Origin of the sequence: Actinoplanes philippinensis (genome assembly GCF_900113015.1) — a bacterium.
GTDB classification, from domain to species: Bacteria; Actinomycetota; Actinomycetes; order Mycobacteriales; family Micromonosporaceae; genus Actinoplanes; species Actinoplanes philippinensis.
Genome location: NZ_FONV01000004.1, coordinates 619,310 through 676,980 on the forward strand (window position 1 = coordinate 619,310; position 57,671 = coordinate 676,980).

The 57,671-nt window shown below is 72.4% G+C and carries 47 protein-coding genes (2 of these 47 running past the window's edge); 24 read left to right on the forward strand and 23 right to left on the reverse strand.

Annotation, left to right across the window (positions count from 1 at the left end; genetic code table 11):
• Both BM290_RS13075 and BM290_RS13080 read right to left on the reverse strand, forming a co-directional pair.
• On the reverse strand, positions 1–3,556 hold the 5' portion of the coding sequence (locus BM290_RS13075; RefSeq protein WP_203779825.1) for a HAMP domain-containing protein. It extends 932 nt beyond the left edge of the window; the window shows 3,556 of its 4,488 coding nt (coding positions 1–3,556); its start codon is at positions 3,554–3,556; its stop codon lies off the left edge, out of view.
• Positions 3,557–3,684: 128 nt separating this feature from the next.
• Complete coding sequence (locus BM290_RS13080) at positions 3,685–4,113, reverse strand: response regulator (protein ID WP_093613755.1); 429 nt, start codon at positions 4,111–4,113, stop codon at positions 3,685–3,687.
• A gap of 236 nt (positions 4,114–4,349) precedes the next feature.
• Between BM290_RS13080 and BM290_RS13085 the strand changes: the two genes are divergently transcribed.
• The 5 genes from BM290_RS13085 to BM290_RS13105 all read left to right on the forward strand — a co-directional run bounded on the left by BM290_RS13085 (position 4,350) and on the right by BM290_RS13105 (position 8,457).
• Entirely contained in the window at positions 4,350–5,351 is a 1,002-nt protein-coding gene (locus BM290_RS13085; protein WP_093613488.1) for an endo alpha-1,4 polygalactosaminidase, read from the forward strand.
• Complete coding sequence (locus BM290_RS13090; protein WP_093613490.1) at positions 5,338–5,877, forward strand: SigE family RNA polymerase sigma factor; 540 nt, start codon at positions 5,338–5,340, stop codon at positions 5,875–5,877. Before BM290_RS13085 ends, BM290_RS13090 begins: the two co-directional genes overlap by 14 nt.
• The gene (locus tag BM290_RS13095; protein WP_093613492.1) at positions 5,870–6,934 is read left to right on the forward strand and encodes a hypothetical protein; all 1,065 of its coding nucleotides are present in this window, start codon (positions 5,870–5,872) and stop codon (positions 6,932–6,934) included. The genes BM290_RS13090 and BM290_RS13095 overlap by 8 nt, the downstream gene beginning before the upstream one ends.
• Before the next feature lie 83 nt (positions 6,935–7,017).
• Complete coding sequence (locus tag BM290_RS13100) at positions 7,018–7,701, forward strand: PilZ domain-containing protein (protein WP_177319691.1); 684 nt, start codon at positions 7,018–7,020, stop codon at positions 7,699–7,701.
• A gap of 102 nt (positions 7,702–7,803) precedes the next feature.
• On the forward strand, positions 7,804–8,457 hold the full coding sequence (locus tag BM290_RS13105; RefSeq protein ID WP_093613757.1) for an ABC transporter ATP-binding protein: 654 nt from the start codon (positions 7,804–7,806) through the stop codon (positions 8,455–8,457).
• A gap of 15 nt (positions 8,458–8,472) precedes the next feature.
• On the opposite strand, the gene BM290_RS13110 is transcribed toward BM290_RS13105, so the two are convergent.
• Positions 8,473–10,236, reverse strand: coding sequence for a sensor histidine kinase (locus tag BM290_RS13110; protein ID WP_093613496.1), 1,764 nt, complete (start codon positions 10,234–10,236; stop codon positions 8,473–8,475).
• Positions 10,229–10,912 (reverse strand): response regulator transcription factor, encoded by a 684-nt coding sequence (locus tag BM290_RS13115; protein ID WP_093613498.1) that lies wholly within the window; start codon positions 10,910–10,912, stop codon positions 10,229–10,231. The genes BM290_RS13110 and BM290_RS13115 overlap by 8 nt, the downstream gene beginning before the upstream one ends.
• Positions 10,913–10,992: 80 nt before the next feature.
• On the opposite strand from BM290_RS13115, the gene BM290_RS13120 reads away from it, so the two are divergent.
• Genes BM290_RS13120 through BM290_RS13140 form a run of 5 tightly spaced genes read left to right on the forward strand, consistent with a single transcriptional unit; the run spans position 10,993 to position 15,914 of the window.
• Positions 10,993–12,162 (forward strand): efflux RND transporter periplasmic adaptor subunit, encoded by a 1,170-nt coding sequence (locus BM290_RS13120; protein WP_093613500.1) that lies wholly within the window; start codon positions 10,993–10,995, stop codon positions 12,160–12,162.
• Positions 12,159–13,337: an ABC transporter permease gene (locus tag BM290_RS13125; protein ID WP_093613502.1), complete on the forward strand. Its 1,179-nt coding sequence runs from the start codon at positions 12,159–12,161 to the stop codon at positions 13,335–13,337. Before BM290_RS13120 ends, BM290_RS13125 begins: the two co-directional genes overlap by 4 nt.
• A 10-nt stretch (positions 13,338–13,347) precedes the next feature.
• Entirely contained in the window at positions 13,348–13,905 is a 558-nt protein-coding gene (locus tag BM290_RS13130) for a hypothetical protein (RefSeq protein ID WP_093613504.1), read from the forward strand.
• A 46-nt stretch (positions 13,906–13,951) separates the two neighbouring features.
• Positions 13,952–15,286: an MFS transporter gene (locus tag BM290_RS13135; RefSeq protein ID WP_093613506.1), complete on the forward strand. Its 1,335-nt coding sequence runs from the start codon at positions 13,952–13,954 to the stop codon at positions 15,284–15,286.
• Positions 15,287–15,314: 28 nt separating this feature from the next.
• Positions 15,315–15,914 (forward strand): TetR/AcrR family transcriptional regulator, encoded by a 600-nt coding sequence (locus BM290_RS13140; RefSeq protein WP_203779823.1) that lies wholly within the window; start codon positions 15,315–15,317, stop codon positions 15,912–15,914.
• Here BM290_RS13140 and BM290_RS13145 read toward each other — a convergent pair.
• From BM290_RS13145 to BM290_RS13160, 4 genes are all read right to left on the reverse strand, one after another.
• Positions 15,899–16,699 carry a nitroreductase family protein gene (locus BM290_RS13145; protein ID WP_093613510.1) on the reverse strand — a complete coding sequence of 267 codons (801 nt, stop codon included), beginning with the start codon at positions 16,697–16,699 and terminating at the stop codon, positions 15,899–15,901. The genes BM290_RS13140 and BM290_RS13145 overlap by 16 nt on opposite strands.
• The gene (locus BM290_RS13150) at positions 16,699–17,049 is read right to left on the reverse strand and encodes a hypothetical protein (protein WP_093613512.1); all 351 of its coding nucleotides are present in this window, start codon (positions 17,047–17,049) and stop codon (positions 16,699–16,701) included. The genes BM290_RS13145 and BM290_RS13150 overlap by 1 nt, the downstream gene beginning before the upstream one ends.
• Positions 17,042–17,764 carry a class I SAM-dependent methyltransferase gene (locus BM290_RS13155; RefSeq protein ID WP_093613514.1) on the reverse strand — a complete coding sequence of 241 codons (723 nt, stop codon included), beginning with the start codon at positions 17,762–17,764 and terminating at the stop codon, positions 17,042–17,044. The genes BM290_RS13150 and BM290_RS13155 overlap by 8 nt, the downstream gene beginning before the upstream one ends.
• 113 nt (positions 17,765–17,877) lie before the next feature.
• On the reverse strand, positions 17,878–20,622 hold the full coding sequence (locus BM290_RS13160) for a TIM-barrel domain-containing protein (RefSeq protein ID WP_239144056.1): 2,745 nt from the start codon (positions 20,620–20,622) through the stop codon (positions 17,878–17,880).
• 213 nt (positions 20,623–20,835) lie between these two features.
• Between BM290_RS13160 and BM290_RS48275 the strand changes: the two genes are divergently transcribed.
• The 4 genes from BM290_RS48275 (at position 20,836) to BM290_RS13180 (ending at position 27,587) form a co-directional block, all read left to right on the forward strand.
• The gene (locus tag BM290_RS48275; protein WP_177319692.1) at positions 20,836–22,506 is read left to right on the forward strand and encodes a dynamin family protein; all 1,671 of its coding nucleotides are present in this window, start codon (positions 20,836–20,838) and stop codon (positions 22,504–22,506) included.
• Positions 22,499–24,490, forward strand: a complete 1,992-nt coding sequence (locus BM290_RS13170) for a dynamin family protein (protein WP_093613518.1) — start codon at positions 22,499–22,501, stop codon at positions 24,488–24,490. The genes BM290_RS48275 and BM290_RS13170 overlap by 8 nt, the downstream gene beginning before the upstream one ends.
• Positions 24,491–24,640: 150 nt before the next feature.
• Positions 24,641–26,092, forward strand: a complete 1,452-nt coding sequence (locus BM290_RS13175; protein ID WP_093613520.1) for a cellulase family glycosylhydrolase — start codon at positions 24,641–24,643, stop codon at positions 26,090–26,092.
• A 136-nt stretch (positions 26,093–26,228) separates the two neighbouring features.
• The gene (locus BM290_RS13180) at positions 26,229–27,587 is read left to right on the forward strand and encodes a glycoside hydrolase family 6 protein (protein WP_093613522.1); all 1,359 of its coding nucleotides are present in this window, start codon (positions 26,229–26,231) and stop codon (positions 27,585–27,587) included.
• A gap of 36 nt (positions 27,588–27,623) precedes the next feature.
• Here the strand turns inward: BM290_RS13180 and BM290_RS13185 are convergent, their stop codons facing one another.
• On the reverse strand, positions 27,624–29,642 hold the full coding sequence (locus BM290_RS13185) for a 2Fe-2S iron-sulfur cluster-binding protein (protein ID WP_093613524.1): 2,019 nt from the start codon (positions 29,640–29,642) through the stop codon (positions 27,624–27,626).
• Positions 29,643–29,710: 68 nt separating this feature from the next.
• Here BM290_RS13185 and BM290_RS13190 point away from each other — a divergent pair, with 68 nt between their 5' ends.
• Positions 29,711–30,328, forward strand: coding sequence for a TetR/AcrR family transcriptional regulator (locus BM290_RS13190; protein WP_093613761.1), 618 nt, complete (start codon positions 29,711–29,713; stop codon positions 30,326–30,328).
• 19 nt (positions 30,329–30,347) lie between these two features.
• Here the strand turns inward: BM290_RS13190 and BM290_RS13195 are convergent, their stop codons facing one another.
• The 7 genes from BM290_RS13195 to BM290_RS13225 form a co-directional block, all read right to left on the reverse strand.
• Positions 30,348–31,034: a response regulator gene (locus tag BM290_RS13195; protein ID WP_093613526.1), complete on the reverse strand. Its 687-nt coding sequence runs from the start codon at positions 31,032–31,034 to the stop codon at positions 30,348–30,350.
• A 71-nt stretch (positions 31,035–31,105) separates the two neighbouring features.
• A complete protein-coding gene (locus BM290_RS13200) occupies positions 31,106–32,341 on the reverse strand; it encodes a sensor histidine kinase (RefSeq protein ID WP_093613528.1) in 1,236 nt (411 codons plus the stop codon).
• A complete protein-coding gene (locus tag BM290_RS13205; protein WP_093613530.1) occupies positions 32,338–32,841 on the reverse strand; it encodes a hypothetical protein in 504 nt (167 codons plus the stop codon). Before BM290_RS13205 ends, BM290_RS13200 begins: the two co-directional genes overlap by 4 nt.
• A gap of 54 nt (positions 32,842–32,895) precedes the next feature.
• Positions 32,896–34,659: an ATP-binding cassette domain-containing protein gene (locus tag BM290_RS13210; protein WP_093613532.1), complete on the reverse strand. Its 1,764-nt coding sequence runs from the start codon at positions 34,657–34,659 to the stop codon at positions 32,896–32,898.
• Complete coding sequence (locus tag BM290_RS13215) at positions 34,656–36,359, reverse strand: ABC transporter ATP-binding protein (protein ID WP_093613534.1); 1,704 nt, start codon at positions 36,357–36,359, stop codon at positions 34,656–34,658. Before BM290_RS13215 ends, BM290_RS13210 begins: the two co-directional genes overlap by 4 nt.
• A 174-nt stretch (positions 36,360–36,533) precedes the next feature.
• A complete protein-coding gene (gene lanKC, locus BM290_RS13220; RefSeq protein ID WP_093613536.1) occupies positions 36,534–39,113 on the reverse strand; it encodes a class III lanthionine synthetase LanKC in 2,580 nt (859 codons plus the stop codon).
• A gap of 39 nt (positions 39,114–39,152) precedes the next feature.
• Positions 39,153–40,163 carry a radical SAM protein gene (locus BM290_RS13225; RefSeq protein ID WP_093613763.1) on the reverse strand — a complete coding sequence of 337 codons (1,011 nt, stop codon included), beginning with the start codon at positions 40,161–40,163 and terminating at the stop codon, positions 39,153–39,155.
• Positions 40,164–40,349: 186 nt separating this feature from the next.
• Here BM290_RS13225 and BM290_RS13230 point away from each other — a divergent pair, with 186 nt between their 5' ends.
• The gene (locus BM290_RS13230) at positions 40,350–41,081 is read left to right on the forward strand and encodes a DUF309 domain-containing protein (RefSeq protein WP_093613538.1); all 732 of its coding nucleotides are present in this window, start codon (positions 40,350–40,352) and stop codon (positions 41,079–41,081) included.
• Here the strand turns inward: BM290_RS13230 and BM290_RS13235 are convergent.
• Positions 41,032–42,879, reverse strand: coding sequence for a polysaccharide deacetylase family protein (locus BM290_RS13235; RefSeq protein ID WP_093613540.1), 1,848 nt, complete (start codon positions 42,877–42,879; stop codon positions 41,032–41,034). The two genes, BM290_RS13230 and BM290_RS13235, sit on opposite strands and share 50 nt — an antisense overlap.
• Before the next feature lie 298 nt (positions 42,880–43,177).
• Here BM290_RS13235 and mraY point away from each other — a divergent pair, with 298 nt between their 5' ends.
• A complete protein-coding gene (gene mraY / locus BM290_RS13240) occupies positions 43,178–44,281 on the forward strand; it encodes a phospho-N-acetylmuramoyl-pentapeptide-transferase (protein ID WP_093613542.1) in 1,104 nt (367 codons plus the stop codon).
• 109 nt (positions 44,282–44,390) lie between these two features.
• Here mraY and BM290_RS13245 read toward each other — a convergent pair whose 3' ends face one another.
• Complete coding sequence (locus BM290_RS13245) at positions 44,391–44,717, reverse strand: hypothetical protein (protein WP_143133732.1); 327 nt, start codon at positions 44,715–44,717, stop codon at positions 44,391–44,393.
• Between the two features lie 94 nt (positions 44,718–44,811).
• Here BM290_RS13245 and BM290_RS13250 point away from each other — a divergent pair, with 94 nt between their 5' ends.
• The 4 genes from BM290_RS13250 to BM290_RS13265 are packed head-to-tail and all read left to right on the forward strand — an operon-like array spanning position 44,812 to position 49,301.
• Entirely contained in the window at positions 44,812–45,555 is a 744-nt protein-coding gene (locus BM290_RS13250) for a maleylpyruvate isomerase family mycothiol-dependent enzyme (protein ID WP_093613546.1), read from the forward strand.
• A gap of 34 nt (positions 45,556–45,589) precedes the next feature.
• Positions 45,590–46,177 (forward strand): PadR family transcriptional regulator, encoded by a 588-nt coding sequence (locus BM290_RS13255; protein WP_093613548.1) that lies wholly within the window; start codon positions 45,590–45,592, stop codon positions 46,175–46,177.
• Positions 46,174–46,899 (forward strand): ABC transporter ATP-binding protein, encoded by a 726-nt coding sequence (locus BM290_RS13260; protein WP_093613550.1) that lies wholly within the window; start codon positions 46,174–46,176, stop codon positions 46,897–46,899. The genes BM290_RS13255 and BM290_RS13260 overlap by 4 nt, the downstream gene beginning before the upstream one ends.
• Positions 46,896–49,301 (forward strand): FtsX-like permease family protein, encoded by a 2,406-nt coding sequence (locus tag BM290_RS13265; protein ID WP_093613552.1) that lies wholly within the window; start codon positions 46,896–46,898, stop codon positions 49,299–49,301. The genes BM290_RS13260 and BM290_RS13265 overlap by 4 nt, the downstream gene beginning before the upstream one ends.
• Before the next feature lie 13 nt (positions 49,302–49,314).
• Here the strand turns inward: BM290_RS13265 and BM290_RS13270 are convergent, their stop codons facing one another.
• Both BM290_RS13270 and BM290_RS13275 read right to left on the reverse strand, forming a co-directional pair.
• A complete protein-coding gene (locus BM290_RS13270; protein ID WP_093613554.1) occupies positions 49,315–50,013 on the reverse strand; it encodes a hypothetical protein in 699 nt (232 codons plus the stop codon).
• Positions 50,014–50,054: 41 nt separating this feature from the next.
• A complete protein-coding gene (locus tag BM290_RS13275; protein WP_093613556.1) occupies positions 50,055–51,509 on the reverse strand; it encodes an aldehyde dehydrogenase family protein in 1,455 nt (484 codons plus the stop codon).
• A 70-nt stretch (positions 51,510–51,579) separates the two neighbouring features.
• Here BM290_RS13275 and BM290_RS13280 point away from each other — a divergent pair, with 70 nt between their 5' ends.
• Positions 51,580–52,383, forward strand: coding sequence for an IclR family transcriptional regulator (locus BM290_RS13280; RefSeq protein WP_093613558.1), 804 nt, complete (start codon positions 51,580–51,582; stop codon positions 52,381–52,383).
• 98 nt (positions 52,384–52,481) lie between these two features.
• Positions 52,482–53,945, forward strand: coding sequence for a benzaldehyde dehydrogenase (locus BM290_RS13285; protein ID WP_239144055.1), 1,464 nt, complete (start codon positions 52,482–52,484; stop codon positions 53,943–53,945).
• Between the two features lie 121 nt (positions 53,946–54,066).
• Here the strand turns inward: BM290_RS13285 and BM290_RS13290 are convergent, their stop codons facing one another.
• A complete protein-coding gene (locus BM290_RS13290) occupies positions 54,067–54,510 on the reverse strand; it encodes a MarR family winged helix-turn-helix transcriptional regulator (RefSeq protein WP_093613562.1) in 444 nt (147 codons plus the stop codon).
• A 64-nt stretch (positions 54,511–54,574) separates the two neighbouring features.
• Between BM290_RS13290 and BM290_RS13295 the strand changes: the two genes are divergently transcribed.
• Positions 54,575–55,219, forward strand: a complete 645-nt coding sequence (locus BM290_RS13295; protein ID WP_093613765.1) for an MBL fold metallo-hydrolase — start codon at positions 54,575–54,577, stop codon at positions 55,217–55,219.
• A gap of 391 nt (positions 55,220–55,610) precedes the next feature.
• On the opposite strand, the gene BM290_RS13300 is transcribed toward BM290_RS13295, so the two are convergent.
• Positions 55,611–55,862 (reverse strand): hypothetical protein, encoded by a 252-nt coding sequence (locus BM290_RS13300; protein ID WP_143133733.1) that lies wholly within the window; start codon positions 55,860–55,862, stop codon positions 55,611–55,613.
• 523 nt (positions 55,863–56,385) lie between these two features.
• A protein-coding gene (locus tag BM290_RS13305) for a cellulose binding domain-containing protein (protein ID WP_093613566.1) crosses the window boundary here: on the reverse strand, positions 56,386–57,671 show its 3' portion. The gene runs 427 nt beyond the window's last position; the window shows 1,286 of its 1,713 coding nt (coding positions 428–1,713); the start codon falls outside the window, past its right edge — the gene reads right to left on this strand; the stop codon is at positions 56,386–56,388.

The following is a 57,671-nucleotide window of genomic DNA, read 5'->3' on the forward strand; positions in this document are numbered from 1 at the left end:
TGTACAGGGTGAAGGTGCTGCCCTGGCCGAGGACGCTGTGGGCGCGGATCTCACCGCCGAGCAGCCAGGCGATCTCCCGGCTGATCGACAGGCCGAGCCCGGTTCCGCCGTACCGCCGGCTGGTGGTGCCGTCGGCCTGCTGAAACGCGTCGAAGATGGCGGTCAGCTGCTGTTCGGCGATGCCGATGCCGGTGTCGGTCACCCGGAACGCGATGACGGTGGCGTGCTCGGCCAGCGACGGCGACAGCTCGGCCGGCGTGGCCCGCTCGATACGTAGCCGTACCCCACCCTGCTCGGTGAATTTGACGGCGTTGGAGAGAAGGTTGCGCAGCACCTGGCGCAGCCGCTGCTCGTCGGTGAACAGGCCGCGCGGCACGTCGGCGGCGGTCGACACCTCGAAGTCGAGCCCGCGCGACGTGGTCAGCGGCCGGAACGTCGCCTCCACGTAGTCGAGCAGGTTGCGCAGCTCGAACGCCTCCGGCGCGATGTCCATCTTGCCGGCCTCGACCTTGGACAGATCGAGGATGTCGTTGATCAGCTGCAGCAGGTCGGTGCCGGCCGAGTGGATGACGGTGGCGTATTCCACCTGCTTGGCGGTCAGGTTCCGGGACGGGTTCTGGGCCAGCAGCTGGGCGAGGATCAACAACGAGTTCAACGGGGTACGCAACTCGTGGCTCATGTTGGCCAGGAACTCCGACTTGTACTTCGACGCCAGTGCCAGCTGCTGGGCACGCGCCTCCAGCTCCTGGCGGGCCTGCTCGATCTCGGAGTTCTTCGTCTCGATGTCCCGGTTCTGCCGGGCCAGCAGCGACGCCTTGTCCTCCAGCTCCGCGTTGGAGCGCTGCAGCTCCTCCGACCGGGCCTGCAGTTCCTCGGACCGGGCCTGCAGCTCGGCGGCGAGCCGCTGCGACTCGGTGAGCAGCACATCGGTCCGGGCGTTGGCGACCATCGTGTTGACGTTGACGCCGATGGTCTCCATCAGCTGGTCCAGGAAGTCCTGGTGCACCTGCGTGAACGGGGACATCGCGGCCAGCTCGATCACGCCGAGCGCCTGATCCTCGACCAGGATCGGAAGGACCACGACCTGCAGCGGTACGGCCGACCCGAGGCTGGACGACACGGTGAAGAAGTCGGCCGGCACCTCGTCGACGACGATGCGCCGTTTCGCGACGGCGGCCTGCCCGACCAGCGACTCGCCGAGGGCGTACCGGCGGCCGACGCCGTTGTGCCCGTAGCTGCCGACCACCCGCAGGTCCGCGCCCGCGCCGGTGTCGTCGACCAGCAGGAAGGTGCCCAGCTGCGCGCCGACCAGCGGCACCAGCTCGTTCATCACCAGGGAGGCGACCGCTTCGAGATCGCGGTGGCCCTGCATCAGCGACGAGATCCGGGCCAGGTTGGTCTTGAGCCAGTCCTGCTCCTGGTTGGCGCGGGTGGTCTCGCGCAGCGACTCCACCATGAAGTTGATGTTGTCCTTGAGCTCGGCGACCTCCCCGGAGGCGTCCACGGTGATCGACCGGGTCAGGTCACCGGTGGCGACCGCGCTGGTCACCTCGGCGATCGCCCGCACCTGCCGGGTGAGGTTGCCGGCCAGCTCGTTGACGTTCTCGGTGAGCCGCTTCCACGTGCCGGAGACGCCCTCGACCTCGGCCTGGCCACCGAGCCGGCCCTCACTGCCCACCTCACGGGCCACCCGGGTGACCTCGGCGGCGAAGCTGGAGAGCTGGTCGACCATGGTGTTGATGGTGGTCTTGAGCTCCAGGATCTCGCCGCGCGCGTCGACGTCGATCTTCTTGGTCAGGTCGCCCTGCGCCACGGCGGTGGTGACCTGGGCGATGTTGCGGACCTGGCCGGTCAGGTTGTTCGCCATCGAGTTGACGTTGTCGGTCAGGTCCTTCCAGGTGCCGGCCACGTTGGGCACCCGGGCCTGGCCGCCGAGCCGGCCCTCGGTGCCCACCTCACGGGCCACCCGGGTCACCTCGTCGGCGAACGCGCTCAGCGTGTCCACCATGGTGTTGATGGTCTGTGCCAGGACGGCGACCTCGCCCTTGGTCTCCACGGTGATCTTCTTGCTCAGGTCGCCCTGCGCCACACCGGTGGCCACCAGGGCGATCGAGCGCACCTGGCTGGTCAGGTTGGAGGCCATCACGTTCACGTTGTCGGTCAGGTCCTTCCAGGTGCCGCCCACGTTGAGCACCCGGGCCTGGCCACCCAGCCGGCCCTCGGTGCCGACCTCACGGGCCACCCGGGTCACCTCGTCGGCGAACGCGCTCAGCTGGTCGACCATCGTGTTGATGGTCTCCTTGAGCTCCAGGATCTCGCCGCGCGCGTCGACCCGGATCTTCTGCGTCAGGTCGCCGCGGGCCACCGCCGTGGTGACCTCGGCGATGCTGCGCACCTGGGCGGTCAGGTTGTCGCCCATCACGTTCACCGACTCGGTGAGGTCCTTCCACGTGCCGGAGACGCCCTTGACGTCGGCCTGCCCGCCGAGCCGGCCCTCGGTGCCGACCTCACGCGCCACCCGGGTCACCTCGTCGGCGAACGACGACAGCTGATCCACCATCGTGTTGATCGTGTTCTTCAGCTCCAGGATCTCGCCGCGCGCCGTGACGGTGATCTTCTGCGACAGGTCGCCGCGGGCCACCGCCGTGGCCACCTGGGCGATGCTGCGGACCTGGTCGGTCAGGTTGCCGGCCATCGAGTTCACCGAGTCGGTCAGGTCACGCCACGTGCCGGCGACCCCGCTCACCTGGGCCTGCCCGCCGAGACGCCCGTCGGTGCCGACCTCACGGGCCACCCGGGTCACCTCGTCGGCGAACGACGACAGCTGATCCACCATCGTGTTGATCGTGGACTTGAGCTCCAGGATCTCGCCGCGCGCGTCGACGGTGATCTTCTGCGACAGGTCGCCGCGGGCCACCGCCGTGGTGACCTGCGCGATGTTACGGACCTGGTTGGTGAGGTTGCCGGCCATGAAGTTCACCGAGTCGGTCAGGTCACGCCACGTGCCGGCCACGCCGGGCACCTCGGCCTGCCCGCCGAGCCGGCCCTCGCTGCCGACCTCACGGGCCACCCGGGTCACCTCGTCGGCGAACGACGACAGCTCGTCGACCATCGTGTTGATGGTGTTCTTCAACTCGAGGATCTCGCCGCGGACGTCCACGGTGATCTTCTGGGACAGGTCACCGCGGGCCACCGCCGTGGCCACCTGGGCGATGTCACGCACCTGGTCGGTCAGGTTGCCGGCCATCGCGTTCACCGAGTCGGTGAGGTCCTTCCACGTGCCGGAGACACCCGGCACCTCGGCCTGGCCGCCGAGCTGGCCCTCGGTGCCGACCTCGCGTGCCACCCGGGTCACCTCGGAGGTGAACAGCGACAGCTGATCGACCATGCCGTTGAACACGGTGGCGATCTCGCCGAGCAGGCCCTCCCCGTCGTCGGGCAGCCGGGTGCCGAAGTCACCGTCACGGACCGCGGTGAGGCCCGCCAGCAGCTGCCGCAGATCACGATCGGCCACCGCGGCGCCCGCCGCTCCGGCCGGCGCGTCCCGTGCAATCATCCCGTCGCCCATCGGATTCCCCGCCGCTCCTCGTGCCCACATCACGCCGCTGCGCGCGTGATCATCGGCGGAAAGTATGCATGTCAGCAGTGCTCGTCGCCCGTCGGGAACGGACCGCTCGGATCAGGTCACACCGAGGGCAGCGTCGCGACGTCACCGTAGAAGCGGCTGATCTTCTGCACGGCCGCCTCGAACGCCTCCAGCTCCATCGGCTTGGTGACGAACGCGTTGGCGTGACCGGCGTAGCTGGCCACGATGTCCGGCACGGCGTCCGAGGTGGTCAGCACCACCACCGGGATGGCCGTCAGCTCGTCGTCGCCCCTGATCTCGGCGAGCAGCTCCCGGCCACCCATGCGGGGCATGTTGAGATCGAGGAGGATCAGATCGGGGCGTACGGCGTCGGCGAACTCGCCTTCACGACGCAGATACTCCAGGGCCTGGGTGCCGTCGATCGCCCGATGGACCACCGGCGGAACCGTCGACTCCTGCAACGCTTCCTCGATCATCATCGCGTCGGCGTCGTCATCGTCGACGATCAGGACGTCAAGGGCTCGCACACCGGTCACAACCGCTCACCTTCGGTCAGATCCACAAGAACGTGAACGCTTGCACTAGTGCAAACAATAGCGGGCCGCCGGCCGGCTGGACATGCCGAGGTTCCCACCCGACACATACGTCACTCACGGTGACCGCCGGGCAGCACAAAGAAGTCTCCGAGGGGCGGCAGCAACCGGGCCGGCCCATCGCGTTCCTAGGTGAGGAACCCTCCCCCAGCACGCAAGGAGTCACATCAATGGCAGCCAGCCGCACGAGGCTCACGGTGGGACTCACGATGACGGCCGTCGCGCTCGTCGCTCTGGGTGTCGGCATCGGCACCGCGGACGCCGGCACCCGCGCCCCCTGGCACAGCGCCAAACCGAGCCGCACGAAGCCGGCCACGACCGCACCCACCACCAAGGCCTCCCCCTCGGTGGCGCCGGGTGCCACCTCGGCCCGGCCGTCCGCCACCGCGACGAAGACGCCGGCCTCCCCCGTCGCGTCGGCCACGGCGACCGCCACCGTGAAGCCGGGCTCGTGGACGCCGCCGCCGGCGAACGCCGTGTTCGACTACCAGATCGGCGGCGTCTACACCCCGCCGGCGGGCGTCACCGTGGTCAGCCGGGACAGCGAGGCGGCTCCGGCCGCCGGGCTCTACAACATCTGTTACGTCAACGCCTTCCAGGCCCAGCCGGGCGCCGAGTCGTGGTGGACGGCCAACCACCCCGAGCTGCTGCTGCGCGACGCCGCCGGCAAGCTCGTCATCGACCAGGACTGGGACGAGGTGATGCTGGACTTCTCCACCGAGGCCAAGCGCGCCGCGCTGACCGGCGTCGTCGGCGGATGGATGGACCGGTGCGCCACCAAGGGCTTCCAGGCCGTCGAACTGGACAACCTCGATTCGTACACCCGCTCCAAGGGTCTTCTCAATCAGAGCCAGGCGATCGCGTACGCCACGTCGCTGGCCACCCGCGCACATGCCCGGAGCCTGGCCGTCGGGCAGAAGAACTCCGCCGAGCTGAGCAAGGCGAACGCCCGCAAGATCGGGTTCGACTTCGCGGTGGCCGAGGAGTGCGCCGACTACGACGAGTGCGACGCCTACACCGCCTCCTACGGCGACAATGTGATCGTGATCGAGTATTCGCGCGCCGGCTTCACCAAGGCCTGCTCCGCCTTCGGCAGCCGCCTGTCGATCGTGCTGCGCGATGTCGACGTCACCACCCCGGGAAACAGGTCGTACGTGCATGAGGCGTGCTGAGCCGCTGTCCCGGGAGCCGGGGCTCCCCGGCGTCGACGACTTCGACGAGTTCGTCACCGGCCGCGGGCGCGCGCTGCTCAAGTTCGCGTACGTGCTGTCCGGTGACGCGCACCTGGCCGAGGATCTCGTGCAGGAGGTGCTGGCCCGGCTGCACCGCCGCTGGGACCGGATCGCCGCGATGGACCACGTCGAGGCGTACGTCCGGACGGCGATCGTCCGGCAGTTCCTGTCCTGGCGGCGGCGCCGTGCGTACCGGGAGGCGGTCCTCGCCGAGGTGCCCGAGCCGGCCCCCTCCGACGCGCCCGAGCACCGGGTCGTGGCCCGCGACCAGATGTGGACCCTGCTGCGCGGCCTGCCCCGCGCCCAGCGGGCCGTGCTGGTCCTGCGGTTCTACTGCGATCTGCCGGATGAGGAGATCGCCGCCCTGCTGGGCTGCGGCAAGTCGACGGTGCGGTCGCAGGCCACCCGCGCGCTCGCCCAGATGCGGACCACCCTGAGCCAGAGAGGAGCCGGTGGCGATGGATGACCTGAACCGCATGCTCGCGCAGACGCTGCGGGACGCCGCCGACGACGCCCCCGCCGGCGTCGGCCTGCTGGGCAGCGTGCACGAGCGGTCCCGCCGGTATCGCCGCCGTCGCCTGGTCACCGTCACGGCGGCGGCCGCCGTCGCCGCCGTGGTGGCCGCCGGCATCCCGGTCGTGACGATGCTCGCCGCCCGGCCCCGGTCGGTCACCCCACCGGCCGCGTCCGGCCCGGCGGTGACCGGCCCGGCCGTGACCGGCGTCCCGTCCGGCCCCGCCCCGTCGTCCGCGCCCCCGTCGGCCGGCCGTCCGCAGAACCGCTCGCCCTCCTCCACCGGCGGCGGCACCACCGTGACGTTCGGCGAGGGGTGGACCGCGCCGGTGTTCCCCTACACGCTTCCGGCCACCGACGGGATGAGCGCCCCGGTCGCGTCGATGGACGGCGGCAGCCTGCGCGCGTTCTTCGAGGCGACCGAGGACCGCGAGCACGCCGACGTGACGATCACCCTGTCGGACCGGGAACCGTCCTTCACCGGCGACGCGGCCGAGACCCCGCGACAGGTGCGCGGGCACGCCGGCACGCTGCGGACCGTCGACGTGACACCGGCGAAGCAGCTCACCCTGTACTGGAAGGAGTCGCCGGGGCGGTGGCTGCGGCTCGACACCGACGACACGTACACGCCGGATCAGGTGGTGCAGCTCGCCGGCTCGATCCGGGCCGCGGCGATCGCCGTACCACCGCCCTTTGATCTTGATCTGAGCCCGAAGGGCCTGGCCACCGAGACGGTGACCGCGTCCCGGATGGTCTTCCGCGCGCCGGGCGGCGGCGTGGTCAGCACGGTGCTGCGCAAACGCCGGCAGCTCACCGGCGTCAACGAGAAGGTCGGCGGGCACGACGCCGTGCTGACCCGCCAGGCCGGGCAGGTCAGCCTGTCCATCGACGTCGCCGACTGGGACGCCACCCTGCAGATCACCGTCGGCGGCGGGCTCACCGTCAGCGACGCCGACCTTCTGCGGTACGCCGCCGGCATCCGCATCCTCGACCGGTCGGACCCGGAGTGACCAGTTGCCACATGTCCGGCGTCGTCCTGCCGACAGTCAACCTGGCCGCCGATCACGGCGGGACGCAGGGGAGGACTTCGCGGATGATTCAGCCTTGGGCACTGCTCGGTGCGGAGATCGATCTTCACCACGAGCAGCCCCTGCCGTGGAACGCGCCCGAGGTGCACGTGTCGTTCCATGACGGCCAGGCGTTCGCCTGCCGGGTGTCGCGGTGCCCCGGTGACCTGCTGCGGGTGGAGGCCGAGGGCCGGCGTGTCGCGGCCGGGACCCGGGTCGAGATCCAGTGGACCCAGCAGAGCCGCGGTGGTTTCGCCGCCGGCACGGTCATCGACGCGCCGGACTCCGAGGAGCCGGGTGTGTACATCCGGATCGACGAGTCGGTGGCCGGCATCGAACGGCGTCTCGGGCTCCGCCTGCCGGTCCGGGTGGGCGCCGTCGTCACGGCGCCGTCCGGCCTGGAACTGACCGGCCACACCCTGGACCTGTCCCTGACCGGCGCCCGCATCGTCGCGTTCCCGTTCGCGTGCCGGGCCTTCCTGCAAGACCTGCGGCACGCGCCGGAGGAGGTCTGGGGCGCGCACACCTCGGTCCGGCTGGACCTGCCGACCGGCGTCGCCGACCTCACGTGCCTGGTGGTCAGCGTCAACGAGGACGCCGGTCACGTACGGATCCGGTTCCTGAACAACGACGGGCTCGCGACCGAGCAGATCGGCGCGTTCCTGCGGGTCGAACAGCGCCGGATCGCCCTGCGCGGCCGCACGTCGTAGGCCGTCCCGGCCACCCGGGCGCGGGCTAATCGGTTCCTGACATCGATCGGGCAAGGTGCCCGGGTGCTCAACACACCCGTACTCGCCGTGGACGACGTCAGCATGGTCTATCCCGGTGGGGTCACCGCCCTCGACCGGGTCAGCCTCTCCATCGGGCAGGGGGAACTCGTCGGCATCGTCGGGCCGTCCGGGTCCGGGAAGTCGACGCTGCTGGCGATCATGGGCACCCTCGACCGGCCGACGTCCGGGGCGGTGCACGTCGACGGGCGGGATGTCGCCGGGCTCACCGACCGGCAGCTGTCCCGGCTGCGCGGCCATCGGCTGGGCTTCGTCTTCCAGCAGTTCCACCTGACGCGGGGGCTCAGCGCGGCCGACAACGTCGCGGCGGGACTCCTCTACGCGGGTGTCCCGCGCCGGCGGCGCCGGCCGCTCGCCCTCGAGGCGCTGGCCCGGGTCGGCCTCGAACACCGGGTGGACCACCAGCCCCATCAGCTGTCCGGTGGCGAGCGCCAGCGGGTGGCGATCGCGCGGGCGCTGGTCAACGGGCCGGGGCTGATCCTGGCGGACGAGCCGACCGGCGCGCTGGACACCCGTACCGGGCGGGCGGTTCTTGATCTGCTGGTCCGGTTGCATGCCGAGGGCTCCACGATCGCCGTGATCACCCACGACCGGGACATCGCGGCGTCGCTGCCGCGGTGCGTCGAGATCCGCGACGGCCGGGTGGTCGCCGACAGTGACGACACCGCCGGCCGGTGACCGACCGGCCGGTGACTATCCGGCCGGCAGGGTGACGGTGAAGGTCGTGCCGGCGCCGAGTTCGCTGCGCACGGTGATGTCGCCGCCGTGCGCGGCGGCGATCTGCCGGGCGATCGACAGGCCGAGCCCGCTGCCGCCGGTGCTGCGGGAGCGGGACTGATCGGCCCGCCAGAACCGGTCGAAGACCTTGGGCAGGTCGCCCGGGGCGATGCCGGCGCCGGTGTCGGCGACGACGACGGTGAGCTGCCCGGCGGCGCTCGCGGTGCGGACGGTCACCGTACCCCCGGCCGGGGTGTGCCTGATGGCGTTGGACAGCAGGTTGCCGATCAGCTGGCGCAGGCGGACCGGGTCGACCACCGGTTCGGGGTCGCCGTCGTGGTCGGTGAGCAGCGTGACCCCGGCGGTGACGGCGTTGGGCAGGTGCGCGTCGACGACCTGGGCCACGAGGTCGTTGACGAACGTGGCTTCGGGGTGCATGCGCAGGGTGCCGGCGTCGGCGGCGGCCAGGTCGCGCAGGTCGTCGACGATGTGCTGCAGCTGGGCGGTCTGGTCCTGCAGGAGGGTGAGCACCGGCCCGTCGACGGTGGCGAGACCGTCGTGCACCGCTTCCAGCCAGGTACGGATGTTGGCGAGCGGGTTGCGCAGCTCGTGGGCCACGTCGTTGACCATCGCCTGACGCAGGCGTTCGGACTGCTCCCGGCGTTCGGCCAGCTCGTCGAGCGCGGCGGCGAGGTAGCCGATCTCGTCCCGGCTGGTGATGGTGACCCGTGGGTGGTCGCCGGGGTTGCGGGCGGCGTCGGTGAGCGCGCGCAGGGGCCGGGTGAGGCGGCGGCCGACGAGCACCGTCACGAGCACGGCGAGGGCCAGGACGACGGCGGTGGCGGTGCCGGTGCGGACCAGGTTCTGCCGGGACAGGGCGAACACCGGGCCGGCGGTGGGATCGGCGGGGTCGGTCACGAACAGCAGCGCGGGTGGCGCCACATAGGGCTCCAGCTGGGTACGCCGTGACGCGTCCAGACATCCAGCGGCTTTCGCGATCCGGTCGTCGTCGAACATGCTGGTGTCCGGGTCGACGATGGCGATGTTCAGATCCGGCCAGATCGACACCTCGTCGGGCTTCTTCTCGCCGGCGCAGGCAGCGACGAGCCCCCGTAGCTGGGCGAGCGGCCGCTCCTCGCTCTTGGCCACCGGGGGGACCAGCTCGCACAGGTCGCTCAGCTTGCCCAGCCGGGTGATGACCACTTTGGGCCGGTCGTGCGCGCCGGTCACGATCTGTCCCTCGGCGCCACCGTTGTGCAGGCAGTCCAGGTACCCGGTCAGCTGGTTGCGCATGGTGCGCTGCTCGGCCGCGGTCAGCCGGTACGGCCCGACGATCCGCGGGTCGATGTGATCGGTACGCCCGGTGAGCCCCGCGTCGACCGAGAACGCGTCGACGGTCGCCGACGGGCGCACCCCGTCCAGCGCCGGTCCCGCCCCGGAGTCGGCGATGATCCGGCGATCCTCGGTGGTCAGCGTGATCCGCCGGTCCAGTTCCGCGGCGCGGGCGGTGATCAGCGACGAGACTCCGGACCAGTCGCTGTGGGTGGCGGCGTATCCGAGCAGCTCGTCGTAGACCTTCTTGTCGTCGGTCAGCGACTGCCCGATCTGCTGCCGGATGGTGCGCGAGGCGGCCTGGGTGGCGAGCCAGGCGGTGGCGACGACCGCGGCCGCGGCGATGGTGAGCGACGCCGCGAGCAGCCGGAAGATCAGGCTGCGGTGCAGCGGCACCCGCTCAGACATCCGCTGTCATCTTGTATCCGATTCCGTACACGGTGAGGAGCCGGGACGGGCGGCGCGGATCGGGCTCGATCTTGCGGCGCAGGTTGAGGACGTGCACGTCGATGCTGCGCTCGATCGAGTCGCGGTCCTCGCCGTTGGTGTGGGTGAGCAGCTGGGCGCGGGTGAAGACCCGGTCGGGCTGCGCGGCCATGGCGGCGAGGATCGCGAACTCGCCGCGGGTGCACTCCACCGGGCGCCCGCCGTCGAGCACGGTGTGGCGTTCGACGTCGATGGTGAGCGCGCCGATCGTCAGCACCGTGTCGGTGGCGTGGCTGCGGCTGCGGCGCAGCAGGGCGCGGATCCGGGCGAGCAGCTCCTTCGGCGAGTACGGTTTCGTCAGGTAGTCGTCGGCGCCGTCGTTCAATCCGGTGAGCAGGTCGTTCTCCGCGGACCGTGCGGTGAGCACCAGGATGGGGACGTCCGACTCCCTCCGCAGGATGCGGCACAGGGTCATGCCGTCGAGGCCGGGCATCATCAGATCCAGCACCAGCAGATCGGGCCGCCGGCGGCGGAACTCGTCGAGCGCGACCCGGCCGTCGTGCACCACCAGCACCTCGTGACCGTCGGCGGCCAGATAGCGCCGCATGCCCTCGGCCTGGGCGGGGTCATCCTCGGCTACCAGCAGATATGCACGCACGGCGACGACTATAGGTGTCCCGTGGCGGGAGGAGGGCGAAGCTAACAGGTTCCTTATCGAGGTCGGCGACACTGCGCCGCATGCTGAAATCCCGGCCCGTTCTGTGGGCCCTTCCCGCCGTCACGGTGGTGCTCGCGGCGGGCGCGTGGGCCGTACGCGGCGTCACCTCTCCGCAGAAGGAGGCGACCCCGGAAACCCCGGCGGTCACCGCGGTGGCGCTGGTCCGGCAGGACCTGACCGAGAGCATCTCGCTCACCGGCAAGCTCGGCTACGGCACCGCCCGCCCGGTCAAGGGAGGCCGCGCCGGCGTGGTCACCTGGCTGCCGGCCGCGGGGGCGGTGATCTCGCGCGGCAAGGCGCTCTACCGGATCGACGACAAGCCGGTGCCGCTGTTCTACGGCAGCCTTCCGCTCTTCCGGACGCTGGCGCAGCCCAACACCGTCGGCCGTGACGTGCGGGTGGTCCGCGACAACCTGAAGGCACTCGGCTACCCCGTCGGCCGCCAGTATGCGGCCGGTGAGCGGGTGCGGCAGGTCACGCCGTCGCCGGCGCCGCAGTCCGGGGCGTCACCCGGCCCCTCGCCCGGGCCGTCCGCGCCCGCCGAGGTGTGGACGAAGGTGCGCACCGGTGAGGACGTCTACACCTCGGCGTTGATGAACGCGGTCAAACGCTGGCAGGACGACGCCGGCCTGCCGGTCACCGGCGCCGTCGGGGCCGGGGACGTGGCGGTGCTCACCGGCCCCGTCCGCGTCGACGCGGTCAGCGCGCTCGCCGGCGATCCGGCCGAGTCCCCGCTGATGTCGGTGACCCCGACCGCCAAGGCCGTCACCGTGCAGGCCGAGGTGTCCGAGGCCGGCTCGATCCACCGCGGCGACAAGGCGGACGTGCGGCTGCCGGACGAGCGCACGGTGCCGGGCAAGGTCGCCGCCGTGGCCACCACCGTGCAGGCCGACGGCGCGGACCCGGCCGCCGGGCCGCCCACCGTGACCGTGACGATCACGCTGGACGAGCCGGCTCTGGCCGACCGGCTCGACGCCGCTCCGGTCCAGGTCGACCTGCCCCGCAAGACCCGCGAGGACGTGCTGGTGGCGCCGGTCGGCGCGCTGCTCGCGCTGGCCGAGGGCGGGTACGCCGTACAGATCGAGGGCGGACCGATGGTGCCGGTGCGGACCGGCATGTTCGCCGGCGGGATGGTCGAGGTCAGCGGCGACGGGCTCACCGACGGCGTCCGGGTGGTCACCACCTCATGAGCCCGCTGGATCTGCTCGGCCTCGGGCTCGTCGGCATCCGGACCCGCCGGGCACGCGCCGCCCTCTCCGTCCTCGGCATCGCGATCGGCATCGCCACGATGGTCGTCGTCACCGGCATCCCGGCGTCCAGCCAGGCCGCGCTGGACCGGGAACTGGCCGCCCTCGGCGCCGACATGCTCCAGATCGTCCCCACGCAGAGCCAGGACGACACGACGGTGCTGCCGGCCGAGTCGGTCGCGATGGTCCGGCGGATCGCGCCGGTGACCGCGGTCAGCGCCACCGCGGGCACCGCGGCGCTGGTCCGGCGGTCGGACCGCACCGACCCCCGCGACGGCTCCGGCCTGACCGTCCGCGCCACCCGCCCCGACCTGCTCGGCGTTCTCGACGCCCGGGTCCGGGCCGGGCACTGGCTCACCCCGGTCGAGCAGGGGTTCCCGGCCGTGGTGCTCGGCGCTGTCGCCGCGTCCCGGCTGGGCTTCGACGAGCTGCCCCGGACCGGCCCGCCGCCGCAGGTGATCATCGGGAGGCGCTGGTTCGCCGTGACCGGCATCCTCGATCCGATCCCGCTGGCGCCCGACGTCGACCGGTCGGTGCTGGTCGGCTGGGCCACCGCGACCGAGCACCTCGGCTTCAAGGGCAACCCCACCACCATCTACGTACGGGCGGAGGAGTCCGCCGTCGAAGCGGTCCGCGGTGTCCTGCCGGCCACTGTGGACCCCGCGCACCCGGAGAACGTGTCGGTGACCCGGCCGTCCGAGGCCCTGGCGGCCAAGCGTGCCACCGAGGCCACGTTCTCCGTGCTGCTGCTCGGCCTGGCCGCGGTGGCGCTGCTGGTCGGTGGGGTCGGTGTCGCCAACACGATGGTCGTGTCGGTGCTGGAACGCCGCTCCGAGATCGGCCTGCGCCGTGCGCTGGGCAGCAGCCGTGGCCAGATCCGGGCGCAGTTCCTCACCGAGGCGGCGGTGCTGGCCGCGCTCGGCGGGCTCACCGGCACCGTCCTGGGGGTGCTGCTGACGGCCGGTTATGCCGCCGCGCACGGCTGGCCGTTCGTCGTACCCCTGCCGGCCCTTCTGACCGGCCTGGCCGGCTCCACTCTCGTCGGCATCGTCGCCGGCGTGTACCCGGCCGTGAGCGCTTCACGGCTGACCCCTACCGAAGCCCTGGCTTCGAGCTGAAAGGATCGACATGCGCCTGACACCGACACTCGTCACCCTGGCCGCAGTCCTCGTCGCGGCGGCCGGCTGTTCCTCGGACCCGGAGCCGGCGCCCGGGGTGGCCACCCTGCAGTCGGCTGCCCCGACCGCCGGCGCGCCGTCGGCGGCCGGCACCGCCGGGCAGCGGCCGGTGTTCCCGGTCGACGCCACCGACGCCCAGCTGGCGGCCATGATCCGGCCCTGGGAGGACTGCATGGTGGCCAAGGGCGGCACGAAGTTCCGTGGGCAGGGCGCCTTAATGATCACCAAGGGGCTCACCGCGGCGGACGCGGAGGACGAGGACGTCGCCGCCTTCCGGGCCTGTGAGGCCAAGCAGCCCGAGTCCTTCGACGACAACCAGAAGCGCACGAACCCGAGCGAGTACAAGGACAACCAGCGCGAGTGGTATCAGTGCGCCAAGGCCGCGGGCTACCAGCTGACCGAGCCCGATCCGGAGACCGGCGAGTTCGGTCTCACCGCCGTCGGCCCGAACGGCGACGCCGGCTCGGACAAGTTCCTGGCGTGCAAGCGCCAGGCGTTCGCCGGCTGACCAGGGCGTGTAGACACTGTCTACGCTTGGTTGGTAGCGTCCGGGCATGAGCCGCTTCCTAGCCCTGGTGGCCGGCGTCGCCGGCGCCATGATGGTGTCCTTCGACGGCACGGCGCTGCTGGTGGCCCAGCCCGGTCTGCGGCGCACGCTGCACGCGTCGGTCGCCGAGGTGCAGTGGACCAGCACGGCCTACCTGATCGCGGTGGCGTCGCTGCTGGTCCTCGGTGGACGGCTGGGTGACCGGTTCGGCCACGCCCGCCTCCTGCTGATCGGCGCGGCGGGCTTCGGGGCCGTCTCGGTGGCCATCGTGCTGGCTCCGGGCATCGACGGGGTGATCGCCGGACGGGCCGTGCAGGGCCTGTTCGGCGCGCTCCTGCAGCCGGCCACCCTCGCGTTGCTCCGGCTCGCCTACCCGCCGGACCGGCTGAGCATGCCGGTCGCTGTCCGGACCAGCGGCATCGCTGTCGCCGGGGCACTGGGGCCGGTGCTCGGCGGTGCGCTGGTCGACCGGTACGGGTGGAGTTCGGTGTTCCTCGTCAACGTCCCGGTCGCGCTGCTCATCGTGGCCGCCGCCCTCTCGGTGCGCGGTGTGGAGCAACGGGATCAGCCTGTCCGGGCGCGCCTGCATCTGCTCGACGCGGCTCTGCTGGCTACCTCGCTCGGGCTCCTGGTCCACACGCTGACGGAAGGCTGGAACCCGCCGGTGACCCTGGTGGAACCGGCCGTCGCCGCCGTGCTCGGCGCCCTGCTGGTGCGACGCCTGCGGAATTCCGAGGACGGTCTGGTGCCGGCCGCGGTCGCCCGGTCCCGGCCGGTGATGGCGTCGATGTCGCTCCTGCTCGTCATCGCGGCCGGGCTGTTCGGCGCGCTCTTCGTGGCCGGCCTGATGCTGCAGGAGCAGCTCGGCCTGAGCGCGCTGGCCGGCGGCGTGCAGGTGCTCCCGCTGACCGTCGCCATGGTGGTCGGCGCGCCACTGACCGGTCTGGCGCTGCGCCGCTGGGATCCTCGCCGCACCGCCGTGGCCGGGGTGGTCCTGGTGGCGCTCGGCATCGCCGGGCTGGCCGTGTTCGGCCCGGTCGGCGCGGCGGCCGCGGTGCTCGGCGCCGGGTACGCGATCGTCATGGTGACCGCGACGGGCACCGTCGTCGGCGACGCCCCACCGGCCTACGCGGGCGTGGTCGGCGGCCTCAAGCAGAGCGCGATGAACCTCGGTTCGGCGCTGGGCATCGCAGTCGCCGCCGCGATCCTGACCGCCGCGACGGCCGCGACCGCGGTGTGGGCGCTCGCCGGGTTCGCGGTGCTCGCCCTGGCGCCGGCCGCTCTGCTGCCGGGCGCCCGGCCACGTGCCGGGCGCGAGATCGTGACGGCCGATCGCCGCTGACCGCTGATGCCTCTGGTAGACATTGCCTGTGGAAGCGGCGGATGTGGGCCTCAAGGCCCGGTTGGTGCAGGTGGGGGTCGATCTGCTGGCCCGGGAGGGGATCCAGGCGCTGACCCTGCGGGAGATCGCCCGGCAGGCCGGGGTCTCGCACGGCGCGCCGCGGCGGCACTTCCCGACCCACCTGGAGTTGCTGTCCGCCATCGCCCGCGAGGGCTTCCTGACGTTGACCACCACCGCGACGGAGACGATCGCGCGGTCCGATCTGAGCGCCCGGGCGAAACTCGGCGTCCTGGGGCGCGCCTATCTGGACTTCGCCCGCGACAACCCGGGCATGTTCGAGCTGATGTCGCGTCACGACCTGCTGGAGAGCAACCGGCTGGGCCTGCGGGAGACCAGCCTGCCCCTGTTCGCGCTGCTCGTCGACCTGATCACCGAGGCGGGGCCGCCGGGCGGCAACCCGCCACGGATGGTCGCCGGGGCGCTCTGGGCCAACCTGCACGGCATCGCCCAGCTGTGGCGCTGGGGCAGCCTGCAGCTGGCGACCGGGACGGACCGGGCCGACGCGTTGCTGCAGGCCGCGCTGGACGCCCATCTCGGCCCGGCCGAGCCGCCTCACCCGGCCGGTTGATCCCAGCCCTGCTGCGGCGTGGCACAGGTGCCCCGGAACACGTACTGCGAGGGCAGTTTGCGCTGCTCGCTGGTCCAGTCGATGGGCGGGCGCCGCTGCTCGGCCGGCAGGTAGCCGAGGCGGTAGACGGCCATCAGCTCCAGATCGTCCGGCACCTCGAGCAGGCGGACGATCTCGTCCCAGCGCCCCGGAACCTCCATCGGGAAGGAGATGAACTGGATGCCCATGCCCAGCTCCACGGTGGTGAGCCACAGGTTCTCCATCGCCGCGCCCATGCTGAACACCGAGTAGAAGGACGACAGCTCCCCCGGCCGGTACTCCGCGCGGTCGAGCATCACGCCCAGCAGCAGTGGGGAGCCGGCCACGAGCTTTCGGTTCTCCGCCCCGAGGGTCTGCGGAACACGCATGGCGTTCATGAGCTTCTGGCCGCGCGAGGTGAAGACCTGACCGGTGAACGGACGCAGCGGCGCGGGCAGGCGGTCGAACAGCATGCCGTCGCGGCGGCGTTCCATCTCCTCCTTGCTGAACCGGAAATACGGTTTGTACCGCTCGAAGAAGGTGCCGTTGGACATCGCCTCGGTCATGCTCTCCCCGCTGATCCGCGCGATCCTCTCGATCGTCTCGCGTTCCTCCACGATCACGAACCGCCACGGTTGGCTGTTGAGCTGTGACGGAGCCCGTCCGGCCACCTCCATCAGCAGCCTCTGGTGCTCCTCGGAGACCGGGTCGGGCAGGAACGCGCCGTTGGTGGTGCGGCGGCGGCGTACCACATCGAGAAATTCCATCAGCGGTCCTTCCAGGCCAGGACGAGGGCGATGAGGTACGCCGGAGCGGCCGACCCCGCAACGGCGGCATGCCGATGCAGCCGGCCGCCGGCGTAGGGCAGCACGACCAGCGGACCGGCCGCCGGCAGCAGCGCGAGTCCGCCGGGCCGCCGTTCGATGGCGGCGGCGGCGAGCGCGGCGGTGGTCAGCGAGGAGGTCACCACGTACAGGGCATGGTGGACCCAGCGGATGCGCCGGTTGTCGATCGCGCCCATCGCGACGGCGACGCCGAAGGCGGTGTTGGTGAGGTAGCCGAGCGCCGCGGCGGTGATCAGGGATCGGGCCGGCGACGTCCGGCGGGCGTCACTCATCGCCGGGCTCCCAGGTGAGCAGCAGCCGCTGCGGGAACATCGGCGTGACCCGCCACCCCGGCGCGACGACCGCCTGCAGTTCGCCACGCCGGTAGCTGCGGCGGATGGAGAGCAGCCCGTCCTGGTGGATGAACGACCGGCGGGCGAACGGCAGGGTCGCGACGGCATAGAGGCCGTAGCCCGCACGCCCGCGGGACAGGTCGTTGTGGATGACCAGGCGGCGGGACAGTGCCCGGCTGTCGGCCAGCACGCCCGCGAGCGCCTCCGGGTCCAGGTGGTGCAGGAGATGGTTGGAGATCACCAGGTCGTACCGGTCGCCCCGGGCCACCAGGTCCGCACTGGACGCCTGCTCGAAGCGGACCCCGGCCGTCGGCCGCCCGCGCGCATGACGCAGGGCGCGCACGTCCGGGTCGATGGCCGTCGTGTGCAGAACGAGCCGGTCGTGGGCCGCCCATCGCATGAGGGCCCGGGAGATGTCGCCCGCGCCGAAGCCGATGTCCAGCAGAGTGGTGGGCCGGTGGGTGTCCAGGACCGGCCGGATCCGGTGCCGGTAGAGGCGTCGCCAGCCGGAGACGAGCCGGTTGACGGTGCGGAACTGCCGGTAGGTACGGTCCAGCCGATCGGGGTCACAGCCGGGGGCGTCCATGAACTCCTGCGACAGAATGTCGCGCCGGGCGAGGGAGGTGCCGCCGCGCACGGTGCCGGTGCCGCTCATGACGTGGATCCTCCCGGTCGCGGTGGATTCACTGGTGGCAATACCCCGATGATCGGGACCTTAACGGGAACGGGTGGCGGCGTTCTCGATCGAGAACGCCGCCACCCGTCGTGTCACGGCTTCTTCGCTCCGGAGCGGACGAACACCGGCATGGTGTCCAGCGTCGTGGTGATCTCGGCGGTGGTGCCGCCGGCGTACCGCTTGCCGGTGAAGTAGTCCGTCCACGTGCTGCCCGGCGGGAACCACACCGGCGTGGTCGCCGTCGTGCCCGGCGTGGTCACCGGGGCGACCAGCAGGTCCGGGCCGTACAGGTACTGGCTGCCGGCCGTGGCGTACGCCTCCGGCTCACCCGGGTAGGCCAGGTACATCGCCCGGACGATCGGGGTGCCGGTCCGGGTCGCCTCGGCCGCCGCCGCATAGGTGTACGGCTGCAGCTTCTTGCGCAGGTTGAGGAACTTCTTCGCCGACGCGTTCGCGGCCGGCCCGTACTGCCAGGGCAGCCGGTCGCTGTGGTTGGAGTGCAGCCGGTCGATCGGCTGGAAGGTGCCCATCTGCACCCACCGCGCGTACAGGTCGTCAGGGAGCTTGGTGGTCCCCGGCTCGCTGCCCGGCTCCTGCAGGCCGCCGGTGTGCCCGCCGATGTCGTGGCTGACCGAGGCCAGCCCGGTCGCCGCCGACTCGCCCGGCGTGTAGCCGACCGTGAACCGCAGCGTCTCCCAGTTGGAGATGGTGTCGCCGGTGAAGTGCAGCGTGGTCCGCTTGTCGGCCCACGGCCCGGACGGCACCGGCCCCGGGTTCGCGTAACCGCCGGTCTGCAACGCCCCGTAGGCGCGGGAGAAGGCGAAACCGATCCGGTCGGCGTACTCCTTGTTGATCGCGGCGTCGGAGCCCCGGGACGCGTCGCAGCACCAGTCCAGCCACCAGAAGTCGACGCCGGTCGCGCCCATCTGGTCGTGCAGCCAGAAGTAGGCCTTCAGCTGGTCCGGGTCGTCGAAGTCGAAGACGTAGCAGTCCGCGCCGCCGTTGCAGCCGGTGCGCTTCAGCTTGCCCCCGGCGATCTCCTGCGCCTTCGCGAACCGCGGGTCGGAGCCGAGGATGCTCGGGTGGATGTTCAGCCCGGTGTGCACGCCCTGCTTGCGCAGCCAGGTCGCGAAGGCGGTCCAGTCCGGGAACCGGGACGGGTCGATCGACCAGCCGTTCCACCGGTCCGGCGACTTGAAGTCGGTGTCGATGACCAGCGCGTCCAGCGGCACACCCTCGGCACGGAAACGTGTCACGACGTCCTGGAACTCGCCCGCCGTCCGGTCGATGTACTCCGAATACCACACGCCGTAGGCCCACTTCGGCAGCAGTTTCGTCGGCCCGGTCAGCGTGGACAGCTCACGCAGCGCGCCACGGTAGTCCTGGCCGTAGGCGAAGACGTACCCGTCCTGGTGGTCACCGGCGGCCGAGTCGTCGAGCAGGCTCCAGCCGTCCTGGAAGAGCAGGCCGGCGTAGGTGCGGGCGCCGCCGTTGACGTTGTCGAGCCCGCGCCGGTAGCCACCGAGCGGCGCATGCGGCGCGAGCAGCGGCGCGGTCCGCGCGGCGACCGCCACGGTGTCCACGTTGACGTGGCAGCTCTTCTCGTCGGGACACCCCAGCGTCACCGTGTTCGTCCCGGCTTTCAGATCAAGAGCGACCGATTGGGTACGCCAGAAGTCCCACCCGCTCGTCGGGGGCAGGGTGGCCGTCACCGCCGGGGAGCCGTTCGCCGTCACCGTGATCGTCCGGCTCTGCACCGCCTGGCTGCCGGCCTGCCCGTTCGCGTACCGCACCTGCGCCTGGTAGCGGCCCGCGGCCGGCACCCCGGTCACGGTCAGTGCCACGCCCGCGCCGGTTCGCTCCAGCCCGGCCAGGAAGCCGTCCCCGGAGTACCCGTTGTGGTCGTCGGCGAGCTTGCCACCGCCGGTCGTCGCGCCGGTCTCCGCCTCGCACACCGTCCCGAACGCGCACGGCGTCGCGGCCGGCGGTGTCGGCGCCGGATATCCCGCGCCCGGGTCGAGCACGGCCAGACTGTCCACGTTGACGTTGCCGGTGTCGCCGGCCGTGCGGACCAGGGTGATCGTGTGCCGTCCGGCGCTCAGCTGCAGCGGTGCCGACGCCGTCGCCCAGGTGTCCCAGCTGCCGGTCGGCGGCAGGCTGACCGTGCCGGCGGCGACACCGTCCACGGTCACGGTCAGCGTACGGGCCACGTTCTGCCCGTCACCGCCGGTGCTGTTCGCGTACCGGACGCTGAGCTGCTGCGCCTTCGCGGCGGCCGTGGTGACGGCGAAGGTGACCGCCGCGCCGGTGCCCTCGAACCCGGCCGCGAACCCCTGACCGGTGAAGTCGCGGTGGTCGGTGGCCGTGCCGAGGCCGCTCAGCCGCAGATCCTCGGCCTCGCACAGGACGCCGGGCAGGCAGTCCGGCGCGCCCAGCCCGGCCCACGGCTGCGCGGTGACGGTCTGCTTGCCGGCCTTCAGCCGTGCCGTCAGATTGTCCTTGGTGAACTCACCGGAACCGACCCGGTAACGCAGCGTCGCCGCACCGGTGTCGATGGTCAGCCAGCCCTGCGACACCCTCTTGCTGAAGCGGGCCGGCTTGAACCCGCCGCGGCCGACCACGTTGCCGGTGTCACCGTCGGTGAACCGGCCGTTGGCCGCGTACTCGGTCCTGATCAGCGTCGGCGACAGGATCTGGAATCGGGCGTTGCCGGAGGTCACGGTGCCCGGCCACCGGTGGTGGGCCTGGGCCGCGGAGGACGAGACCAGCGACAGACCGCCGGCCAGGAGAACCAGAGAGGCCGCGGCGGCGACCCTCCGTCGAGCGAGATCGCGCACCAGCGTTCCCATCAGGTAGCGAAAAGATCATCTGGATGACAACGTTGTCACCGTACGGTTAAGAAAGTCAATAGATCATCGCCGCGCCCGGATGACGGACGAATTGTCCTCGGCCCGGGCCGTATCGGTGGTTACCTGGTCCGGTTCTCGAGACGCGACCGCCCCAACGAACCTCCGGTCGCGACCGTCAGCATCGACGCACCTGGAGCCGGTTTGCCCGACGCTGCCTCCCCCGGTCGCTCACACCGATGGAACGCTGAGCTCGCCGACCTCATCGACGTCGCCCGGCGCTGCGGCCTGACCCGTGTGGTGGCCATGCTGCACGCGGCCCGCGACCGAGCCGTCCGGCCGACCTGCCGGGTGGTCCTCGTCGGCGAGTTCTCAGCAGGCAAGTCGTCCCTGGCCAACACGCTGCTGGGGCGACGCCTTCTGCCTGTCGGCCCGGTACCGACCACGACGGAGGTGACGGTCGTCCAGCCGGACGGCGCGCCGCCCCCGGCATTCCCCGCCCGGTCGGTTCCGTCCGGCAGCCCGTGGCTGTCCCGCGAACACATCGAACTGGTCGACACCCCCGGCCTCGGCGACCCGCAGGCCGCTACCGCCGACCGTGAAGCCACGGTCTCCGCAGCAGCTCGCGCCGGAGATCTGATCCTGCTGGTCACTCCGGGCGTCGGCGGATTCACCCTGACCGACCAGCGCCTGCTCGGACGGCTCTCGGCATCGGGCCGGAACCGTCCTCCCCTGGTGGTGATCACGATGCTCGACGGGGCCGATGACGAGATGGTGCTCCGCCGGGCGGAACTACTGGCCCGCCGGGCGAACCCGGCGATCGAGGTGCTCCCCGCGCCCGGTCTGCACCCGCACGGCGACGTCGACATCCGCCGCCGGCGCCGGCTCAAGGACCGCATCACCGAGATCGCGCGTGACCACCACACGGACGGCTACCGCAGCCGGGCTCTCGGCGAGAGCCTCGCCGTAGTCTGTCGCGAACTGCGCGCGATCGCCGAGGACGGTCTCCTCGCCGCCGCCCTGGACGCCGAGCGGCGCGCCGACGTGCGCACCCGCCTGGCAGCGGAACGCGCGGCGAGCCAGGCGCTGTGGATCGGGCTCCGGATGGACCTGGACGCCCGAGCCGGCAAGCTCAGCTCGCTGATCGCCGAGCGGACCCGGGAATGCTGCAGCGATCTGGTCCGATCCCAGCTGCACAGGCTCCGGGACAGTGCGGCGCCGGGAGATCTCTGGACGGAGGAGATGTCCGCAACGGTGGCGTCGGCACTCGACCAGCATGAGCGGACGATGGAACGGCTTACCGCCGACGAGTTGCTGGCCGCCGCCCGAGACGCCGACGAGCGGCTCGCCGCCCAGAACTCCCGGCGGGACCCGCTCGACGAACTGGCCGAGGACGCGGCCGTAGGACCGGCGCTCGACATCCCGAGACCCCCCGCTCCGGACCGGATGCGCTCAGCTACCACTGTGGAGATCACCGCGGAGCTGATCGCCGAGACCGGCGAGGCTCTCGCGACGCTCGGCCTGGAGGCTCTGCTGCCGAAGTCGCCGGCTGCCGAGTTCACCGGCCTGATCGGGGGGCTGATCTCGGTGCCGCTCCGCAGACGGCTGATGGACCGTCAGCGCGCTGCCCTGACAGCAGCGGTCCGCGACGGCCTGGAGGCGTGGCGCGACGCCTACACCGAGGCCGCGGGCAGCCGGGTCAACCATCTGTTCGCGCGGCTGGCCGCGGCCGGGCGCAACCGCCAGGACGAATGGTGGCAGGCCCGCGAGCGCGTCTGGGCCGAGACCGCCGCCCGGCCGCTGTGGGAAGGCCTGCTGTTCGAGGCCGAACGCATCGAGAAGTCTGTGACCGAGAGGCTCCGGAACAATGTCTAACCGCTCCTTCGTGACCCACGACTGGGCTGTCCACCGCGCCCAGATCCTCGACCTGTTCACCCGGGTACGCACCATCGCGCAGCTCGTCGAGCCGGATCAGGCCTCCCCGGCGGATCCGTCGAGCACTCTGACCGCGACCCAGCGCCTTGACGCCGCCCGGACCAGCATGCTCGACAGCGCCTTCCGGATCATGGTGTTCGGAGACTTCAGCAGCGGCAAGAGCACGCTCATCAACGCTCTGGTGGGCCAGGACATCCTGCCGACACGAGCCAATCCGACGACAGCGTTCACCACCGAGGTCCGGTGGGCGGACGCGTGGTCGGCCGAGCTGACCGAGTTCGATCCGCAGACCGGTCACCAGTGGACTCGGGCGGTCACCGTCGAGGACTTCCAGGGTGAGGTCACGCTCCGATTCGAGGACGAGGACTCGCCGGGGGTCAGCCCGTACGTCTCCGGCGTGGTCCAGGGACCGGTCGAGATCCTGCGCGACTACGTCCAGTTCATCGACAGCGCGGGAATGAACGAGGACCCGGTCCGTGAGTCGGTGACACTCAGCTACCTGCCCAAGGCCGACGCGGTGATCTACGTGACGATGGCGAAGGCGGCGTTCAAACAGCACGATCGCGAGCATTACCTGAAGATGCTCCGGGCGTACGGGCACCGGGACATCTTCTATGTGGTCAACCAGTTCGACGAGATTCGCCGGGCGGGAGATCGCGCCGCGGTGGAGATCCGGTGCCGCGGAATCGCACGTGCCGACGCCGAGGGCCGAGAGCCCAGGATCTTCTTCACCAGTGCCCTGGACGCGCTCGAAGCCCGTACCGAGGAACCGGACGAGGAGCGGCTCCACCGATCCGGAGTACCACAGCTGGAGACGGCGATCCGCGAGTTCCTGCACCGGGGCCGGGCGATGATCAAGCTGCAGCGTCCGGCCGAGGTGATCCGCCAGGAGATCCTGCGGCTGCGCAACCTGATCCGGCTGCGCCGGGAACTGCTGAGCCGGAACTCGGCGGAGCTGCTGTCGACCTTCGACAACCAGACACAGCGGCGCCGCGAGATCGAGACCATGGTGCAACAGATCGAACTCAGCCTGGCGACCTGGCTCGAGCGGACCGAGATGCTCTTTCTGCAGCGCACCGAACTCTTCCTGCGTGCCAGGGTGCCGGAGATCCCACTCTGGGCGAAACAGGCGCCGCGCGTGTCCGCGATCAAGAACCGGGACGCGGTGGCCGAGCATCTCAGCGCCCACCTGGAGTCCCGGCTGAGCCAGGCGATGCAGGAGTTCTCCGTCGCGACCGACGGCATCCGCGGCCTGCTGGAGGAGCGTGAGGCGGTGCTCCAGAAGGACCTGCTGCCGCTCATCAAGGAGTACGCCGGTCACATGGAACAGCTGGAGCAGGCGTTGACCGGCACCACCCACACCGTCGACGAGGCCATCCTGCGAAGCTGGCTGACCGAGCTGACCACGTACGCGGCGTTGCATCCCGACGAGGCATCCACGACGATGTCGGCCACCGGCGTGGTGAGCGGCCTGGTGCTCACCGGCGGCGCGGCGGCGTCCGGGATCGCGGCGATGGTCGGCACGACATCAGTCGGCGCCGTGGCGGTGGCCGCCGCGCCTCTGGTCCTGGCGGCCATCGCCGTCCCCCTGGCCATCCGGCAGATCGGCCGGGGACGCGCCAGGAAAGCCACCGCCCAGACCTTCGCGTCGGAGCTCCAGGACGACGCGCACGACATCGCCGGCCGGTACTCACGGGAGCTCACCTCCCGGCTGAACAGCCGGACGTCCCTGCTGAGCAGCGAGCTCAAGGGCAAGTTCAACGAAATGATCAAGGAGGCTGAGGGCGCGGTAGCCCTGTTCCGAACGAATCAGGACGACCTGTTGGAGACGCAGCGCCGCCTGGACGAGTGGGAGAGGCAACTGAACGACATCGACCACGAGGTCAGCGACATCGTCCGGCGCGTCCTCGAGGTGACTCCCTGACACGTCGGCCTGGTCGAGTGCGGATCCGCCGAGCACACTGAGTCACCTTCTGGCACACGGATCGCGTTGCTGACCCTCCCTACGCGACATACCGTCGTCGATAGAGGCTCCGGTTCGCCCCCCATCCCGGCCTGAAAGCGTGGTCCGCCCATGCGACGTCTCTGCACCCTCATGCTGGTCTGCCTGCTGCTGAGCCCCGCGCAGCCGGCCTCCCCCGCCCACGCCGCCACCCTCACGCCGACCCGGGCGAGCCGGATGGCCGCGGTGCTGGCCGCCAGGACGATCAACTACTATCCGTCGAACGCCGGCTGGACCTACCTGTGGACCAACTTCGATCCGGTGCGCATCGACACCGACCTGGCACGGGCCGCGACGCTCGGCGCGACCGACGTCCGCGCGGTCATCTTCCCGCAGACCTTCGGATACCCGACCCCCACCTCGGCGTACGCCCAGAAGCTCAGCCAGTTCGTGGGCATCGCCGACGCGCACGGGCTGAGCGTGAAGCTGACCCTGTTCGACTGGTGGTCCAGCTACTCCGATGTGGCCGGGAGCATCACCTGGGCGCAGGCGATCGTCGGGCCGTACGCGAACGACCCGCGGGTGATCGCCGTCGAGGTGAAGAACGAGATCCAGCCCGGTGACGCCGCCGCGATCGCCTGGGCCGGCCAGGTCATCCCGGCGATCCGCGGAACCGCCCCGGCCATGCCGCTCACCCTCTCCGTCGACGGCGGCAGCGGCGCCACCGGCATGGCGAGCCTCAAGTCGCAGCTGGCCGGCACCCCGCTCGACTACTACGACTTCCACTTCTACGGCGCCTCGGAACGATCGCTGGCCGAGATCCGCCGCGCCCAGAACGCGGTCACCCCCAGCCCGATCGTGATCGGCGAGACCGGCGTCAGCACCTATTCGGGCACCGAGGGCGAACAGGCCGCCTACCTGGCCCGCGTGTTCCGTGCGGCCGGCGTGGCCGGGGTCGGCTCGGTCGCCCCGTGGACCCTCAACGACTTCGCCTCCGGCGCCATCCCGCCCAACTCGGTGGTGTCCACGATGCCCGCCCAGTACAAGTTCGGCCTGTACCGGACCGACACCAGCGCGAAGATCAGCGCCGGCGTCGTCACCGGCGCCTGGACGACCGGCGCCACCCCGAACACCATCCTGAACCTGGGCTTCGAGGCCGCCGCCATCGACTCGCCGTGGCGCAACTACCTGCCCGCCGCCGGCACCGCCGTGATCACCACCGAGCAGCCGCGCACCGGCGCCAGGTCGGCGCGCTTCTCCGGCACCACCCGCAGCGGCAGCAACCTGCCGTCGCTGCTCACCTCCCCGATCACCCCGGTGCAGGGCGGCCAGGCGTGGCACGCCGAGGCGTACGCCCGGGGCGTCAACGCGACCGGCATCACCGAGATCGCCCTGAGCTGGTTCGACATCAACGGCACGTGGCTGAGCCAGAACACCTCCAACCGCCTCCCAGTGGGCACCACCACCTGGACGAAGCTGTCGGTCGACGCCACCGCCCCGGCCACCGCCACCAGCGTCCAGCTGCACCTGAAGTCCGGCGACAACACCGGAACCGTCTACTACGACGACGTAGCGATCAACTGACGCGGCCGGTCCGTCCCCGCCGCCGGTTGCGATGCGGCGAGGGACGGTCCCGGAATTTGCAGGAATGTTGCAGTGGGACATCGATACCGTTAATTTGTGGGAGCGCTCCCAACACCCATCCCCCAGGAGAGCTCCCATGGCCCGTTCCCGTGTTGTCGCTGCCGCTGCCGCCTGTGCCACCGTGGCGGCCGGCAGTGTCCTGATCGTCTCCGGCACCGCGTCCGCCGGGACGATCTCCGGCACCCTCTACCGTGATCCGAGCACCGCTGTCGCCCGCTGGGTCGAATCCAACTCCGGCGACTCGCGGGCCGCCGTGATCCGCGACAAGATCGCCAGTCAGCCGGCCACCCGCTGGCTGTCGAACTTCAACATCTCGGCCGTCGGCAGCGAGGTCGCCGGCTACGTCGGCGCGGCCAACGCGGCCGGGCAGATCCCGGCCCTGACCGTCTACGGCATCACCAACCGTGACTGCGGGGGCGCCAGCTCCGGCGGCGCGCCCGACCTCGGCCAGTATCAGACGTGGATCGGCAACATCGCCCGCAACCTGGGCAACCGGACCGTCGTGATCAACCTGGAGCCCGACTCGATCGCGCTGCTCACCTGTCTGAACAGCAGCGAGATCGCGGCCCGCAGCCAGGCGCTGCGCACCGCCACGCAGATACTCAAGGCCGCCAACCCGAACGCGAAGGTCTACCTGGACGGCGGGCACTCCGCCTGGAACAGCGCCGGTGAGCAGGCGTCCCGGCTCGTCGCGGCGGGGGTCGCCGACGCGGACGGGTTCTACACCAACGCCTCCAACTTCCAGCCGACGAGCGCGGAGGCGGCGTACGGACGCTCGATCATCTCCTCGCTCAACGGGCAGGGTGTGAGCGGGAAGCGGCAGGTGATCGACACCAGCCGGAACGGCGGCGCCAGCGGTGACTGGTGCGGCGACGACAACACCGACCGGCGGATCGGGCAGTACCCGACCGTGAACACCGGCGACGCCAACATCGACGGCTACCTGTGGATCAAGCCGCCGGGCGAGGCGGACGGCTGCCGGTACGCCGCGGGATCGTTCCAGCCGGATCTCGCGTACAGCCTGGCGAGCACCGCTCCGAACCCGCCGTCGTCCTCGCCGGCCTCGTCCCCGTCGTCCCCGTCGTCGTCACCGTCCACCTCGCCCTCGTCGTCCCCGTCACCGTCCGCGCCGTTCCCCACCGGCGCCTGCGGGGCGACGCTGCGCGCGGTGAGCACATGGAACGGCGGCTACCAGGGTGAGGTCAAGGTGCAGGCCGGCAACGGCACCCCCAGCGGATGGACGGTCTCCTGGACGCTGCCGGCCGGCTCGTCGATCAGCCAGGTCTGGAACGGCACGCTGACCACCTCGGGTTCGACGGTCAGCGTCCGTAACGTCTCGTGGAACGGCAACCTGCCCGCCGACGGCTCCACCACCTTCGGGTTCATCGCCACGGGCACGGCCGGGACGCCGGCCCTCACCTGCACCTCGCCCTGACGCACCCGGTGACCGCGGCCCGCACCAGGGCCGCGGTCACCGGCCGATGTCGAGGGTCACGGCCGACAGCGGACAGCTCACGCAGGTCAGCACTGTCCCGTCCGGCTCGGTGGTGGTGACGTCGCCGCCGGTCAGCCGGACGGCGCAGGAGCCGCAGCCGCCGGCGGTGCACGAGTACGGCAGCGGCAGCCCGGCGGCGAGACCGGCGTCCAGCAGCGTCTGGCCGGGCGCCACCACGGCCGTACCGATGAGGCGGCCGTTGCCGGTCACGGTCAGCTGCTGCGGCTCGGTGGTGGCGGTGTCCGGGACGCCGTGGAAACGCTCGCTGTGCACCTGCCCGCCGGGCACGCCGAGCCCGGTCAGGACGGTGTGGACGGTGTCCGCCAATCCTTCGGGACCGCACACGTAGTAGTGGGCGTCCGGCCCGGGCGCCACCCCGGCGACCCACTCGCGGAGGCGTGCCGCACCGATCCGGCCGTCCCTGGCGGTCAGCACGTGGGTGACCGACAGCCGATCGGGGTGCTCGGCGGCGAGACGGTCCAGCTCGGCGCCGAAGATCACCTCGGTCTCGTCCCGGCTGCTGTGGAGCAGCGCGATCCGGCCGCTCTCCGGTCCGGCGAGCCGGGCACGGATCATGCTCATCATCGGGGTGATGCCGCTGCCCGCCGCGACCAGCACGATCTCGGCCGCGGGCTGCGGATGGAAGGTCCCGGACGGGCCGCGTACGGCAAGCCGGTCCCCCACCCGCAGCCCCCGGTGCGCGTGCGTGGAGAACACGCCGCCGTCGATGCGTTTGACGGTCACCTCCAGCCGGGTCGCGCCGGGCGCCGAGGAGGCCGAGTAGGCACGCCGGACCGGACGGCCGCCGACCTCGGTGACGAGCGTGAAGAACTGGCCGGGCCGGAAGTCGAACGGCCGGCCGTCCGCCAGCACGAGCGTGACCGCGCCGGGGGTCTCACGGCGGATCCCGGTGACCCGCACCTCGCGGAGCGCGCTGTCGGCGTACCCCTCCTTGCGCAGTCCCGAGCGGTACGCCCGGTTCATCACCCGCCGCAGCAGCCGGTCGAGTCCCGGGATCGCGCGGACGGCGGTGAGCACGAACCGGGGCGCCGTGTTGGCCGCGAGGTGTTCGCCGGCCAGCATCATCAGGTCGGGCGCCTCACCCGGCCGGACGTGCGCGGCGGGCGACCACAGCCGGGCGCCGGCGACCGCCGTGCCGGTGGTCAGCTCGGCGTGGCCGACGTCGATCAGCAGCGCCGCGTGCGGGGGCGCGCCGCCCAGCTCCAGCCGCCGCAGAAACGCCGGGTCGGTGGTCACCGTGGCCCGGCCGCGCAGTTGCAGCTCCTCGGGGCGGCCCGGGACCAGCGCGGCCAGCGAGAGCCGGTCGTCGCGCATCAGGTTGTGCAGGGCGTCGGCGCGCTTGTTGCCCTTCCGGTCGGCGATCAGCAGCGTACGGCCGTCGAGGATCCGCGCCACCGCGCCCTGGTCGCCGCGCGGGCTGGTGTCGCTGCCGCCGTCGCCGTCCCAGGTGGAGATCGCGAGGAACGGGGCGGCGGCGAGGAAGGCGGCCAGGCCGGGGTCGCGCAGCGGACCGTCGCCGGTGACCTCCGGGACCGGCTCGACGGGGCCGGGCGGTTGCCACAGACGCGACCGCAGGACGGCCTGCGCGCAGTGCACGAACGCCTCCTCGACGCCGACCACGACACCGGCGGTGGCGTCGCCGGTCAGCGAGCCGTTGACCCGCAGGACCTCGCCGACACCCGGGAGCAGGAAGAACATCGAGACCGGCCCGCGGGCCGCCGGTGGCACGTCGAAGGTGATCCGGGTCGGGGACAGCAGTCGCGCGAACCCGGGCCGGCCGCCGACGAACGTGGTCGTGCTCGTCCCGCCGGCGTCGCGGTAGCCGAACGCGGCGATCGGGCTGCGGGCCAGCACCGCCCGGCAGCCGTCGTCGAGGGCGCTGATCTGTTTCCTCAGCACCGGCGCGGGCGGCCGGCCGATGAGCGCGTCGATCTCGTCGGCGGTGGTCAGTGATCTCGCGTTTTCCCAGTTCACCGTATTATTGTGAGCAATAGCTCAAGTATTCTGCTACTCGCTTTCCGCCACCCCGGGAGGTGTCGCCGATGCCGTCGGCCGACCGCCGTCTTCAGCCACGTCGCAAGCCCCGTCAGGTCCGTGCGGAGCTGACCCGCGAGCGCATCCTGACCGCGGCTGCTCACGTTTTCACCGAGTACGGGTACGCCGCCGGCACCACCAACCGCATCGCCGAGCGGGCCCGCATCTCGATCGGCTCGCTGTACCAGTACTTTCCGAACAAGGACGCGATCCTCGCCCAGCTGCTGATCCGCCACATCGACCGCGGCAGGTGGACCGAGGCGGAGCGGCTCGACCTGTCGCCCGGCACGCTGCGGGAGACGGTGCGGGCGATGGTCCGCGACGCGATCGACAGCCACAGTGAGGACCCGCAGCTGCTGCGCATCATGATCGAGGAGGCGCCGCAGTCCCGGGAGCTCCTCGACGCCATCGACCGGCACGGCCGGGTCCGGACCGCGCAGATCCGGGACCTGCTCTCCCGGCACCCGGACGTCCGCGTCGGTGACGTCGGCACGGCCGCCGACCTGATCCTGCTCACCATCGAGATCAACACGCACAAGCTGATGGCCGCCCCCGGCGCGACACCGGTCGAGACCTTCGCGACCGAACTGGTCGACATGGTGACCCGCTACCTGCGCGGCGACTGAGCCCGCCGCGACCGGCCGGTCAATCGGCGCCGGCGGGCACCGGCAGCGCCGTGCCGGGGCGCACCAGGCCGGACTGGTAGGCCGCGACGACGGCCTGGGTACGGTCGCGCAGGCCGAGCTTCATCAGGACGCGGGCGACGTGGGTCTTGATCGTCGCGTCGCCGACCACCAGGTGCTCGGCGATCTCCCGGTTGGACAGGCCGTGCGCCATCAGCACCAGCACCTCCTGCTCCCGGCTGGTCAGCTTGGCCAGCACCTCCGGTGACGGCGCGGCCGGCTCGGGGCGGGCGGTCAGGTCGTCGAGCAGGTTCCGGGCGACCGCCGGGTCCAGCCAGGCCTCGCCGCCGGCCAGCGCTCGGACCGCGGCCACCAGCTCCTGCGGCGCCGCGTCCTTGAGGACGAAACCCGACGCGCCCGCGCGCAGCGCCCCGTAGACCGCCTCGTCGACGTGATAGGTGGTGAGGATCAGCACCCGCGCCGCGCTGCCCTCGGCGGTCAGCCGGCGGGTCGCGGCGACACCGTCCATGCCCGGCATCCGCACGTCCATGATCACCACGTCGGGCCGGACCGCGCGGGTCAGCTCCACGGCCGCCTCGCCGTCGTCGGCCTCGGCCACCACCTCGACGTCGGGCTCGGCCCGCAGCAGCATGGCCAGTCCGGCGCGGACCAGCGGTTGGTCGTCGGCGAGAATCACTCGGATCGGCATCGGTCCCCCGTGGTCGGCGTGGTCGACGCGAACAGCTTCCTGCCACCGCTCCGGTGGCCGGTAGAGCGCTGTCAGGGATCGGTCACCAACGACGTGACGGGCAGCCGCAGCGACCGCCCGGCCAGCGGCAGTGTCGCCGACACCCGGAAGCCGCCGCCCGGCCGGTAGCCGGTGGCCAGCGTGCCGCCGACGGTGCGGACCCGCTCGGCGAGCGACGCCAGGCCGTGCCCCGCGGACAGCCCCGCCACCCCGGCCGTGGCCGCGGCCTCGCTGTCGACCTGCACGGTCAGCGTGTCCCGCCAGATCAGGCGGACGCCGACGCGGGCGCCGGGGCCGACGTGTTTCAGCGCGTTGGTGAGGGCCTCCTGCGCCACCCGGAACGCGGTCAGCTCGACGCTCGGATCCACCGGGCCCGCGTCGCCGACGGTGTCCAGGTCGACGCGGAGACCCGCCTGGCGCACCGTGTCGAGCAGGGAGTCGAGGCTCGACAGCCGGGGCGACGGCGCCATCGAGTGCGGCGTGCCGCCGGAGGCCTGCAGCACGTCCAGGAGCCGGCGCAGCTCCGCCATGGCCTGCTGGCCCGCGTCCTGGATGTGCAGCAGCGCCTGCCGTACCCCCGCGAGGTCGTCGTCCGGAAGGCGGGCGGCGCCGGCCGCCTGCAGCACCATCAGGGTGACCGAGTGCGAGACCACGTCGTGCAGTTCGGCGGCGAGCCGCCGGCGCTCGGCGGCCACCGCGTCCAGCCGGGCCCGCCGCCGTTCCTCCTGCAGCGCGCGGACGCGTCGCCGCTGCCGGCGGACCAGCGTGCCGACGCCCACCGCCACCGTGTAGACGACGGTGAACATCAGGATCGTCACCAGGAACTCGCCGACCCGGGCCTCGGGGTACGCCTCGACGCGCACCGAGTCGACGCCGCTGAGCACCGACCGGGTCACCGCCGCCCCGAGCGCAGCAGCGGTGACCGCCGGACGGCACGTCACCGCGACCGTGTAGAGCGCGACCACCAAGGCGGCGGTGGGCCGGTACTCGTGGAGCAGCAGCCAGACCGCGCCCGCGTGCGCCCACACCAGCGCGAAGACCAGCACCGGCGCCCGCCATCGCCACACCAGCAGGCCCACCCCGAGGACCGCGGCGGCGACCTGTGCCTCGCGGCGCAGTGGCCCGGTGCCGGTGTCGTGGATGATCGCCGTCGAGGCGGTGACCAGGTCGAACAGGCACAACAGTGACAGCAGCGCGGCCTCGCGGGCGAGCCGGCGGCCGGTGCGGCCACCGGCAGCCGGGCGGTGTGCCGCCGTCGTCGGTGTCACTCGGTCGGCGGAGGACAGCCGATGCCGAACATCCGGCACAGCCAGGACAGCGGCTCACCCTCCTCGTTCGGCGGGGGCGGCGCGGCGATCGCCGGGGTGGACCCGGGGGCGCCGGTCACGGCCATCCGCTGTGCGGCGCGGGCCGCGGCGGTCCAGCGGGCGTCGTCAGTGCTCTCCAGGGCGCGCAGCACGTCGGCGACCTCTCGCTGCCCGGCCGACGGCCGTCCGCCGGCGCCGTCCAGGCGGGCCACCACGAGCTGCCAGTCGCCGCGGGGCAGGACGTCGACGCCCCGCAAGCCGACGGGCCGCACCTCGTCGGCGCCGGGCCGCACGGCGAACAGGCGCAGCGGCTCGCCCTCGCTGATGGTGGTGCCGGCCGAGGCCCGCAGCAGCACGTGGCCGTCGTCGACGCTGAGGCCGTGGCCGATGTCGGACCAGCCGGTCCCGGCGGCCTGTCGTTGCAGGACCAGGACCGGCGACTCGTCGAGGTGGCGGGTCATGTCGGAACTCCTTGTGTCGTCCGGGCGGCGTCCACCGCCCGGCTCGGTGGATTGTCAGTCATGGACGACGGTGAAAGGGTCGTCATGCCGACGCGGGGAGCCGGCTGTCGACAAGCCGACATCGGCGGCGTGGCGGGCCAGCGCCGCGTATCCGGGAACGGCCGCGAGCAGCTCCCGGTGGGTGCCGAGGCTCGGGTACGAGCCGTCGAGGAACAGGATCCGGCGGGCCCGCAGCGCCGAGCTGAACCGGTGCGCCACCACCACGAGCGTGCCGCCGCGCGCCGCGAAGGCCTGTTCGGCGCGGGCCTCGGCGGCCGGGTCCAGGTGGCAGGTCGCCTCGTCGAGCACGACGACGCCGGCGGGTGACAAGTGGACGCGGGTGAGCGCGATCAGCTGGCGCTCGCCTGCGGAGAGCTGGTGCCGGGGCGCGGTGAGCACGGCGTCCCAGCCGCCCAGCCGGCTCACCACCGGCGTGAGGCCGATCGCGGAGGCGGCGGCGGACAGGGCGTCGTCTCCGGCGTCCGGGCACAGGTACGCGACGTTCTCCCGCAGCGTGCCGGCGAACACGTACGCCTCCTGCGGGATCAGCGCCACCCGGCGGCGGACGGCGGCCGGCGGCAGGTCGGTGACCGGGATCCCGCCGAGCAGCAGCCGCCCGCGGTCCGGCCGGAGCATGCCGCTGACCAGGCCGGCCAGTGTGGACTTGCCGATCCCGCTGGCGCCGACGATCGCCAGGTGCTCCCCTTCGGGCACGTCCAGATCAAGACCGTGCAGCACGGGTACGGCATGACGGCCGTACCCGAAGGTCAGGTCCTCGGCCCGCAGATCGAACCGCGGGCCGGCCGGCGTGGTCCCCCCGGCGGCCGGTTCCGGGGCCGTGCATGCCATGTCCAGCCGGCGCAGCACGGCCCGCATCCGCACCGACCACGAGCCCAGCGTGCCGATCAGCGCACGGACCGCGGGGGCGAGCGTGACCACCAGGTAGGTCAGCGCGCCCACCACCTCGCCCACGGTCGCCGCCCCGGCGCGCAGCAGCATCGGCGCGCACGCGGCCACCAGGACCACCGGCGCCTGCGTGCCGAGGACCAGCACCACGCTGCGGACCGCGTCGAGGTGGGCGAAGCGGCGGGTGGCGTACGCCTGACGGTCGATCCCGGCGCCCACCTCGCCCGCCACCCGGCCCGCCGCGCCGCACGCCCGGATGTCACGCACCGCGGCCAGCGCCGCCCCGGCCTCCACGGCGACCGCCTCGTCGGCGGCCATCACCTCGTCCTGCCTGCGGGCCAGCGGCCGCAGCAGCGCGCCGTAGACCAGCCACGCCGTCAGCAGCGGCGCCCCGGCGAGCCCGGCGATCGCCGGCGCCAGGGCGAGCAGCCCGGCCGTCGCGGCGACCAGCGCGGTCAGCACCTGGCGCAGCGTGCGCAGCAGGGTGCCGGCCAGCGTGCGTACCGTCTCCACCTGCCGGCCGACCTGCGCCACCGCGGCCAGGTCCGGCCGCGTCCCGGCCACCGCGCGGCGCACTGCTGCGTCGACGACGGCCCGGACCAGCGCGTCCCGCATCGGCTCCACGGCGGCCGACAGCCACGGGTAGGTGCGGGCCACCGCGACCGCGCGTACCCCGGCCGCCACGCCGAGCAGCGCCAGCCAGGCCAGGCCGGTGACCGGGTCCTGACGCAGGAAGCCGCGGTCCAGCGCGGTCGCCACCAGCAGCCCGCCGGTGAGCGCCGGCAGCGCCTCGACGGCCGACCAGAGCGCCAGCCGGACGAACGGCCGCGGACCGGGCAGCGCCTGCCGCAGCAGCGGCCAGCCGGCGATCACCGCGGTGCTCCGGCGCCGGCGGTGAAGACCGCCCGGTACTCCGGGTCGTGCCACAGGTCCCGGTGCGGCGCGACGGCGCGGATCCGGCCGTCGTCGAGCCAGGCGACCAGGTCGGCGCGGGCGGCGGTGCCGGCCCGACGGGTGACCACGACCCGGCTGCGGCCACCGGCCGGGCCGGTGAGCGCCCCGGCGATCTGCGACTCGGTCACGGCGTCCACCCCGGAGGTGGCGTCGTCCAGGATCAGCAGGCGGGCCTGCTGGGCGAACGCCCGGGCGAGCCCGAGGCGCTGCGCCTCCCCTCCGGAGAGGGCGAGATCGGCCACCGGGGTGGCGTAGCCGTCGGGCAGGCGTTCGACGAAACCGTCGATGCGGGCGTACGCCGCGGCGCGCCGCACGTCGGCGGAGGTGGCGGCCGGGCGCCCGAAGGAGATGGCGGTGCCGATCGTGCCGCCGCACAGCCGCGGGCTCGCGAACGCGTAGGCGACGGCCGGGGGCGCGGGCCGGTTTCCGTCGAGCAGCACGGTTCCCCGGTCGGGGGCGAGCAGACCCCCGAGGGTGTACGCCAGAGTCGTCTTGCCCGCGCCGGTGCGCCCCACGAGCGCGACGGTCGAGCCGGCCGGCACGTCCAGGTCGACGTCGCGCAGGATCGGGGCGTCGTCGTCGCCGAGCACTGTCACGCCGCGTGCGCGTACCGCACCGGGCCCGGGCGGCGGCGGTTCCGGCGGCGCCGGTGCGGTCACGGCCGGCCGGGCCAGCACCTCGGCGACCCGGCGGGCGGCGCTGCGGGCGTACCCGATGCCCTGGAACGCCTCGATCTGCGCCACCATCCCGAGCGCGACGGTGACGTACGCCGCCGCCGCGAAGAACTGCCCGGCGGTGATCCGCCCGCCGGCCACCCCGAACCCGGCGACCGCCAGCACGACGACCTCGATCACCGCGATGAACAGGGTGGTCTGCCAGCCGACCCGGCGCTGCGCGGCCCACGAGCCCTCCCCGGCCGCGCGCAGCGCCGGCAGCGGCGCGAGCACCCGCTCCACCTCGCGGCCCAGCGTCCCGGCGGCGCGGATGGTGCGGGCGCCGGCCAGCGCGTCACCGAGCCGGCCGGCGATCTCGGCCTGGTGGGCCTGGTAGTCGGTGAACAGCGCCGACGTGTCGGTGATGAACCGGCGCAGCAGGATCGCCGCGACCGGCGCCGCGAGCAGGAACGCCGCCGCGCACCGCCAGTCGACCAGGCACAGCGCGACGAGCCCGCCGATCGAGGTGAGCGCGCCGATCACCGAGCCGGTCGCCGCGGTCACCACCGGCGGGGTCCCGGCGGCGCTCACCACGAGGCGGCTGGTCAGGTCACCGGTCCCGAACCGCCACGAGCCTCGCACGCCCAGCGTGAGCGCGTGGTCCAGCAGACGCCGGCGCAACACCCGGGTGCCGCGCGCGGTGCAGGCCGCCTCGGCGACGGTGTTCACCGTTCCGGCGACCGCGCCGGCGGCCAGGCAGCCCAGCAGGGCGGGCACCGCGGCGGAGCCGGTCCGGCCGAGAGCGGCGTCCACCGCCGCGGCCAGCAGATACGGGGTGAGCAGCGCCAGCACGGCGGCGGTCAGCTGGGCCAGGATGAGGGCGGCCGCCCAGCCGGCCATGTCGCGGGTGCAGCGCAGCAGCAGCCGGTCGCCCTCGCGGGCCCAGCGGGCGGGTTCCCGGGTCATGTCCGTTCCTTCGGGTGGGCCCGGACGGAGGAACGGCCCTCCACCGGACGTCGGGGAGGGCCGTTCGCAACCGTCACAGGCAGTCGAACGTGGTGAGGTAGCTCCAGCAGGGGAACGCCTTCGCCGGCATGGAGTCCTCCATGGCCTGCAGGATCAGGATCTTGGCCATCGTCATCACCTCCTCGGTGTGCTCAGTGGTGTGGTGGACCGCGGGTCGAGGTACGGCAGGGGTGCGCCGGTGGACTCGAACGCGGAACTCAGGGCGAGCAGGACGCCCGCGGAGCCGGTGGCCATGTCCGCCGACAGCCGCAGCAGCTGCGTGCCGGGGAAGGCCAGGTGGCCGTGGTGGGTGCGGGCGTGCCAGGCGAGCCGGCGCACGTGGTCCCGCAGGATGTCCTCGTCGTCGGGGTGACGCAGGGCGGTCAGCGTGGTGATCAGGCTGGCGCGGCCCCGGAGCAGGCCGGGCTGGCGCAGCAGGACCACGCGGCAGCCGCGGCGTACCCCGTCGATCACCGCGGACAGTGCCGGGTCGCCGCGGTGCCGCAGGTAGCTCGCGGCCACCATGGCGATGCCGCCGCTGCCGGCGTCGAGGTTGAGCAGGTACCGGCCGCCCTCGACGAGCTGGAAGGTGCCGTTGGGCAGGTGTTCGCCGCGGGCGGCGTCGCGGTGCAGCGCCTGCCCGGCCCGGTCGAGGTAGGCGGGGTCGCCGGTCTCCTCGTACCGGTGCAGGAAGAGCAGCGCCGCGCCGGTGGTGCCGCGCAGCAGCCCGCCCTGGGCCGGCGGCCGCAGCGGCCCGTCCCCGTCCAGCAGCCCGGTGAGGGCGGCGGTCGCCCGGTCGGCGCGGGCCCGCAGCGCCGGGTCACCGGTGAGCCGCGCGAAGCGCAGCAGGGTGAGGGCGATCCCGGCCTGTCCGTCGAGCAGGGCGGCGCCGGGCGCCTCGGCCTCCAGCGGGGCGGCGCGGTCGAGGATCTCCAGAGCCTCCGCGGTACGGCCGAGGTCGTGCAGGATCGAGGCCACCCCGTGCAGTCCCGTGTAGAGGCCGGGCCGGGGGCGGGCGGCCCGGCGGGACGCGTCGACCAGCCAGTCGACGTGCTCGCCGGGGATCGTCGCGCCGGCCCGGTGCAGGGCGTGCAGCACACCGGCCGCGCCGTGGGCCAGGCTCAGCCCGCCGTCGGCGAACTGTTGCGGGTCGCCGGGGAAGAGCCGGTCGGACCGGCCGGGGCTGGCGCACGCGAGGATGCCGGCCACCAGCGAGTCACGGATCGCCGGCCAGTCCGGCCGGTCGGCGGTGAGCAGGCGGCCCGCGGTGTCACGGGCCGTGCCCAGCGGCGGCGCGTCCTGGCGCAGCCGGCGCAACAGCCCGGCGCCGAAGCCGTCCGGCAGCGGGTAGAGCCGTTCCACCTCGTCCACCAGGGTGGCGACCCGGTACGGCTCCACCTGCGGGTTCACGTCCAGGGGCAGCAGCAGCCACAGCCGGATCCGGTCGAGCAGGTGCCGGTCGGCGGCGGCGCCGGACAGATGCTCCGGCGGGGTGAAGCCGGGCGCGCCCAGCGGCAGGGGCCGCGGGTCGCCGAGGTCGGTGGCCAGCTCGAAGTCGACCAGCACCACCCGGCCGTCCGGGCGCAGCAGCACGTTGCCGGGGTGCAGGTCGCCGTAGCGCACACCACGCTCGTGCACGGCGGTCAGCGCGCGGTCGATCCGGTCCACCACGTCTAGCACCCAGGCGGTGTACTGCGCCACCGCGACCGGGTCGGGATCCGGCTGCACCAGCGGCTGCCGCTGCAGCATCGTGTCCAGCAGGGTGGCGCCCTCGACGTACTCCTCGACCAGGAAGTGGTGCTCCCACGCCTGGCGGTGCTCGACGAGCTCGGGCACACAGTCCAGGCCCTGCAGCCGTTGCAGCATGATGTGCTCGCGGCGCAGCCTCGTGACGGCGTCGTCGCCGTCACGGTCCAGGCCGGCGTGCGGACGGGCCTCCCGCAGGACGACCTGCCTGCCGGTACGGGTGTCGCGGGCCCGGTAGACGCCACCGCCGTTCGAGTAGTGCAGGGCGCCGCTCACCTCGTACGGGAAATCGCCGTCGGAGTCGCCGTCGCGCCACCGCTCGAAGTCGCCGCGCAGCACCTCGGGAACCTCCACCCAGGGCGGCAGGGTGAAGCTGGTGCCACGCCGGTCGGGCACCAGCGAGCCGTCGGGCGCCTGCACCGCGGGCACCCGCAGGCCGTCGGCGTCCACCACGGTCCGCTCGGCGAAACCGCCGTAGCGCACGAACACTCCGGAGTCGCCGTAGCGCAGGTCGCTGAGGATGTACGCGCCGGCGGTGCCGGTCAGCGCCGCCGACAGGGCGGGCAGCGTCCGGGCCAGGGCGGCCTCGTCCGGCGGGTAGACGGTCAGCAGCTTGCCACTGCCGGTGCGGTCGGCGTACTTGCTGTTGAGCAGGTGCGCGACCCGCCGGCTGCGCAGCAGTTTGAACGGGATCCGCGCGGTCAGGCAGTGGTCGGCGACGATGTCGCACACGCGGGCCGCGTCGTCCAGCCGCGCCGACACGTGGATCTTCCAGCCCTGGGCCGGCAACGTGACGTCCCGCGGCCGCAGCGACACCCACAGGCCGTGCTCGGTGCGGCGCCAGCCCTCCGGGGCGGGGCGGTCGGCGGCCGGGAAACGCTGCCCGGCGTCGGAGAACCGGTCCGGGTGCTCGAAGAAGTCGGGGTCGGCCAGGCAGTACGGCGCGAGCTGTTGCAGGTTGACCTTCATGACGGGGAAACCTCCGGTAGGCGGGCGTGATCCGGGCCGTCAGCGGTGGGCGGGCCGCCGGGCGATGCGGGCACGGTCGTCGTCGCTGCCGAACCGCAGGTCGATGCGGCGGGCGGCCTCGGCCCACTGCACGGCGGTGTGCGCCGGACCCAGCGCCGCCACCACGAACGGGTCGCGCCAGCGGTCGACGGCACGCCGCCAGACCTGGTCCGGGTCGTCGGTGAGCAGGTTGCCGACGGTGCCCTCGTAGATCGACATGGCGCGTACCGCGCCGTCCGGCTCGACCTGCACGACCGGGAAGTCGGCGGCGGACCGGACCCGCTCCGGGTGCATCTGCAGGACGCGGTTGTCGGTGGTGCCCACCCGGGCGGCGCCGGGTGTCGCGGCGCGCAGGCCGGCCACGAAATCCGGGTCGACCAGCCGTTCGCGCTGCTCCTCGGTGAGCAGCTCCCGCTCGGCGAAGTCGGCGCGGCTGGCGAGCCCGCTCGGCACCGCCGCGCCGAAGAAGATCGTCCGCAGGCGCGGGAAGCGTGCTCCGAGCAGCGCGCAGGCGTCCGTGATCTGGTCGAAGTTGCTGCGGACCACGGTGAAGTCCACGCCGTAGGGCACCCGGTCGCCGGCGGCCCGGTCGAGCAGGTCGAGCGCGTTCAGCGCCCGGTCGAACGAGCCCCGCCGCCCGCGGATCCGGTCGTGCACGTCGGCGGTCGCCCCGTCGAGGCTCACGCAGATCCGGTCGAAATTCGCGACGGCCTGCTGGGCCAGCGTCTCGTCAAGGGTCCAGCCGCTGGTGTAGAGCAGCCGTTCGACACCCGCCTCACCGAACCGGCGGGCCACCTCGAAGACGCCCTTGACCAGCAGCGGCTCACCGCCGGAGATGGTCACCGACCGGGGCTGGAAACGCAGCACCGCCTCGGTGAGCCGGAGCAGGCCGTCCGGGCCGAGCTGGCGCGCCGCCCGGCGGCCGGACTCGGAGTAGCAGTGGAAGCAGCGCAGCGGACACGCGTAGGTGATGTCCCAGATGACGTCCTTGGGTCCGGTCACGCTCTCCATGGCCTCGGCTCCGCTTCGCTCGGTCGTGCTGTCCGACACCGAGAATGCTGCCGAAACGACGAGCGCTTTCCGTCCGGCCACGAGGTGATTTCCCGGGTAGCCCGGGACGGGGACGCGGAGCCCGCGCATCCGCCGGGAGGCGGACACGGAGCATCATGGAGGCGGTCCGGGTGGAAAGGTGGACGGATGAGCGTGGAGGACACCGCCGTGGCTCGGCTACGGCGCTGGCAGGATTCCGGCGGCCGGTGGCGGGTGCTGGCCCGCGGTGGCGGCACCCTGGTGATCGCGCTGCTCACCTGCGACAGCGGCGAGGAGGTCGACCGGCTGTCGGCCGGCGATCAGGCCCTGCTGGACTTCGTCGGCGACCGGGACGGCAGTGATGACGACCCGGCGCCGTCCGTCGTGGTCCGTGACCGTGACGCCGCCGGGAAACCGCGCAACTCCCGGCCACGGGACGCTCTCGGCCGCCCTCTGCCGCCCGGCGCGCCCGGTGTGCCGACCATGCCGGACGATCTCGACCTGCCGCCCGCCGACGCGCTCCGGCTGGCACAGCGGCTGCTCGACGACGGTCTGCCGTTCCACGCCCACGAAGTGCTCGAAGCCGCGTGGAAGGCCGCCCCCGCCGACGAACGCGAACTGTGGCGCGGCCTCGCCCAGCTCGCCGTCGGGCTCACCCACGCCCGGCGGGGCAACCTGACCGGCGCGGCCCGCCTGCTCCTGCGCGCCGCGGAGCGGACCGGCGGGTATGCCGGCGGCGCGCCGCACCAGATCGCGGCCTCCGGGCTGAGCGACTGGGCACGGACGACAGCGGCACACCTGGAACGATCCGGGCGCGCCGGCGAGGCGCCGATGCCCCGGCTCACCACCGTCACCTCAGAGCGACGAACTTCAGTCCCTGGGCCTGCAACGCCGGGATGACGGTCTTCAGCGAGGCCAGCGTCTGAGAGCGGTCGCCGCCGCCGTCGTGGCAGAGCAGGATCTGGCCGGGCCGGGCAGCCAGCATCCGGTTGGTGATCTGGGCGACGCCGGGCTGTGCCCAGTCGCGCGGGTCGTTCGTCCAGTCCATCGGGATCACCCCGCTCTGCGAGACCGTCTCGGACAGCCCCTTGGACCACGCGCCGCCGGGCGCCCGGAACAGGCTCGGAGCGTACCCCGTGGTGCTGTAGATCTTGTCCTGCGCCCGGTGGATCTCCTTGCGCATCTTGTTGAGCGGCAGATCGGCCACGTCGATCGGGTGGCTCCAGGTGTGATTGGCGATCTGGTGCCCGTCGGCGGCGACGTCCTTGGCGGTCGCCTCGTGGCCGAGGACCTGGTTGCCGATCATGCAGAACAGCGCCGGCACGTGGTGCTTCTCCAGCAGCCGCAGGATCTGCGGGGTCCAGACCGGGTGCGGGCCGTCGTCGATGGTCAGCGCGATCGCGTCGGCCGGGAACGGGTCGCCCGGGACCACCTTGCGGAAGTCCTTCAACGTATGCACCGGGACCGTCATCACCGGGGTCGTGGGGTGCGGCGTGGTCGGCTTCGGCGCCGCCGACTGGCCGGGCTGCGGCTCACTGACCTGCACGTTCGGCTTCTGGGCGGCCTCCGGCTCGCCACGGCGGGCCAGGGCGGCGATCGTGCCGCCGATCAGAGCCACACCGGCGGCGGCGGGGATCGCCCGGAGAAGGCCCCGGCGGGAGACAGGCTTCTTCCCCGGGGGTACGACGACAGGCGCCACCCGCGCCGGCGGGATCGCGATGGTCGGCTCGGAAGGCGGCGGGGCGACCGTCGGCGCGGATCGGGGCGCGGGCACCCGGGGCAGAGCGACCGTCGACTCGGACGTCGGCTGCGGCGCCGGCTCGGGTGGCGGCGGCAGGGCGACCGTCGGCTCGGCGGGCGGCCGGGGTGACAGCGGCAGAGCGACCGTCGGTTCCGCGGGCGGCCGGGGCGGCAGCGGCAGTGCCACCTTCGACTCCGGGGCGGGCGGGGACACCCGGCCGGCCGGCAACGAGACCTGCGCGTCCGGCGAGAGCCGGGGCCTGGGCAGCGCGACCGTCGGATCGGCCCCGGCGGAGATCACCGTGGTCGGTTCGGACTCGTCCGCCGCTGCCGCGGCCGCCGCTGCCGCGGCAACCCCCGCAGCGGATACGAAGACCGTCTTCTCGTCGTCCTCCCCCGCTGTCGCCTCGCCGTTCTCCTCCGCAGCTTTCCCATCGGCGACGAAGACCGTCTTCTCGTCGGTCTCCCCCGCCGCCGCCTCGCCGTTCTCCTCCGCGGGCCGCTCGCCGTCCTTCTCCGCGGCCTCCCCACCGGAGACGAGGACCGTCTTCTCGTCGGTCTCCTCCGGCGCCGCTTGCCCCGCGGAGACGACGACCGTCTTCTCGTCGTCCTCCGCGCCTTCGAGAGTCTCCGTTGCGGCTTCCTCCACCACTTCGGTTTCGGAGACGACCACCGTCTTCTCGTCGCCGTCCCCCGCAGGCAAAGTCACCGTCGCTTCGGACCCGTCCTCTTCCGGGTTACCCGCCTCCGGGGCACTTGGCTCCGGGGTGGCCGCTCCCGGGGTGGCCGCGGACAGGTCAGCCGTCGGTTCGGCGGTCTCCCCGGCGGGCAGGGTGACCGTGGGCTCACCGTCGCCGGGTTCGGTCAAGGCGACCGTGGGCTCAGCCGACTCGTCGACGTCGGCGGGTTCCGCGGGCGTGCTGCCCTGGGACGTGGGGGTGGGCTTATCGGCGTTCATCGGTGGGATTGTCGCGCCCACGGTCAAATCGGTCGTCATCTGTGTCTCAGCTGTGAGCCGCCGACGCCGACGCATTCCGCACCCCCTTCGCACCCGCCCAACCTGCAGCGGAAACGACGAGTGATCATGCGAACACGACCCAGTCGGCGCACCCGCTCGACAACCACCCGGACAAACAACTTTAGTGGCATCCACCACACTCGGATCCGACGGGCGAATCGTGAGCCCGGGGCGGCGCCGTCCGCCGCCGGATGGCAGGCTCATGCCCCGTGATCGATGACCTTGTGCAGGACCGCCGATGAGAGCGGTCATCGTCGCGGCGGCGATCGCGTTCCTCGTCTCCCTGTTCGGCACGCCGGTGGCGATCCGGGTCTTCACCGCGCTCAAGGCCGGCCAGCCGATCCGCTCGCTGGGCCTCGCGTCGAACGAGGGCAAGAAGGGCACCCCCGCGATGGGCGGCGTCGCGTTCATCGTGGCGACCCTCGTCGGCTACGTGGCCGGACACTTCGCGCTGACCACGCTGCCCGAGCGGCAGATCGCGCAGGAGCGGCCGACGATGACGGCTCTCGTCCTGCTCGGGCTGTTCGTGTTCTGCGGGGCGGTCGGGTTCCTCGACGACTTCCTGAAGGTCCGCAAACGCAACTCCGACGGCCTGTCCGCCAAGGGCAAGCTGCTCGGCCAGGCGATCGTCGGCACCGGCTTCGGCATCGCCGCGCTGACCATGGTGAGCACCAACGGCCAGACCGTGGTGAGTGAGAACATCTCGTTCATCCGGGACGTCGACTGGCTCAACGTCGGCAAGGTCGGCGCGGTGATCATGTTCGTCTTCGTGATCACCGCGATGTCGAACGGCGTGAACCTCACCGACGGCCTCGACGGCCTGGCCACCGGCGCGTCGGTCCTGGTGCTCGGCGCGTACGCCCTGATCGGTTTCTGGCAGTACCGGCACTGGTGCGCCGACGACACGTACGCCCGCGTCAACGACTACTGCTATCAGGTCCGTGATCCGCTGGAGATCGCCATGATCGCCGCCGCGGCGGCCGCCGCGTGCCTGGGCTTCCTGTGGTGGAACACGTCCCCGGCCCGGATCTTCATGGGCGACGTGGGCGCGCTGGCGCTGGGCGCCCTGATCGGCGGCCTCGCGGTGGCCACCCGCACCACGCTGCTGTCGATCCTGATCGGTGGCCTCTTCTTCGTCATCACGATCACCTGGGTGATCCAGATCGTCTCGTTCCGCACCACCGGCCGGCGCGTCTTCCGGATGGTCCCGCTGCACCACCATTTCGAGCTGGTCGGCTGGAGCGAGGTCAACATCGTGGTCCGTTTCTGGATCGTGGCCGGCGCCGGGGTGGCCGCGGGCCTGGGCCTGTTCTACTCGGACTTCCTCGCGAACGCCGGATGAGCCGCCACCTGGATCCGCCGTCAGAAAGTCCGGAACTCGGCATCGCCCGGGCATCCGGCATGTGATCCCCGTTCTCCCTGGCCAGGACCGATTTCATGATCATCGTCAGTCAGCCATGCCGGCCTCGGCGCAGTCGGGGAACGGCGACGAAGAGGTAGGCGAGAGCGACCACCGGCCCGAGACCGGCGAGCATGGACAGCAGCAGCAGCCCTGTCCAGCCCCGCTTGCTCATCCCGCACGCCGTGAACTCGCCGGTGGACCGGCGGATCGCGTCGACGGATGCCACGATCCAGACCAGGGCGGGGATCGTCGAGCCGAGAAGCGCCACGGTGCCGGACTCCATGCGCTCCCTCGGGTGTCGCTCGCCGAGCCGATCATCCCGTACGCCCGGCACCGCCTGGGCCGGAACCACGAAGTCGTGGTGTGCGATGGGCACGGTGCGCGGCCCCGGAGTGGGCCCCTCGCGAGCGGCGGCCGGCCGGCTGCGTGCGGCGCCCGAGAAGGCGGGGCATCGTGCCAGGATGTCGGGCATGCACATCGACCAGTACGTCGCAACGCTGCGGGAGGACGGTGAGCGGCTAGCCGGGGTCGCCGGGCAGGCGGGGCTCGATGCGCCGGTTCCGCCCTGTCCCGGCTGGACGATCGCGGATCTGCTGCGTCATCTGGGCGGTGTCCACCGCTGGGCCACCGCCCACGTCGTCATGGAGCGCAAGGAGCACTTCTCCCGCGACGAGGAGCAGCAGTTCTTCCAGGCTCCGGCGGACGCGGCGCTGCTCGACTGGTTCCGGGAGGGCCACCGGGCGCTCACCGTTGCTCTCGCCTCCGCCGATCCGGAACTCGACTGCTGGACGTTCCTGCCCGCCGGGTCGCCGCGGGAGTTCTGGGCGCGGCGGCAGGCCCACGAGACCGCCGTGCACCGCGCCGACGCCGAGGCCGCGGTCGGCAGCCGCCCGCGGTGGGATCCGCGTTTTGCCGCCGACGGCATCGACGAGCTGCTCGACGGCTTCTTCCGGCGCCGGCCGCAGCGGCTGGCCACCGACCCGCCGCTGCGCATGACACTGTGCGCCACCGACCTCCCGCGAGCCTGGACGATCAGGATGGAGACCGATCGGTTGTACGTGGACCCCGGCGCCCAGCCGACCGGGCTGACCCTCACCGGCACCGCCTCCGACCTCTACCTGCTTCTGTGGAATCGCGCCGAGCCGCCCAGCGTCGAGGGCGATCCGGCGGCGTGGGAGTCCTGGCGCGCCAGAGCCACGGTCACCTGGGGCTGACAACCTCAGCTGTATACCGGGTATATTACCGGGTATGAGTATTCGGCACACCCTGTTGGCCCTGCTCAGCGAGGGTCCGAAGTATGGTTTGCAGTTGAGGCAGGAGTTCGAGGCCAGGACCGGGGAGGTGTGGCCGCTCAACGTCGGGCAGGTCTACACCACGCTCCAGCGCCTCGAACGCGACGGCCTGGTCGAGTCGGAGGGCGGCGGCAGCGGCGGGAAACCGCAGAACGCCTTCGCGATCACTCCCGCCGGCGCCGACGAGCTGACCGCATGGCTGCTCACCCCGCCGGACGTGGTCCCGCCACCCCGCGACGAGCTGGTCATGAAGGTCCTGGTGGCCATGCGGGTCCCGGGCGTTGACCTGCCACAGCTGCTGCAGGCGCACCGGCGCCACCTCGTGCAGGCGATGCAGGAGTACACCAGGCTGAAGGCCGACCTCACCGACGCCGAGGTGGAGCTGGCCCTCGTCGTCGACTCGGAGCTGTTCCGCATCGAGGCGATCATCCGGTGGCTCGACATCGCGGACGCCCGGCTCGCCCGCCTGCCGGCCACGACCGCCGCCGACAAGCCGGCGTCCGCGCCCCGGGCCGGCCGCCGGATCGCGGGGATCCGGCGATGACCACGATCCTCGAACTCCGCGGGGTGTCCAAGGTGCACGGGTCGGGTCCCACCGAGGTGCACGCGCTGCGCGAGATCGACCTGTCGGTGCGCGCCGGTGAGCTGGTCGCGGTGATGGGCCCCAGCGGTTCCGGCAAGAGCACCCTGCTCACCATCGCCGGCACACTGGAGGAACCGACCGCCGGCAGCGTCCTCGTCACCGGCCGGGAGGTGGCGGGGCTGTCCCGCAACGACCGTGCCCGGCTGCGCCGCCAGGCCATCGGGTACGTCTTCCAGGATTTCAACCTGCTGGCCGGGCTGACCGCCGTGGAGAACGTGGCGCTGCCGCTGGAGCTGGACGGCACTCCGGTCAAGGCCGCCCGGGCCGCCGCGTCGGCCGTACTCCGCAAGCTCGATCTCACCGACCGCGCCCACCGCGATCCGGACGAGCTCTCCGGCGGTGAGCGGCAGCGGGTGGCCATCGCCCGCGCCGTCGTCGGGCAGCGCCGGCTGCTGCTGGCGGACGAGCCCACCGGCGCTCTCGACTCGCTCAGCGGTGAGACGGTGATGCGGCTGCTGCGCCGCGCCGCGAACGACGGCGTGGCCTGCGTGGTGGTCACGCACGACGCCCGGATGGCGTCCTGGGCCGACCGGGTGGTGTTCCTCCGGGACGGCCGGCTGGCCGACCAGACCACCCCGGGCCCCGGCCCGGAATCGCTGCTGGCGCCGGGCGACGCCCGATGAGCCGCAACGGTGGCCTGCCCGCGCGGCGCGCGATCGTCCGCTGGGCGCTGCGACTGTTCCGCCGCGAGTGGCGTCAGCAGAGCGCGGTGCTGACGCTGCTCGCCGTCGCCGTCACGGCGGCCGTCCTCGCCGTGTCCGCCGGCTATCACGCGGCCCCGCCCGCCGGCGCCGCCTTCGGCACCGCCCGCCAGTCGCTCACCCTGCGGGCCACCGGCGACCGGCCGCTGGACGTGCAGGTCGCGCAGGCACGCGACTGGTTCGGCGCCGTCGACGTCATCGGACACACCGACCTGCCGATCCCCGGTTCGGTGGACACGGTGCAACTTCGCAGGCAGGACCCCCATGGGCGGTACGGCGCGCCGATGCTCCACCTACGGGACGGCCGCTACCCCGCCGAACCCGGCGAGGCCGCGGTCACCGTCGACGTCGCAGCACGCCTGCAGACCCGCATCGGCGGCCGGCTGACCCTCGACGGCCGGTCCTGGACGGTCGTCGGCACCGTCGAGAACCCGGGTGACCTGCGCGCGCGGTTCATCCTCGACGCGCCCTCGTCGAGCATCCCGCCGCAGTCGGTCACGGTGCTCGTCGACGCCCCCGCGGACCGGTTCGACCAGTTCCGGGCCGAGCACGGCCACCCGGCGTACGCGCTGCGCCCCTCGCTGGTCTGGGCCGAGGCGGCCGCCGGCGTGTTCAGTGTGTTCACGGTCGGCATGCTGCTCATCTGCCTGATCGCCGCGGCCGGGTTCGCCGTCGTCGCCCATCGCCGGCAACGTCAGCTCGGGCTGCTCGCCGCGATCGGCGCCACCCCGCGGCACCTGCGGCTGGTGCTGCTGGCGCACGGCGCCACGGTCGGCGCCGCCGCGGCCGTGCTCGGGACGCCGCTGGGTGTGCTGGCCTGGTTCGCCGTCGCTCCCCGGTTCGAGACGGCGGCCGGTCACCGGATCGGCGCGCTGGACCTGCCGTGGGTTCAGATCACCGTCGCCGTCCTGCTCACCATCGTGGCCGCCACCGCGGCGGCCTGGCGGCCGGCACACACGGCGGCCCGGCTCCCGGTCACGCTCGCGCTGTCCGAGCGTCCGCCGAGGCCCTCGCGGGTACGCCGTTCGGCCGCCGCCGCGGGCGGGTTCGTCCTCCTGGGCGTCGTGGCGTTGCGGCTGGTGCAGAGCAACCGGCCCACCGACGGCGACGCGCTGGAGATCGGTGACGTGGCACTGGTCGTCACCGGCACGCTCGCGATCGGCTTCGCGCTGCTGTCGATCGGGCCGGCGGCGATCCGGACGCTCGCGGCAACCGCCGCCCGGCTCCCGGTCGCCGCCCGGCTGGCGCTGCGCGATCTCGCCCGCCACCAGGCACGATCCAGCGCAGCGCTGGCCGCGATCAGCGTCGCGCTGGCCATCCCCGCCGCGATCGTGATCGGCGCGCGAGCCCTGGAACCGGATCCGGCCACCGGCAACCTCTCCGACCGGCAGGTGCTGCTGCGGCTGGACTCCCCCGGCCCGCGGGTGCCCGACCGCGACCCGGCCCGGATCGAGGCGATCGAGGCGCGGGTCCGGCAGTGGACGGCCTCGCTGGGCGACCCGGTCGTCATCCCGCTCGACGTCGCGATCGATCCGGGCGAGACCCCGTCCACCGACGCGCCGGACGTCCCGGCCGGCCGGACCGCTGCCGGCGCCGCATCCGGATCACCGGCGGTCGTCATCACACCGGAGCTGCTGCGCCTGTACGGGGTGGACCCCACCGGCGTCGACCCGGCCGCCGACGTGCTCACCTCCGCGCCCGCTCCCGGCGGGTCATGGCCGCCCGGCACGGTCACGCGGCCGTTGCCCGAACCGGGTTTCCGGTCGCTGCCCCACACCCTGCTCACCCCGGCGGCGCTGCAGCGCAACGGCTGGATTCCGGTACGGACCGGCTGGCTCGTCGAGACGGCCGAGCCGTTGACCGGACGGCAGCTGGCCGGCGCCGCGGAGTTCGCCGGTGCCGCGGGCCTGACCGTCGAGGAGCGCGATCAGGGTGACGACCTGCAGGCGCTGCGAGCGATCACGACCGCGGCCGGGGCGCTGCTCGCGCTCGTGATCCTCGCCGTGACCGTCGGCCTGATCCGCGCCGAAGCGGCCGGTGACCTGCGCACCCTGACCGCGGTGGGCGCGACCCGCCACATCCGGCGCGCCCTGACCTCGGCGACCGCGGGCGGGCTCGCGCTGCTCGGCGCGCTGCTGGGCATCGGCGCCGCGTACACCGTCATCCTGGCCGGTTCCTCCGCCGAACAGCTCCGCGAGCTGGCACGCGTACCCCTCGCCGATCTGACCGTGATCGCCGTCGGCGTGCCGCTGGCCGCCGCCGCGCTGGGCTGGCTGCTCGCCGGCCGCGAGCCGAGATCCCTGGCACGGGTACGCCTGGAGTAGCGCCCGGGGCAGGTCACGGCCGGGGCAGGGTGAGCATCGCGTCGAGGTGGCGCCGGCGGACCAGGCCCTCGATCCGCTGGGCGTCGGCGGAGCGGCCCTGCTTGGCCAGCAAGCGCGCCTGGATCAGCTCGGTCACGTAGATCTCGTTGATGATCTCCGTGGTCGGCTGTGGCTGCAGCGCGTTCATCTGCAGCGTCAGGGCCTCGGTCAGCGCGGACTGCGCCTCGTCGAGCTCCACGCCCGCCTCGGCGCGGGCGTGCGCGAACATGCGCAGGGTCCGGGCCAGCTCATCGGCGCGGACGGCGAGCGGGCGGGCATCGGGGCCCTGGCTGCGGCGGGTCTCCACCGCCGCGCGGCTGACCTCCACCGCGCGGTCCAGTTGCCCGTCGTCGCCGAGCACACCGGCGAGCGTCTGCAGGGTGCCGGCCAGCGGCACCCTGCACTGCGGGCCCAGGGCCTGGAAGATCGTGACAGCGCCGGACAGCACGTCGGCCGCCTCCCGCCGGCGCCCCAGTTTGGCCAGGCAGAGCCCGACATTGTTCAGGTCGGCGGCGATCGCGAGGCTGAGCTGGGGATCGTCCGGCCGCTTCTGCAGCTCCTTCTGCCGCTCGGCGATCCGGGCCGCGAACCCGGCCCGCGCCTGCTCGAACCGTCCTTCCGTGAAGCAGGTCTCCGGATCGGACGAGCGCTTGAACGGATTCCACGACGCCATCGGGCAAATATATAGACGTCAGTCAACGGGCGGAGGCGTCGTCAGAAGGGGAAGGAACGGTCCTGCTCGCGGACGGAGAGCCACTGGATCTCGGTGAACTCCTCGGCGGCGGCGCCGATCCCGAAACGGCCCCAGCCGGTGTCCTTCACCCCGCCGAACGGCATCTGCGGCTCGTCGTTGACCGTCTGGTCGTTGACGTGCACGATGCCGACCTCGAGCCGGGCCGCGAGCCGCAGCGCGCGGGGCACGTCGCGGGAGATGACGGAGGCGACCAGGCCCAGGTCGGAGCGGTTGGCCAGCTCGACGGCCTCCTCCGCGGACTCGACGACCTCGACGGTCACGATCGGGCCGAACGTCTCCACCTGGGCCAGCTCGGTCTCCGGCGGGACGTCGACGAGCACGGTGGCGGGGTAGCACGGTGGCGCCGGCACGCCGCCGGCCAGGATGCGGGCGCCCGCCTCGACCGCCTGCGTGACCCGGCGTTCCAGGGTGGCGAGGGCCCACTCGTTGATCACCGGGCCGACGACGGTCGCCGGGTCGGCGGGGTCGCCGGTGGGCAGGGTCGCCACCTTCGCGGCGAACCGGGCCAGGAACTCGTCGGCGATCGGCCGGACCACGTAGATGCGGCGGGCGCACATGCACAGCTGGCCCTGGTGCAGGAAAGCGCCGTACGCCGCGGCCTCGACGGCGTAGCCGATGTCGGCGTCCTCCGCCACGATCATCGGGTTCTGCCCGCTGAGCTGCAGCAGCACGCGTTTGAGGCGGCTGCCGGCCTTCTCCGCGAGGCGGCGGCCGGTGGGGGTCGAGCCGGTGAAGTTGATCCGCTTGACCCGCGGGCTGTCGAGCAGCGCGTCGGCGATGACGCCGGCCTCGCCGGGAGCGTGCGTGACGACGTTGAGCACGCCGCCGGGCAGCCCGGCCTCGTGCAGGATCTCGGCCCACAGCGTCCCGCCGGTGTAGGGCGCCTCCTCCGACGGTTTGAGCACCACCGTGTTGCCGAGAGCGAGCGGGCCGGCGATCGCGCGGCCGCTCAGTGTCAGCGACGCGTTCCACGGAGCGATCGCGCCGACCACGCCGACCGGCCGGCGCACCGCCATCGCCCGGGTGCCGGGAATGTCGGAGGCGAGCAGCTCACCGACCGGCCGGTAGGCGAGCTGGGCGGCCTGGCGCAGCAGTTTCACCACGAAGTCGACCTGGATCGCGCCGACCTGCGAACCGCAGCCGGTCTCCAGCGCGAGCGACCGCAGGACGCCGGCGCGCCGGTCGGCCAGGATGTCGGCGGCCCGTAGGAGGACGGTCTGCCGTTGCGCCGGGGAGGCCTGCGACCACGTGCCGAACGCGAGGTGCGCCTGCTCGATCGCCCGCTGCGCGTCGGTCTCGTCACCGGCCGCGACCGGACCGATGACCTCGCCGGACCAGGGTGAGCGGTTGTCGTAGGTGCGCCCGGAGGCAGCGTCGGCCCAGCGTCCCCCGATGAAATGGCGTACGGCCGGCATCGCTCCCACTCTCGATCGCTGACAGCCTATCGTTCGGCTGGCCCGAACGCTTTCTGCGAGTCTTGATGCCATGACACAGGCGGCATCCGGTGACTTCTCCGTCTCCCTCGAACGAGGTCTGACGATCCTCTCCGCGTTCGGCGCGAGCCGGCCGGTGCTGGGCATCGCCGACCTCGCCCGCATCGCCGGGGTCACCAAGAGCACCGCCCACCGGTACGTGGCGACGCTGGCCCACCTCGGCTACCTCCAGCAGGACCCGGACACCAGGAAATACTCCCTCGGGCCGAAGGTCGCCGACCTCGGCTTCGCGGCGATCGAGTCGATGGACCTCACCCGGGTCGCGGCGCCGCTGCTGCAGTCCCTGGCCGATGAGACCGGGTTCACCGTCAGCATGGGCGTGTGCGAGAGCCGCGACGTCGTCTACGTCGACCGGCGCCGCAGCGGGCGCCGCAACGTCCTCGCCATCGATCTGAACCTGCACGTCGGCTCCCGGCTGCCGGCCTACTGCACCGCGCTGGGCAAGGCGATCCTCGCCTTCCGGGACCCGCCGGCGCTGCGGCAGATCATCGAGCGCTCCGACCTGGCCCGGCGCGGGCCGAACACGATCACCAACCGTGAGCAGCTGATGGCGGCGCTGGCCAAGGTACGCCAGACCGGCATCGCCGTGAACGACGAGGAACTCGCCCCCGGCCTGCGCTCGTTCGCCGCACCGATCCGGGACCGCACCGGCGAGGTGATCGCCGCGGTGAACGTGGCGGTCCACCTGAGCGCGGCCCCCGCCTCGCTGGAGGCGCTCACCGCTCAGATCGAGCCGCACCTGCGCCGTACCGCCCGGGAGATCTCCCAACGCCTCGGCCATCGTTCGGAAGATTGAGAAACCGTTTCGACAATCCGAACAGCATGTTGCCCCCGTCACACCGGCCTCATACCTTCGTCGCACGCCGACCGAGGACACGAGGAACGGAGCACGCCGTGGGACTGCTCGACAGCGTCGACTGGCAGGGAAAGATCTTCAAGAACGGCGAGTGGACGACCGGGCGAGGCGGCGACTACCCGATCGTCGAACCGGCCACCGGCGCCGAGCTGGGCCGGATGGGCCTGGCGACGGCGGAGGACGTGGCCGAGGCCGGGGCATCGGCGGCCGAGGCCCAGAAACGGTGGGCGGCTCTGCCCCACACGGCCCGGGCCGCGGTGCTGCGCAAGGCCGGTGACCTGTGGCAGCAGCACGCCGCGGAGATCAGCGGCTGGAACGTCCGCGAGGTCGGGGCGGTCCCCGGGATGGCCGGGTTCGCGCTGCACGTCGCGGCGGAGGAGTGCTACGAGGCGGCGTCGCTGCCCAGCCGGCCGCACGGCGAGCTGCTGCCGTCGGAGCAGCCGCGGCTGTCGATGGCACGCCGGGTCCCGGCCGGAGTGGTCGCTGTCATCTCGCCGTTCAACGTGCCGATCATCCTGGGCATCCGCTCGGTGGCGCCCGCTCTGGCGCTGGGCAACGCGGTCGTCCTCAAGCCGGACCCGCGGACCGCGGTCACCGGCGGCACCCTGATGGCACGCGTCTTCGAGGAGGCCGGCCTGCCCCCGGGTGTGCTGCAGGTGCTGCCCGGCGGTCCCGACGTCGGCGAGGCGCTGATCACCGACCCGTACATCCGGGTCATCTCGTTCACCGGATCGACCCCGGTCGGCCGCCGCATCGGCGAGCTCGCCGGCCGCCACCTCAAGCGGGCGCACCTGGAGCTCGGTGGCAACTCCGCGCTGCTGATCCTCGACGACGCCGACGTCGACGCGGCGGTCAACCTGGCCGCCTGGGGCTCGTTCTTCAACCAGGGCCAGATCTGCATGACCACCGGACGCCACCTGGTCGCCGACCGGCTCTACGACGAGTTCGTGCAACGCCTCGCCGACAAGGCCGGCAAGCTCCCCGTCGGCGACCCGGCCACCGACCAGGTCGCGCTCGGCCCGATCATCGACGCCCGGCAACGCGACAAGATCCACGGCCTGGTCACCGCCAGCGCCGGCCAGGGCGCCACGATCGCGGCCGGCGGCACCTACGAGGACCTCTTCTACCGGCCGACGGTGCTGGCCGACGTGCCGATCGCCGCTCCCGCGTTCGCCGAGGAGATCTTCGGGCCGGTCGCGCCGATCACCCGGGTCTCGTCGGTCGAGGACGCCGTCGCACTGGCCTCCGCCAGCGAGTACGGCCTGTCCCTGGGCATCGTCACCCGTGACGTGATGCGCGGGCTGGCCGTCGCCGAGCAGATCCCCACCGGCATCGTGCACATCAACGACCAGACCGTCAACGACGAGGCCAACGCCCCCTTCGGCGGGGTCCGCGCGTCCGGCACCGGCTCGCGTTTCGGCGGCGCGGCGGCCAACATCGAGGCCTTCACCGAGACCCGCTGGATCACCATGCGCGGCGAACCGGCGACCTACCCCTTCTGACCCGGACCAAGCGGCTCACCCTTTCTGAGCCGGACCAAGCGGCTCACCCTTTCTGAGCCGGACCAAGCGGCTCACCCTTTCTGAGCCGGACCGACCGGTGGGCGCGCCCGAGGCCCACCGGTCACCCGTCCCCGCCAGCCGCCGACAGGCGGTCGAGCAGCATCGGCACGGCGTCGAGCAGCTCCCGCTCGGCCGCGCTGAGCCGGGTCGCGATGGCCTCGGCCATCACCCGGCGGCGCGCCAGCCGGTCGGCCTCCAGCGCGGCCACACCGGCCTCGGTCAGGGTGATCACGACGGCGCGGCCGTCGTCCGGGCTGGGCTCACGGCCGACAAGCCCGAGCAGTTCCAATTCGCCGACGGTACGGCTCATGCTCTGATGCCGCACGCCGCGCCGGGCGGCCAGCCGGGCGATCGTGCAGGGCCCCTCGCGGCGGAGCACACCCAGCACCTCGGACCGGGTCGGCGGGAGCGTGTCGGCGTGCGCCCGGGTGACCCGGACGAACCGGCCGATCGCCTGCCGGAGCCGCTCGGCGAGCTCCTCATCCGCCTCGGTGGTCGACGTCATGACCGAACAATACAGCAATGCTGTACGTTAAATACAGCTCTGCTGTACAACTCGGGAGATGGTCATGCGGTTGATCAAGCACGCCCACGCCTGCGTCACGTTCACCGGCGGCGGTGACGGTTCCCTACTGGTCGATCCGGGCACGTTCACGCCGGACGCCGCCGAGCTGATCGCCGGGGCGACCGCCGTCCTGGTGACCCACGAGCACTTCGACCACTTCGACGACGCCGCCCTCGCCGCGGCCCTCGACCGACGGCCTGAGCTGCGGGTCTACGGCCCCGCCGCGGTCCGTGACAAGCTGGGCGCCCACGACGGCCGGGTGGTGACCGTGCGCTCCGGCGACTGTTTCGAGGCGGCCGGTTTCGAGATCCACGTGCACGGCGAGCGGCACGCCCGCATCCACGACGACATCCCGCTCGTCGACAACGTCGGCTATCTCGTCGACGGCCGGGTGTTCCACCCCGGCGACTCCTACCGGGTCCCGGACGCCCGCGTCGAGACCCTGCTCCTGCCGACCAGCGGCCCGTGGACGAAGTTCGGTGAGGCGGCCGACTTCGTCCGCGCCGTCCGGCCGGCCCGCATGATCCAGGTGCACGAGCTGATGCTCAGCGAGCTGGGGCAGAACTCGGCCCGCATGCTGCTCGGCGAGAAGGGCCTGACCGGCCTGCCACTGGAGATCCTGCCACCCGGCGAGTCCACCGAGGCCTGACGACGGGCGTCATGGCCGGCCAGATCATGTTCCGCACGGAGGACCGCTTCGCGCACGGAAGCGAAAGGGACCAAACCCACAACCGATCCGCCTGGAGTGAGCCTTGGCGACAAACATTCCTGCCGGGGCGGGGTTTCTACTCCGTTTCCCCGCCCCGGTACGCCGAATCCCGCCACTACGCTGCCGGTTGGGACCAGCAACCCGCGCAGTACCCGAATCGCGTCTCACCACGCGTCACCGATGACTGGCACGCTTTGCACTTCACCGGCCGCTCAGCGGCAGGAATCGCCGACGGAACAACGCCTCGTTCCCGCGCCAAGGGCTTACGACCTCGTCCGCCCACCGGCGGCTTCCGGTCGCGACCACCGATCGACCTGCCCATGACCTGGCGCTACGCCCCTCGGCGAGCAAGCGCCCAGGCCGAGACGGACTCGTCGAGCATCTCGTAGAACTCGTCGTGGGCGAAGTGCCCGTCCATGTCTCGGACGACTTCCGCCACGCCCCAGGTCAGCTCCTCACCGTCCTCTTTGGCTCGGCATGTGCCGCATTCGTCACCGTGCCGATGCATCGTGTGCTGGGCGAATCTCCCGACCGGGTCGTCAGCGGCGGTCTGGCCGCTCAGCCATGATCCGAACGTACCCACTGCGATCTCCTCTCCCGGAAAGCCCGGGTCGGCAATCAACCTTTCGCCAACCGGCATCGGCCGGGAGGGGATGGCGTGGGCTCACCCTAGTGAGACGGCGGACGGAATTCTCGTGACGCGCCAACGGCTCCACCCGGGCGAGGGAACGCGGAGTGCCCCGGCCCGCTCTCGCGGATTGCCGGGGCCTCGGTGCGGCACCGCACGCAGGCACCGAATCAGCCGCTCGGCCTCGGCGACCAGCCGAGTCGAACGACTCGGTCCCATGCCGTCGCGTGGTCCGGGCCGGTCGCGATCTGCCGGACGCGGAACATCCGCCACTTACCCCCGACGCTCAGCCGGCCGCCCGGGGTGGTCCGGCAGAACCCGTCGCGCTCGTCCCCAGCGAGTCCGAACGCGTCGGCGAGCAGCCGTACGGTCGCCGGGCGAGGCTCGTGTGCAACGCCGGCCGACAGCCTGAGGCACGACCGTGCACGACATCGCCGGCGGGCCGCTCGGAGCGGCCCGCCGACGTCGGTCGCGGGGATCAGGGGGTCAGGACGATGGTGGAGATGCTGCGGGCCGGGACGTTGACGGTGACCTGGTTGCCGTTGACCGTGGCGGACTGGGCCGCCGCGTTGGCGTTGATCGACGTGGCGTAGTACTCGGCGCGGCTGATGTTCTGCGGGGCCTGGACGACGGCGTTGCTGACCGCGCTGGACGAACGGTTGAGGACGACCAGGGTGATCTTGCCGTCGCCCTGGTACGCGGTGATCTCCAGCGGGGACGCCTTGCTGCTCCTGGTGAGGGCGACCCGCTGGTAGCCGGGACGGACGTACTTGGCGAACTGGGAGAACGCGTATCCGCGCTTGAGCGGCGCGCCGGCCGTGGTGCCGTACGCGGCCTCGCCGTCACCGATGAACGAGTAGTAGCGCTTGCCGTACCACCAGATGTAGGCGTTCCAGTTCGATTCCATCGACTTGTGGACCGTACGCATGATGTCGTCGAGGGTTTCGTTCCAGACGGTCTGATTGGCGGGGTTTCCCCAGATGTTGGAGCCGCTGCCGTCGGCCTCGTGCAGGTTCCACTCGGTCATCCACACCGGCTTGCCGTTCTGCGCGGCGAGTGGATAGTCCTTGAGCCGGCCGGCCGCCTCGGTGCCGTAGAGGTGGCCGCCGATGTAGCCGATGTTGTTGCGGGCGGTCGCGTCGTTGAGGGTCGGGTCGGTGTAGCCGTAGTTGAGGTTGACCGCCTCGGCGACCATCAGCTTCGTGTTCTGGACCTTGGCGCCCTGGTCACGGACGAAGTTGCGCAGCTCGGTGCCGCTCCAGTCCATCGAGTCGTAGTCGGGGTGCCAGTCCGGCTCGTTCTGGACCGACGTGACGTCGACGGCGACACCCTGACCACGCATGTACTGCACGTAGCTGTTGAGGTGACCGGCGTAGTCGTCGTAGTAGTCGGTCTTCAGCTTGCCCCCGTTGGTACGGCTGTTGTTCGTCTTCCACGCGGCCGGGGCGGTCCACGGGGAGGCCAGGATCTTGCCGTTCGACCCGTACGACTTGGCGGTCTTGAGGGCGTTGACCTGGGTGCCCCATTCGCCGGAGACCGGGGAGATGCCGGTACGCACGATCGACAGCCCGAGCTGGTTGGGGCCGGTGCCGACCAGGGTCTGCGTCTCGGCGGTGGACCAGGCGCTGCCCCAGATCGACACGGCGGCGCCGAACCCGTCGACGGTCTGGTACTTGGTGGCCGTGTTCACGGTGATGTCCGGCGTGGCGGCCGGGCCGGTGCTGGTCGAGGCGCTCGGTGTGACCGACGAGGTCGGCGAGCTGC

Bases quoted from the DNA above. Each gene is read 5' to 3' on its own strand.
- BM290_RS13255 (WP_093613548.1), top strand. From the start codon at position 45,590: ATGAGTATTCGGCACACCCTGTTGGCCCTGCTCAGCGAGGGTCCGAAG.
- BM290_RS13215 (WP_093613534.1), bottom strand. From the start codon at position 36,359: ATGACCCGGGAACCCGCCCGCTGGGCCCGCGAGGGCGACCGGCTGCTG.
- BM290_RS13090 (WP_093613490.1), top strand. From the start codon at position 5,338: ATGAGGCGTGCTGAGCCGCTGTCCCGGGAGCCGGGGCTCCCCGGCGTC.
- BM290_RS13260 (WP_093613550.1), top strand. From the start codon at position 46,174: ATGACCACGATCCTCGAACTCCGCGGGGTGTCCAAGGTGCACGGGTCG.
- BM290_RS13100 (WP_177319691.1), top strand. From the start codon at position 7,018: ATGATTCAGCCTTGGGCACTGCTCGGTGCGGAGATCGATCTTCACCAC.
- mraY (WP_093613542.1), top strand. From the start codon at position 43,178: ATGAGAGCGGTCATCGTCGCGGCGGCGATCGCGTTCCTCGTCTCCCTG.
- BM290_RS13230 (WP_093613538.1), top strand. From the start codon at position 40,350: ATGAGCGTGGAGGACACCGCCGTGGCTCGGCTACGGCGCTGGCAGGAT.
- BM290_RS13295 (WP_093613765.1), top strand. From the start codon at position 54,575: ATGCGGTTGATCAAGCACGCCCACGCCTGCGTCACGTTCACCGGCGGC.
- BM290_RS13225 (WP_093613763.1), bottom strand. From the start codon at position 40,163: ATGGAGAGCGTGACCGGACCCAAGGACGTCATCTGGGACATCACCTAC.
- BM290_RS13150 (WP_093613512.1), bottom strand. From the start codon at position 17,049: ATGAGTGACGCCCGCCGGACGTCGCCGGCCCGATCCCTGATCACCGCC.
- BM290_RS13205 (WP_093613530.1), bottom strand. From the start codon at position 32,841: ATGACCCGCCACCTCGACGAGTCGCCGGTCCTGGTCCTGCAACGACAG.
- BM290_RS13130 (WP_093613504.1), top strand. From the start codon at position 13,348: ATGCGCCTGACACCGACACTCGTCACCCTGGCCGCAGTCCTCGTCGCG.
- BM290_RS13145 (WP_093613510.1), bottom strand. From the start codon at position 16,699: ATGGAATTTCTCGATGTGGTACGCCGCCGCCGCACCACCAACGGCGCG.
- BM290_RS13250 (WP_093613546.1), top strand. From the start codon at position 44,812: ATGCACATCGACCAGTACGTCGCAACGCTGCGGGAGGACGGTGAGCGG.
- BM290_RS13095 (WP_093613492.1), top strand. From the start codon at position 5,870: ATGGATGACCTGAACCGCATGCTCGCGCAGACGCTGCGGGACGCCGCC.
- BM290_RS13180 (WP_093613522.1), top strand. From the start codon at position 26,229: ATGGCCCGTTCCCGTGTTGTCGCTGCCGCTGCCGCCTGTGCCACCGTG.
- BM290_RS13265 (WP_093613552.1), top strand. From the start codon at position 46,896: ATGAGCCGCAACGGTGGCCTGCCCGCGCGGCGCGCGATCGTCCGCTGG.
- BM290_RS13110 (WP_093613496.1), bottom strand. From the start codon at position 10,236: ATGTCTGAGCGGGTGCCGCTGCACCGCAGCCTGATCTTCCGGCTGCTC.
- BM290_RS13275 (WP_093613556.1), bottom strand. From the start codon at position 51,509: ATGCCGGCCGTACGCCATTTCATCGGGGGACGCTGGGCCGACGCTGCC.
- BM290_RS13190 (WP_093613761.1), top strand. From the start codon at position 29,711: ATGCCGTCGGCCGACCGCCGTCTTCAGCCACGTCGCAAGCCCCGTCAG.
- BM290_RS13235 (WP_093613540.1), bottom strand. From the start codon at position 42,879: ATGAACGCCGATAAGCCCACCCCCACGTCCCAGGGCAGCACGCCCGCG.
- BM290_RS13280 (WP_093613558.1), top strand. From the start codon at position 51,580: ATGACACAGGCGGCATCCGGTGACTTCTCCGTCTCCCTCGAACGAGGT.
- BM290_RS13195 (WP_093613526.1), bottom strand. From the start codon at position 31,034: ATGCCGATCCGAGTGATTCTCGCCGACGACCAACCGCTGGTCCGCGCC.
- BM290_RS13125 (WP_093613502.1), top strand. From the start codon at position 12,159: ATGAGCCCGCTGGATCTGCTCGGCCTCGGGCTCGTCGGCATCCGGACC.
- BM290_RS13290 (WP_093613562.1), bottom strand. From the start codon at position 54,510: ATGACGTCGACCACCGAGGCGGATGAGGAGCTCGCCGAGCGGCTCCGG.
- BM290_RS13135 (WP_093613506.1), top strand. From the start codon at position 13,952: ATGAGCCGCTTCCTAGCCCTGGTGGCCGGCGTCGCCGGCGCCATGATG.
- BM290_RS13170 (WP_093613518.1), top strand. From the start codon at position 22,499: ATGTCTAACCGCTCCTTCGTGACCCACGACTGGGCTGTCCACCGCGCC.
- BM290_RS13175 (WP_093613520.1), top strand. From the start codon at position 24,641: ATGCGACGTCTCTGCACCCTCATGCTGGTCTGCCTGCTGCTGAGCCCC.
- BM290_RS13105 (WP_093613757.1), top strand. From the start codon at position 7,804: ATGGTCTATCCCGGTGGGGTCACCGCCCTCGACCGGGTCAGCCTCTCC.
- BM290_RS13120 (WP_093613500.1), top strand. From the start codon at position 10,993: ATGCTGAAATCCCGGCCCGTTCTGTGGGCCCTTCCCGCCGTCACGGTG.
- lanKC (WP_093613536.1), bottom strand. From the start codon at position 39,113: ATGAAGGTCAACCTGCAACAGCTCGCGCCGTACTGCCTGGCCGACCCC.
- BM290_RS13085 (WP_093613488.1), top strand. From the start codon at position 4,350: ATGGCAGCCAGCCGCACGAGGCTCACGGTGGGACTCACGATGACGGCC.
- BM290_RS13155 (WP_093613514.1), bottom strand. From the start codon at position 17,764: ATGAGCGGCACCGGCACCGTGCGCGGCGGCACCTCCCTCGCCCGGCGC.
- BM290_RS13270 (WP_093613554.1), bottom strand. From the start codon at position 50,013: ATGGCGTCGTGGAATCCGTTCAAGCGCTCGTCCGATCCGGAGACCTGC.